The organism is Salegentibacter maritimus (assembly GCF_016236975.1).
Taxonomy (GTDB): domain Bacteria; phylum Bacteroidota; class Bacteroidia; order Flavobacteriales; family Flavobacteriaceae; genus Salegentibacter; species Salegentibacter maritimus.
The window spans coordinates 230,687-288,357 of record NZ_JAEHNY010000004.1; the positions used below are offsets into that span (position 1 = coordinate 230,687).

The following is a 57,671-nucleotide window of genomic DNA, read 5'->3' on the forward strand; positions in this document are numbered from 1 at the left end:
GTACCCAAACATATTCGGCTTCAATGGAAGGGTTTTCTGCCGGGATGCTTCTTATTAGAAATTGGCCGTTAATATCGGGGTTGTAGGTGTAAGGTTCGTTAGACCTGGTACGATCTGTAAATAAATAATGATGATACAAATCTTTTAATGCAACCTGGCTAATATCTGCGGTAGAGGCCCTTAGTTCTTTATTGTCAAACTGAATATATTCATTGCCGCCCCAAAACGCAGTTTTGGCATCGTAGCGGTATACCAGATCATTGCCTATGGTGTATTGGGGCTCAATGTCTTTAATTGCTGTTTTTAAGTTGTGGTTTTTGGTAATAAGGACTTTTACATTGTTTTCTGGGTTTTTAAGTAGTAAGTCCGGAGATTCAATAGTGAAATTTACTACTTGTTTTTCGTTTATAAACTCCAGGTTTCTTGAGCGTCTAAGATTGATTTTGGCCTGGGCTAAATTTTCGTAAACCATAAATTTCCTGGAAAAAACCAACTCTTTCTCACTGTTAAAGATTTTGATCATGTAATTTCCGCTTACTTTAAAACCCCTGGTATCGTCATTAGGGATCTCTAGCTTGTAATGGGAAAATGCCTGAAGCGTGTTGTAGGAATTTAGGTAGTTAAAAATTCTTATATCGTCAAAACCCTGTAAATATTCGCTTTTTGCTAATTGCGTGGGGGACCAGTCGTAATTAAAATGTTCTATGGTGTAATAATAATCGGCTTCATCACCAATAATATCATCAAACTCTAAAATTAAAGACTCTCCCAATTTTAAGACAGGGTTTCCATAGGTGTTTTTGTCCTGTCCTGATAGTTGAATACTTCTAATATAGTTTGGTGGAAGCGTTTCCTGTGCAACCTGGGCGGTTATTGCCAGTGGTGTAATGAGTAGGAATAAGACTGATAGAGTAGTTTTCATTAAAATAGAATCTGCACAAATGTAAGTACAAATATTATTCTATAATTTTTAACATTTCACTTTAACAGTTTTAAATGCTTAAAAATCTTTGGTTTCATGGGAAAAGTGTGGTTTAAATTCCTAAATTTGCACCACTCAAAACAAAAATTTTTAACATACACTCCATCCTATGTCAAAAGGCATTCGAATTAAAAGAGGATTATCTCTAAGATTAGAAGGGGAAGCGGAAAAAGAGCTTGTAAAAGCTCCAAGGTCTAAAACCTACGCAATTAAACCGCCAGATTTTCACGCTTTGGTACCAAAAATGGTTTTAAAAGAAGGGGCTAAGGTCCTCGCCGGCGATGAACTTTTCTTCTCAAAATACACCGATGAATTACGTTTTACCAGTCCTGTAAGTGGCGTGCTTAAGCAAATTAAGCGTGGTGAAAAGCGTAAAATCATGGAAGTAATTATAGAGGCCGATCCGGAAGACACTTACAAAGATTTTGGAAAAATGGACGCTGCTTCATCTGATGCTGAAGCTGTAAAACAACGCATTTTAGAAAGTGGTTGTGGTGCATTTATTAATCAACGGCCTTACGATATCGTAGCTGATCCTAAAGATACGCCAAAAGCTATCTTTATTTCTGCGGTAAGCACTGCCCCTTTAGCTCCAGATTGGGGCTTTATTTTAAAAGACAGGTTAGCTGCTTTTCAGGAAGGTATAAATGCGCTTAAAAAGCTAACGCCGGGTAAAGTGCATCTGGGAGTAGATGCCAGTTCTGCTCAATATTTAAAGGATATTGAAGGGGTTGAGCTGCATAATGTAAAAGGACCACATCCTGCAGGAAATGTTGGAGTTCAAATTCATGAAATAGACCCAATTAATCAAGGGGATAGGGTTTGGACTGTAAAACCTGAAGATGTGAGTATAATAGGTAATGTTTTTCTAACAGGAAATTATATTGCTGATAGAACCGTTGCCGTAACAGGTAGTGAAGCTACTAATCGTAAGTATTTTTCAACAAAAATTGGAGCTGAAGTTTCGGATCTTATTCAAAAGGTTGATGAAGATGTACGTATTATCTCTGGGAATGTCCTTACCGGATTAAAAATAGCCTATAATCAACACATAGGTTTCTTTTCGAACGAAGTAACACTTATTCCGGAAGGGAATAAGTATAGGGCCTTTGGTTGGTTGCCATTTACCTATAACAATATACACTCAAATTCAAAAACGTCTTTGTCATGGTTGTTTCCAAACAGGAAGTTTAAGCCTACTACCAATTTGAATGGAGAGGAAAGAGCACTTGTGGTAACCGGTGAAATGGAAGAGGTTTTGCCTATGGATATTTATCCTATGCAGCTAATTAAAGCCTGTATGGCCGGTGATATTGAAAAGATGGAAAATCTTGGGATTTACGAAGTAGCTCCGGAAGATTTTGCTTTAGTAGAGTATGTGAATACGTCCAAGATAGAAATTCAGGATGTGATTCGTCTTGGTTTGGATTTAATGATTACTGAAGTAGGTTAAAAAGCAGTAGAATTATGGAATGGATTAGACAAAAATTAGATAAAATAAAAGAGCCTTTTGCGCCAGGGAAAAAATATGAGAAGTATGCGCCTGCAGTAAATGCTATCGATACTTTCTTATTTACCCCAAATCATACTACGCAAAAAGGAGCTCATATTCGTGACGCAGTAGATTTAAAACGTACTATGATTACTGTGGTGCTTGCCCTTATTCCAGCGCTTATTTTTGGGATGTGGAATGCAGGTTACCAACACTTCACTCAATTAGGTGGTGATTTTACCTTTTGGGACGCATTTGCTCACGGGGCATTGAAAATCGTACCTATGATCGTTGTTTCGTATGCGGTTGGATTAGGTATCGAGTTTGCTTTTGCAATCTTTAGAGGGCATGAGGTAAACGAAGGTTATCTGGTAACAGGATTGCTAATACCAATGATTATGCCTGTAGATTTTCCACTTTGGATGTTGGCATTGTCTGTAGTATTTGCAGTTCTTGTTGGTAAGGAAGCATTTGGAGGTACTGGGATGAATATTCTTAACCCGGCACTTACAGCAAGGGCCTTTGCCTTTTTTGCTTACCCAACTTATATGTCTGGTAACCAGGTTTGGGTTAGCGAAGCAAGTACCGTAGATGCTATTTCGGGAGAAACAATTCTTGGTAGTTTAGCTGCCGGGGAAAATGCAAGTTATAGCATGATGGATATGTTCTATGGGTTTATTCCGGGATCGGTGGCTGAGACTTCAACACTTTTTATTCTTTTAGGAGCATTGCTTTTAATATTAACAAAAGTAGGAAGCTGGAGAATTATATTAAGTGCGTTTATTGGTGCAGCGGTTATGGGACTAATATTCAACGCCCTTCCTTCAATGGGGGTTGCAGGTAATGAGCTTACAAACTTTCCTTGGTACGGTCATTTAATTATTGGTGGTCTTGCATTTGGTATTGTGTTTATGGCTACAGACCCTGTGTCGGCTGCGCAGACTATGAAAGGAAAATGGATTTATGGGTTTTTAATAGGTTTTCTTTCGGTTATGATTAGGGTGTTTAACCCTGCATACCCAGAAGGGGTAATGTTGGGAATCTTGTTAATGAACGTATTTGCGCCAACGATAGATCACTACGTAATTCAGTCGAATATCAAACGTAGAAAAAAGAGAATTGAATCCGCTAAGACACAGGTAAAAACAGCAGTTTAGTTATGGAAGAAAAATCAGTAAATAAGACAAATAGTAACGGTTATACGTTTCTTTTTGCAGTGATTATGGTGTTGGTTGTAGCTTCGGTACTGGCTTTTACAGCTACCTCGCTCCAGCCTATTCAAAAAGAGAACGTTCGCCAGGAAAAAATGCAAAGTATTCTAGCTACTATTGGAGTTGAAACCGATAGAGCAGGAGCTGAAGAGCTTTACAATCAATATATTACTGAAGCATTAACCCTGGATCAAAATGGAGAGGTAAAAGAAGATGTAGATGCTTTTACGGTAGATTTGGCCAAAGAGCTGAAACGACCTGTAGAGGAACAAAACTATCCGTTATATATCGCAAATTACGAAGGATCTAAATATTATATCGTTCCTTTAAGAGGTAACGGACTTTGGAATGCTATCTTTGGATATATTTCTTTAAAAGACGATGTAAACACCATTAAAGGTGCTACGTTCGATCACCTTGGTGAAACTCCGGGTCTAGGTGCAGAAATTACCAAAGAATGGTTTAAAGAGAGTTTTACAAACGAGAAAATTTTTGATAGTAATGGTAATTTAATTGGTGTATCTGTTGTAAAAGGGGATATAGATCCTTCAGATAAAGACGATAATAAGGTAGATGCTATCTCTGGGGCTACGATTACCGGAGACGGAGTATCTGATATGATTTCTGAAAGACTTCAACGTTATCTGCCTTACTTCAAACAGCAAACAGAAATTAAAGTTGCAACTAAGTAATTATGGCTACAGAGAAAAAAAATATTTCAGAAGCGAAGGAAGCCAAGAAGAAAGATATGATCCTTTTTCTATCTAGTTCAGAAGAGAAAGAACATTTCCTTTCTAAAGGTAATAGAAAATTATTGTCAGATCCTTTAGACGATAACAACCCAATTACAGTACAGGTATTGGGTATTTGTTCGGCATTGGCAATTACAGTACAATTAGAACCGGCTGTGGTTATGTCTATTGCCGTGGTATTTGTAATGGCATTTAGTAACATTATTGTTTCTATGCTGCGTAACTTAATTCCAAGTAGAATTAGAATTATTGTGCAACTTGTGGTAGTGGCATCACTGGTGGTTTTGGTAGACCAGGTACTTAAAGCTTATGCTTATGATGTAAGTAAACAGCTTTCGGTATTTATTGGGCTTATTATTACCAACTGTATTGTGATGGGACGTTTGGAGGCCTTTGCCTTAGGAAACGGAGTTTACAAATCTTTCCTTGATGGTGTAGGGAATGCCGCAGGTTATGGTTTAATTCTTATAATCGTAGCATTTTTCCGTGAACTTTTAGGTTCAGGTAAGTTATTTGGCTATGAGGTTTTAGGACATAAAGCAGCAACGCTTGCTGATTCAACAGGCTTATACGCTTTAGGATACGAAAACAACGGACTTATGTTACTTTCCCCAATGGCACTAATTGTAGTTGGATTGCTAATTTGGGTACAACGAGCCAGAAACCGTAAACTAATAGAAGAGAACTAAAAGCACAACAGCTTTAATAAAATTAAATTATGGAATTAGTAAACTTATTTGTTAGAAGTATTTTCATAGAAAATATGATTTTTGCCTACTTCTTAGGGATGTGTTCCTATTTAGCAGTGTCAAAAACCGTGAAAACAGCTGTTGGATTAGGTGCGGCGGTAATTTTCGTACTTACTATTACGGTACCAATTAACTACTTGCTGGATAACTACCTGTTAAGACCGGGAGCCTTGCAATGGCTTGGTGCAGAATATGCCGATGTAGACCTTAGCTTTTTAAGCTTTATCATGTTTATTGCTGTAATTGCTTCTATGGTACAATTAGTAGAGATGATTGTTGAAAAATTCGCTCCTGCTTTATATGGTGCTCTAGGTATTTTCTTACCTCTTATTGCTGTAAACTGTGCTATTCTTGGAGGCTCGCTTTTTATGCAACAAAAAGATTTTGGAGCTATAACAGAAGCTGTAACCTATGGGTTTGGTAGTGGAATTGGATGGTTCCTGGCAATTCTTGGTATTGCAGCTATTCGAGAGAAGATAGCCTACTCTAATGTGCCTGCTCCATTAAAAGGTTTGGGGATTACATTTATAATCACCGGACTTATGGCGCTAGGATTTATGAGTTTTATGGGAATTAAATTATAATCGCAAAAGAAAGATTATGACAGTTATTATAGCAAGTATAGTAGTATTTTTAGCATTGATACTCATTTTGGTTTCTGTGTTGCTGGGAGCAAAGGCGAAATTAGCACCTTCGGGCCCGGTAACCATTAATGTAAATGGGGAAAAAGATATGGAAGTAGGTTCTGGAGGAACATTGCTTTCAACTTTAGGAGATAATAAACTATTTTTACCTTCAGCCTGTGGTGGTGGTGGAACCTGTGTACAGTGTAAATGTATCGTAAAAGAAGGTGGCGGTGCTATCCTTCCTACCGAAGAGCCACATTTTACCCGTAAAGAAATCGCACAGGGATGGCGATTGGGTTGCCAGGTAAAGGTGAAAGAGGATATGAAAATCACCATTCCGGAAGAAGTATTCGGAATTAAAAAATGGGAAGCTACCGTAGTTAGAAATTATAATGTAGCATCTTTTATTAAGGAGTTTGTTGTTGAAATTCCTGAAGATATGGATTATAAGGCCGGTGGTTATATTCAAATTGAAATTCCTAAGTGTGAGGTTAAGTTTAGTGATATGGATATCACTGCTCACCCTGAAGAACACGATACACCAGATATGTTTGAGGCAGAGTGGAATAAATTTAAACTTCGTCCACTGGTAATGAAAAACCCTGAAACAGTAGAAAGAGCTTATTCTATGGCTTCTTATCCAGCTGAAGGACGTGAGATTATGCTTAACGTACGTGTAGCCACGCCGCCATGGGATAGAGCAAAAGATACTTGGATGGATGTAAACCCGGGGATAGCTTCTTCTTATATTTTCTCAAGGAAAAAAGGAGACAAGGTAATTATCTCTGGTCCTTATGGAGAATTCTTTATTAACCATAGTGAGGCAGAAATGCTTTATGTAGGTGGTGGTGCCGGGATGGCGCCAATGCGTTCTCACCTTTACCATTTGTTCCGTACCCTTAAAACCGGTAGAAAAGTTACTTATTGGTATGGTGGGCGTTCTAAGAGAGAATTATTCTATATAGAGCACTTTAGAGCTTTGGAAAAAGATTTCCCGAACTTCCGTTTCTACCTTGCGCTTTCTGAACCTATGGAGGAAGACAATTGGAAAGTGAAGAAAAGTTTGGATGATGAAGGAGATGGATTCGTTGGCTTTATTCACCAGGTTGTAATAGATAATTATTTAAGTCATCACGAAGAGCCGGAAGATATTGAATTATACTTCTGTGGACCGCCGTTAATGAACAAAGCCGTTCAGAAAATGGGTGAAGATTTCGGAATGCCGCCGGAAAACATCAGGTTTGATGATTTTGGAGGTTAATAAAAACAGAATCCCGCTTTTTACAGCGGGATTTTTTATTTTTGCACTATGGCGAAATTAAATGATCAGGAGTTACATAATCTTGCAATGAATATTGTGGGTAAGGAACTTGAAGAACAGGGCTATGAATTTCTTGGGGTGAATAGTGAAATACAAAAAGACCCACAATTCGTCGCTTTAAAAAACAAAAAACTTCATTTTGTAATTGTTCGTGCAATAGAATACCCACATAACCCCAAAGAGTATGATATGGCATTCCTGCAATCTATTAAAGACCATGCTATAAAATTTAAAGCCAGAACATTTTATGCAGGAGTGGGGCTTGCCAATTCTGCCGATTATGAAAAACCTGTGATGCATGGCGAAGCTTATGTGGTTAATTATGAAGGCTGGCAGGAAATTTAAGCGTATCATGCGCACTATTTAATATAACATATTCGTGGCATTCTATTTCTTCAATTTTTTATAAATGAAAAACGTAATTTTTCCCTTACTTCTTATTTTTCTACTCATTTCCTGTAAAAATAAGGCCCCCCAGGCAAATACATATACCGGAAATGCCCTTGGAACAAGCTACCAGGTAAAATATTTTTCTTCGGAAAATTTTAATATCGAAAAGGCTTTAGATTCTATTTTTGAAGTAATAAATGTTTCAATGAGCACCTACCGGGGTGATTCTGATATTTCCCGTATTAATGATACTGGTGAAGATGTGGAAGTTGATGTTCATTTCAAAAATGTATTCAACTATTCTAAACAGATTTTTAAAGAAAGCAAGGGCTATTTTGATCCAACGGTGGGTAGTTTGGTAAATGCTTATGGATTTGGGCCAGATAAGCCGCTAAATGAGCCAAACCAGACCGTTTTAGATTCTATAAGGGAATTTGTAGGTTTTGAAAAGATAAGCTTAACCGAGACGAACAGGATTAAAAAAGAAAATCCACGAATTTTTATAGATTTTAATGCGATAGCCAAAGGATATACCATAGATGTTATTGCTGAATATTTGGATGCAAATAACGTGGAAAATTATCTTATTGAACTTGGAGGAGAGTTGGGTGCCAAAGGGCAAAATCTAGAGCGAGAATCTCCCTGGATGGTCGCTATAGATAACCCACAACAAACCGGGGAGAAACGTGCTTTGCAAACCGTAGTGGCTTTAAATAACAGGGCAATGGCAACATCGGGTAACTATAGAAAATTCAGAATAGACAGTCTTACGGGGAATCGCTATGTACACACTATAAATCCCTTAAACGGCAAAGCTGAAAAAAGCAATTTGCTTAGCGCATCTGTACTTGCTGAAAACTGTACCCTGGCCGATGGCTACGCCACCGCTTTTATGGCATTAGGCTATGAAAAATCTTTAGAAATGCTGGAAGAACTTGATAATGTAGATGTGTATTTTATTTATGTAGATGATGCGGAAAGTATTCGGGTTTTTACTTCAAACGGATTTGAGGAAGCTTTGGTAGAAGATTAATTTTTATAACAAACCGGAATAACTTCTCCTTTGGCAAGACGGTATTTATCTATTGTTTCAGTAGATAATTGTTTGGTATAGTCAACTTCTTCAACCTTAAAACCAATGCTTCTTAATTTATCAAAATAGTCTCTGCCGTAAATTCTTACGTGATCGTATTGCCCAAAAATACGTTCCCGTTCTTCTCTATCAGTAATAGAATTATCTTCAAAAGTATTTTTCCGATTTAAATCCTGCGGAATTTGAATTATAGCTGTTCCGCCCGGTTTTAGGACCCTGTAAAGTTCCTGCATGGCCCTGTTATCGTCTGGAATATGTTCTAAAACATGGTTGCAGAGAATAAAATCAAATTCATTCTCTTTAAAAGGTAAATCACAAATATCTGCCTTTACATCGGCTAAAGGTGAATTTAAGTCGGTCGTTGTGTATTCCAGGTTTTTAAGCTTTCTAAAGCGTTTATAAAACGCCTGCTCGGGTGCAAAATGTAAGACTTTAAAGTCTTTACTGAAAAAATTAGTTTCATTTTTTAAATAAAGCCAAAGTAGACGGTGTCTTTCCAGGGAAAGGGTAGAGGGGGAAAGTACATTTTCACGCTGCTTGATATACCCATAGGGCAAAAATTTAGAAAAGCTTTTGCCGTCTATAGGATCGGTATATTTACTTCCGCGAAGCAAATACTTAAAAAATGGTTTTACCCAATAGCTTAATTTTATTAGGACAGGGCGGGGTACAGTATTTAAAACTACTTTAAAAAGTTTACTCATTTAAAGATTTATAAAGCGGTTTATACTTTAATGTCACCCCAGTTTTCACCAGATTTTATACGATAAAGTTGCATTTCTGAAACTCCAAACTGCTTAGCCAATACCTTAATTCTTGTTTTTCTTTTAGGATCTAAAAGTTTCTTTTTTAGAACCACTGCCTGGGCATAGGTGAGTTTAGAATAGGTTACTACCTGACGTAACTTTCTTTTTCGTTTATTTTCTTTTACCAATGGGCTGTTATGCTGGTGTTTTACCCATTCGTCTGGCGTGGTCCAGGCCAGGTTTTCTACACGATTGTCGTCTTTCTTAAAGTTTTTATGAATTACATATTTGTGCTCTTCTTTTTTTGTAAGAAAAAGTTCAGCTACAATACGATGTAAATAGTAGGCTTTGTGCTTTCCGTTTTGCAGTCTGGGAGAAAAGCTGGTGTAGCCATTGGTGCGGCCTCCATTTATTAGTTCTCCTTCCGGGTATTGCACGTAGCTAATTATTCTTCCATAATTAGATACTTCGTACACAAAACGATCCTGCCATTCTTCTTTATGGAGTTTTTTCCATATTTCGCCCCTATAATTCTTTATCATGGGCTTTTGCTTTAAACTCATCTTCTTCATCACTTTCAATCCCTAAAGCTTCATAAATATAATCAAAGGTAGATAATAATTGTGGTTTGCCATTTACTAGCGCCACATCATGTTCAAAATGCGCACTGGCTTTATTGTCGGCTGTTAAAATAGTCCAGCCATCTGGTAATTGTTTAATTCTTTTGGTTCCGAGGTTTATCATAGGTTCAATGGCTACAACCATTCCTTCCACAAATTTTTTCCCTCTTCCGCGTTTTCCATAGTTTGGCATTTCAGGATCCTCATGCATGGTAGCTCCAAGGCCGTGCCCTACCAATTCCCTTACCACACCATAGCCACGGTCTTCTGTGTACTTTTGAATGGCATAACCAACATCTCCTACCCGGTTTCCTGCTTTAAACTCCCTTATTCCTACATAAAGTGATTCTTTAGTAGTTTTTAAGAGATCTTTTATTTCTTGTTTTACCTCACCAACTTCAAATGTATAAGCATGGTCACCGTAAAATCCGTTTTTTAGAGCACCACAATCTATAGAAATAATATCGCCTTCCTGCAAAGGGGTGTCATTGGGTATACCATGTACTACCTGGGCATTTGGGCTCATACAAAGCGAATTTGGGAAATCGTACATTCCTAAAAAGCCCGGTTCGGCACCGTGGTCACGAATAAATTCTTCTGCCATCTTATCAAGCTCTAAGGTGCTAATGCCGGGTTTAATATGGGGTGCAAGCATTCCCAGGGTTTTTGACACAATTAATGCGCTTTCCCGCATTAATTCAATTTCTTCAGGGGTTTTGGTGATTATCATATTCGTTATTTAAAATCGGCCTAAAAATCCGAATTTCTTCTTTTGTTTTTTGGGTTCGCTAAAAATCCTTCGGTCTTTTAACCTTTGATATATTTCACCCCATCCCCACATGCCACCAATATTCCTATCATCTATAAAAATATCGGCCAGGATTTTTCTACTTATAGTCTGGTCCAAAACTTCTTCGGGATAGCTTTTGTTTACTGCATAAAATGTTATACCATTTTTCTTGCAAAACTTTACGGCTTCCTCTAGTTTATCTTCGGCTCTGTATGTCCATAAAATGAGCCTATGGCCATCTTCCTGCAGCTTTTTTAGCGTTTCAAATGCAAAGAGTTTTGGTTTTCCTATCTCAGGATACTTATTCTCTACAATTGTTCCGTCAAAATCTACGGCTATGGTTAACGTATGGGGCATGGTGCAAAATTAATAAGATTAACCGAATATCTATTCTTAGACTCCTATTATTCGGAGTAAGGGTCTGTGTATTCTTTATCTTCTACTATTGCAGCAATATCTTCCTCCAGACTTTTTATAGAATATTCTACAAAACGATTTACCTCTTTTCCATCTTTTAAAAATACAATGGTGGGTACGCGATGAATATTATATTCTTCGTCTAAATTGCCTGGTGCCTTTTTTCTATAATTTACCGCTATACTTGTAAGCTTTTCTTTATCGAACTCTACTAGATCCAATAGCTTGAAGAATTTTGGTACTTCATAGCGGCTGTCGCCACACCAGGTGCCCATAAAGAGAAGGATTTCATATTCGGCTATGTTTTCCTTTATCGCTGCTAAGCTTTCTTTTTTGGGCTCATAATTTTCGTAACCCGGGGTAAACCATCTTGAATAAGGCAGTTTTTCCAGATCGGCTTTGGTGAATTCACCTAAAAGCATTTTTTGTGAATTTATGTTTTCTGGTAGCTTTGTTTCCTCTAAAACTTCTCCTGTAGCTAGAAAAATTCCAAAAAACACTAACAATATTTTATTAAGCATTCATCTCGTTTTTAAATTAGTGGATCTTCAGTCATCACTTCAGGCTGCTCTATGCCCATTAGCTTCAGGACTGTTGGTGCAATATTTCCAAGCTTGCCACCCTTAATAGACTTTACATCCTTATCTAATAAAATTAAAGGCACCGGACTAGTGGTGTGAGCGGTATTTGGACTCCCATCTTCATTAATCATTATCTCACTATTTCCGTGATCTGCAATTATAATAACAGAATAACCATTCTCCTGGGCGGTTTCGGCAACGTCTTTTGCGCATGAGTCTACAGTTTCACAAGCCTTTACAGCAGCGTCAAACACACCGGTGTGGCCTACCATGTCTGGGTTGGCGAAATTCAGGCAAATAAAATCAGCCGATTCTTGTTTGAGTTCAGGAATAATTTTATCCCTAATTTCAAAAGCACTCATTTCCGGCTGAAGATCGTAAGTGGCTACTTTAGGTGAGTTGCACATTAAGCGTTTTTCACCTTTAAAGGGTTTTTCACGACCACCGCTAAAGAAAAATGTAACGTGAGGATACTTCTCGGTTTCAGCAATCCTAATTTGCTTTTTACCCATATATTCCAGTACTTCCCCCAGGGTAGACTTAATATTGTCTTTTTTGAAAACTACATTTATGCCTTCAAAACTATCGTCGTATTTAGTAACTGTTACGTAATATAAAGGCATTTTCTTCATATTGTATTCAGGGAAGTCATCCTGTGTTAAAGCCTGTGTAAGCTGCCTGCCACGGTCTGTCCTGAAATTAAAGAAAATAACTACTTCCTTTTCTTTTAAAGTAGCCACCGGTTCACCGGCATCATTGGTCATTACAATAGGCTCTATAAATTCATCGCTTACATTATTTTTATAACTTTTAGCAATGGTATCTGTTGCATTGGTAGATTTTGTGCCTTCTCCTTTGGTTATAAGATCGTAGGCTTTTTTTACCCTTTCCCAACGCTTATCGCGGTCCATGGCATAGTAACGTCCAATTACGGAAGCTAATTTTCCATTCGTTTTCTCCAGGTGTTGCTCTATTTCTTCAATAAAACCTTTTCCTGAATGCGGGTCTACATCACGGCCATCGGTAAAAGCATGTACATATTTTTCTTTAACACCAAATTCTTCCGCAGCTGATAATAATCCTTTTAAGTGATTTATATGGGAATGTACTCCACCATCACTTAAAAGCCCCATAAAATGAATAGGCTTATTATTTTTTATAGCATAATTAAAAGCTTCCTCCAATACGGGTTCATCTTTTAGGGTATTTTTTTCTACGGCCATGTTAATTTTTACCAAATCCTGGTAAACAATACGGCCGGCACCAAGGTTCATATGTCCTACTTCGCTATTTCCCATTTGTCCGTCTGGCAACCCAACCTGCATGCCGTCGGTGCGTAGTTCGGCGTGGGGATAATTCTCCAGGATATTATCCATAAAAGGAGTATTTGCTTTGGCAATAGCTGAAACGTCTGGGTTTTGCGTAATTCCCCATCCGTCTAAAATCATTAGTAGGACTTTCTTATTCATAATATTAGTTAATTTGGGGATAAAGATAAAAACAAATTGCCGGTATGCTAAACCCATCCCAAATAATGTTTTCCTAAATCTTGTTTTAGAATCTTCCTGGTAGCCTTTTGATATCTAATTTTTAATACCACACTCCCATTAAGTTTTAAAATTTTAACACTAAATATTTTATTTTGGAATACTTTTTTATGCTATCTATCGTTCTTTAAAAAATGCTGATTTTGAATATAGTCTGCTGAAAATTAATTCTATAGGTTGTGAAATGTTAAAATTTATGATCTAAAAGCTTAATTTCTAGATTAAAGAGAATATTTTGTAAGTTGGCATTACCTTTGGAATAATTTAAGAGAATATTAATTATAAAACAACGTGTATGATTTATAGACTTCTGACTGTATTTAGCGTTTTAACCTTCTCTTTCGCTTTTACAACCACAGATGATTTAAAAACTAAACTTACTTCTTCAAAAACTGAAGCAGTTTTTGCTTCGATTCCGGAAAACGGTAAAAATTTAAGTTTTGAAGCAAAAGTCGCTAATCTTTACAATGAATTTTCTACAAATAATATCAGTATTCCTACCATGCCGGTTTTTTCAAAGGCAATAAAAGGCTATGACCAATTAGAAGAAACAGGAAAAGTAGGTAAGAAAATACTTACCGTGATAGATTTCGGTCTTTCCTCTACTAAAAAAAGAATGTGGATTATGGATATGGAAACAAAAAAAGTATTGTTTAATACTTATGTTTCCCACGGAAAAAATACCGGTGGTGAGTTTGCTACCAAATTTTCAAATACTGTAAACTCCCTGCAAAGTTCACTTGGTTTTTATGTTACTGCCGAAACTTATTATGGTAGAAATGGGCTTTCACTTTTTATAGATGGTATGGAAAAAGGCTTTAATAGTAATGCGCGTAAGCGTTATGTTGTAATTCACGGGGCAGATTATGCCGAGCCAAATTTTATTGACAAAATTGGAAGATTAGGAAGAAGTTATGGTTGCCCTGCGGTTCCCAACACTATTGCTAAAGAAGTTATAGATACTATTAAAGAAGAATCGGTAGTTTACATTCATAAAAATAACAAAGAATACCTTGAGAAATCTACGCTATTAAATAGTTAGTTTTTAGTGAGTAATTTATAGATGGCAGCATCTCTTTTGTAGACATCTTCTGCAAAACGGGTGCTGCCGTTTTCATTCCAGACGGTCCAGTACAGATGGTGCACATTTACCTGCTGGGTAATCTTAATAGTAGTGGTTTTTCCCGAATTTAAAATTTCTTCAATTTTCTTGTCGTCATATTTTGGTTGGTCGCTTAGTAACATTTTTGCCAGCTCTAAAACATCCTGTACCCTAACACAACCCGAACTTTGTGCCCTTAAATTTTTATTGAAAAGCGATTTGGAAGGTGTGTCGTGTAAATAAATCATATATTCATTGGGGTAGATAATTTTTACTAAACCCAATGGATTGGTAAGCCCCGCTTCCTGTCTAAAAGTATAGGCTTTTACTTTAGAAGAAGACCAATCTATCTCATGCGGGCTCATTTTTTGACCACTTCGGTTAAAAATGCTAAAGTTTTTCCTAAGTATATAATCAGGGTCTTTGGTTGCTGCGGGAATGACATCTTTAGTTTTTATGGTAGGGGGAATCGTCCAGGTTGGATTGTAAACAATATGTTCTACTCTATCAGAGAAAACCGGGGTTTTCCTGGCCTCGGTGCCCACCATAGTACGATGTGTAGCCAGTGTATCTCCGTTTTTCACCAGGTGCAAACGATAGTTGGCAATATTAACAATAATATATTGATCACCCAGGTCTTTGGGATACCAACGCCAGCGTTCCAGGTTTACTAAAATTTGTTCCAGTCTATCCTGGTAGGTTTTATTTAGTGTTTTAATGGTGCCTGCGCCAATAACACCATCGGTTTCAATGCCATATTTCTCCTGAAATTTCTTTACAGCATTTTGTAGCGAGTCGTTGTATGTAATAAGACTATCGTCAATTTCCCGCTCCCAGTAGCCTAATTGTTTTAAACGCTTTTTTATATCGGGAATTCGATTATCTTTTTCATTTAGTTTTATACTTGCTCCTTCTTCAGAAATAAATACCGGATTTTCTTCTGTTTTTACGAGCTCCCGGTATTTCTTTAAACTTCGTTTTAAGCCTTTGTAAACTTCGTGTTTAGGTATTACAGAATCTATAGCTGCCAAAATATTGTTTTGGTCAACCCCGTATTTTAAAAGGCCCTGTAGATCTACTTTATTGTTTTCTACTCCCCAAATATCATAAATTTCTTTAGGGTTTAATTTTCCCGAATTATAATCTGAAGTTAGCTTTAAAAAAGCATCAGTGAGGACAATTTCGGTTAAACTACGTTCTTTATCATCTATTCCCGATAGATTGGCGAGCGATTTATTTAAATAATCTAAATGATAATCTTCAGGTTCCAGGCCCTCTTCTGTAGCTCTTTCTATGCCTCTGTAAAGATCTTCCCTAAGTGTCCTATCTGTCCAAATGGGTTTGTAGTTGCGTTTGGAGTAAATAGAATCCAATAAATCCTTATACTGCAATTTTATGGTGCCAGCCGCTATGGGCAGGGAAGAAAACCTTTCGGCAATTAAATCGGCCGAAGCTAATTTTTCAACCACTACAGCTTCTTCCTCTTTCGAAGTTTCAATTCCCGGTTCCCTGTCTTCTTTACAAGAAAATAATAACAATAAATTAAGTAGGATTAATAAATGGGAGAGCTTCATAAAAGAGGAAAAAGTTAGTGTTTTTAGTTAGGCCCTTACATCGCTGTAAGACTTATTTCTGTCAAATTGTACTTCGGCGAACGGGCAAAGCGGTTCTATTTTATAATTGTTTTCGCGGGCAAAGGCTACACTATGTTCCAATAGCCTGGTGGCAATACCCTGGCCTTCCAGCTCTGGTCTAACTTCGGTGTGGTCTATAACAATAATATCTCCCGATTTTTTCTGATAGGTTAGCTCGGCGAAAATTCCTTTTTCATCTTTTATAAAGAACATTCCGCGGCTGTCGTTTTCGCGATGTTGAATATCCATATATTATTTTTTGAAAATACCGTCAACAATTCCATAGTCTAAAGATTCCTGGGCATCCATCCAGTAATCCCGGTTAAAATCTTTAAGGATCTTTTCGGGCGTTTGTCCGCAATTTTCAGCCAGAATATTTGCACTTAATTCGCGGGTCTTTAGAATTTCGTTGGCCTGAATTTCAATATTTGAAGCCTGACCTCGCGCACCACCCATAGGTTGGTGTATCATTACTTTCCCGTGAGGTTGAATAAATCTTCTGCCTTTGGTTCCGCCTGAAAGTAAAATAGATCCCATAGAAGCAGATAAGCCGGTACAAATAGTAGAAACCGGGCTTTCCAGACTTTGCATGGTGTCGTAAATGGCAAACCCATCGGTTACATACCCACCGGGGCTATTAATAAAAAACTGGATTTCATCATTGCCCTGCATATCAAGATAAAGCAGCCTGTCTATAACGTGTTTGGCCGATTTGTCGTTTACTTCACCCCAAAGAAATATTTTGCGTTCTTCAAGGAATTTTGCGTCTATTAGGTCCTGGGTTTTACCGGGTTTATTACTCATAAGAAATTGATTTTAGATATGTTCTGTTAGAAGCCTAAAAATAAGATTTATTTGTGGGAACACTTGTTTTTTAATTCTCCATTTAACAAGAATTTATCGCATAAACTTATTTTATGACTGAATATTAATTAAATAGGCCTGTAGTGTCGAAAAAGTTTAATTTTCCTTTGGAGTTTGAGTAGTTTAAACTTTATATTTGCACCATAAAGGCGGGAGTAGCTCAGTTGGTAGAGCGTCAGCCTTCCAAGCTGAATGTCGCCGGTTCGAACCCGGTCTCCCGCTCAAAGCAAGAAACCTCAACAAAACGTTGGGGTTTTTTTATGCGAAAAAACGCCGAAAACATCGCTTGTAGCATTGTGGGATAACTTTAAAGGGCTGGAGAATATACCGGAATTCATCGATAAAATATGTGACATTTGTAAACCTAAGAGCGTCCCGGTATTGCTCAATAACAGGTGGGAGCTTTTAAAAGCTACAAAAGCCGATGGGATACATTTTGATGAAATTCCATCTAAGTACAAAACGATAAAAAAGTCGATTTCCGAAAAATCGCTGGTGGGTTTAATCTGTAATAAAGATCTGGAAATAATTGAATGGGCAATTAACAATCAACTGGATTATATTTCATTTTGTCCCATATTTCCTTCCTCAACCAGTATCAGTTGTGAGCTAGTTGATTTTAAGGTGATTTAAAAGCAAGTTCGCTAATCCAAATGCCTATTTTTTTAGCAGGAGGTATAAAGCCGGAAAATATCAAATTACTTAGAAAATTAGACTTTGATAGTGTAGCGGTTATTTCGGGAACTAAGGGGGGCAAAAATCCTAGTGCCGCCGTGCAAGATTATTATTCAGAATAAAAAAATAAACAATGAAAACGAGTACAATAAATAAATTGTGCTGTCCTTTTTGATAAAAACGATTTAAAACTTACTGAAGTCGCTAAAGATGTAGAAGGGAAGATTAAAGAGGGCTTTATAAGCTGTAAAAAGTGCAAGCGTATTTACCCGATAATAAAAGGGATTCCAATAATGAACCCCGATGAATACCGCGAACTTAAATTGGAAGTCCCACTTATAGATAAATGGAGTAAACAAAATGGAAAGACAATAGAAAATTTTAGGCTGGTAGATACTGAGGTTACCGCTAAAAGTTTGAAAAATTAGATTTTTGAGAGCATAAAAAAATCCGGAAACCAAAAGCTTCCAGATTTTTTTAGTTTTAATACAAAGGCTTTATCCATTCATAGAAATTAAAAACTCTTCATTATTTCGGGTTTGCTTAATCCTATCGTTAATAAATTCCATCGCTTCAATAGGGTTCATATCGGCAAGATATTTACGCAATACCCACATTCTTTGTATGGTATTGTCGTCAAGCAATAAGTCGTCGCGGCGAGTACTTGAAGAAGTAAGGTCTATGGCAGGGAAAATTCTACGATTAGCAATTTTTCGGTCTAATTGCAGTTCCATATTTCCTGTTCCTTTAAATTCTTCGAAAATTACTTCGTCCATTTTAGAGCCTGTATCGGTAAGGGCGGTAGCAATTATTGACAAAGAACCACCGTTTTCAATATTTCGGGCGGCACCAAAGAAACGTTTTGGTTTGTGTAGTGCGTTAGCATCAACACCACCACTTAATACTTTACCACTTGCCGGTTGCACGGTATTATAAGCGCGCGCCAAACGAGTAATAGAATCTAAAAGAATCACTACATCGTGCCCACATTCTACCAGGCGTTTTGCTTTTTCTAAAACAATGTTGGCAACCCTTACGTGCTCGTGTGCTTCTTTATCGAAAGTAGAAGCTACTACTTCCCCACGCACATTACGCTGCATATCGGTAACCTCTTCCGGGCGCTCATCAATAAGTAAAACTATTTGATAAACTTCAGGATGGTTTGCTGCAATTGCGTTGGCAATATCTTTAAGCAGCATGGTTTTACCGGTTTTGGGCTGGGAAACAATCATTCCACGTTGGCCTTTTCCAATTGGGGAAAAGAGGTCCATAATACGGGTAGATAGGCTGCTTTGCTTTTCGGCAATATTGAATTTTTCCTTAGGGAATAGTGGGGTTAAGTGTTCAAAAGAAACACGGTCTCTCACTACCTGCGGATCCAATCCATTAATTTTATTGATCTTAATTAAGGGAAAGTATTTTTCACCTTCTTTTGGGGGTCTTATTTGCCCTAGTACAGTATCTCCTGTTTTTAAGCCAAACAAACGAATTTGCGATTGGGATACATAAATATCGTCGGGAGAAGTGAGGTAATTGTAGTCTGAAGATCTTAAGAAGCCATAATTGTCTTGCATAATATCCAGTACACCTTCACTTTCAATAATAGCATCAAACTCATAATCAGGTTCGCGGTAGCGGTTTCGGCTATCACGGTTACCTGTTTCACGATTGTTACTTTTATTGCGGGTATCTTTCTTATGGTCGCGGTGGCTGCCCTTCTGGTTTTTAGAAGAAGCGTCATCTCTTGTTTCCCTTGGTTTTTGCTCCGTTTTTTTGCTTTCCCTTGCTTTAGAAGATGCCTCTTCTTTTTTGGGAGAATCATTTTTATTGGGAGTATGGGAATCTTTTTTTGTAGGTCGGGTGTCTTTGTTTTCTGCAGCTGTGGCAGTACTTGGAGGTTTTTTATTGCTTCCTATTTTACCTGTTTTCTTGGCCTTTGGCTTTTCCGAAGATTTATCAGGAGCTTTACCTTTTGGAGATTCCTCCTTTTTAGTGTCGTCTGTAAGTGCTTCTTTCGCCTTTTTAGGGTTGGCGGCCTGATAGTCCAGGATTTGATATACCAGATCTAATTTTTTTAAAGTCCTGAACTTTGGGACGTTTAAAGATTTAGCGATATCCTGCAACTCAGGAAGCTTTTTAGCTTTTAATTCTGAAATTTCAAACATGGATAATTAAAAATAAATTTGTGTTTGGGTTGATTGTTGAACTTCGCGAGGAAGAATCGAAAAAAATTTGGAGACTTAAGTAACCTGTTTTGAATTGGTTACGAAATGTTCCTGCAAGTATACAACTTTATTTTAATATTTTAAATAGCATTTTTAAAAAGAATCTTTATTTTTGTTCGCGAATTTCACTGAAAGGTATGTTACAAAGAATTCAAACTATATATTTGCTTATAGCTATTATTGTAAGTGGCGGGTTAATCTTTGCTTTCTCACTATGGGAAAATTCTGAGGGTGTTGCCCAATATGCGCAAGATTATATTATGGTTTTTATTGCATTTATAGCTTCAGCTTTCTTATCTTTGGTGAGTATTTTTATGTTCAGAAATAGAAAGCTTCAATTTGTGTTGGGGCGTTTAAATATCTTATTAAACTTTTTTTTACTAGGAGTGTTTGTTTATTGGTCGCTAAGCTTACCTGGAGAAATGGATATTTCAGAGAAGGGTATTGGGATGTTTCTTCCAATCATTTCTATCGTTTTTCTTGTTTTGGCCAACAAGGCCATTAAAAAGGACGAAGATCTCGTAAAATCTGTAGACCGATTACGATAAGCCTATCATCTTAGTAGTATTAGTGCGTGAAAACCCGAAGTGAAAACTTCGGGTTTTTTAGTTTTTGCAAGTATGAGTGTATGAAATAATGAATATAGCAGCGTAAAAAATTAGCCACGAATCCGCGAATATTTAGAATTTCAATGATTTTTAGGCTTAGAAAACTGATCTTAACTGATTAATTCACCTAAATTCTATCACATATCAAAGATCAAGAACATTTTCTGGGTTTTGAAGTTTTTAATTGTCATAAAATTAATGCATTACAAATTTCGTTAACCATAGCGACGATGGGGTGTAGTAATCTTTTGATATCGGGTTCCATTGTGCCTCCATCTTAATGACACAGTCTTTCTATTTGCATACTGCCCATTGAGACTGCTCACTGAGACTGCCTACTGCCTACTGAGACTGCCTACTTACTTTTTAATTCTATTACTTCTAAATCCTTGATTTCCCCTGCATCAATTTTAAATCTAAGCATAGTACGTTTCTTATGAAATCCGTGCTTTCCTGCAGCTCCCGGATTCATATGAAGTAAGCCCAGGCTTTTATCGTTCATAACTTTTAAAATATGGGAATGCCCACTAATAAAAAGTTTAGGCGGATTTCTTTTAATTTCTTCCCTAATGGCAGGTGAGTATTTGCCCGGGTAACCGCCAATATGGGTAATCCAAACATCTACACCTTCGCAATTAAAGCGTTGATGGAGTGGGAACTCCTTCCTTATTTCTGCATCATCAATATTGCCATAAACTGCCCTTAAGGGTTTTACTTTTTTTAACTCATCGGTAATATCGGTAATGCCAATATCACCGGCGTGCCATATCTCATCGGCTTCTGCTGCATAATGTAAAATTCTTTCATCTATATGGCTATGGGTATCACTAAGTAATAATATTTTTTTCAAATCGGGGATTGTTTTTATTGGCACCGCCAGAGGGTATAATATCCCTGGGCTTGCCTTTAAATTAAAAATTTGTTTCCAACGAATACCTCGTAGGCTTGCCCAGAGGTAGTTTACTTTTAGAATCATTTTGAAAGCAATGCCTTCAAAGGATTTCAGCTTCTAATAAATGCCTTATCTTTGCAGCTTGCAAATATAAAAATAAAGAACTCTGTTGAGGTATTTTTTAGAATTGGCATATTTTGGAAAAGCGTATCACGGCTGGCAAAATCAACCTAACGCAATTTCTGTTCAGGAAGAGGTAGAACGAGCGCTTTCGGTTGTTTTTCAGCAAAAAACGCCTATAGTTGGTGCCGGCAGAACAGACGCCGGTGTACATGCTAAACAGATTTTTGCGCATTTTGATGTTGATAAAGAACTCAAAAAAGAAACTTTTGTCTTTAAAATGAATTCTTTGCTTCCGGCAGATATCGCTATAAAGGATATTTATACGGTAAAGGCTGATGCGCACGCACGGTTTGATGCTTTAAGTAGGAGTTATGAATATCATATCGTTCAGCATAAAGATCCATTTTTAGAAGATAGAAGCTATTTTTTAAAAAATGAACTAGATGTTGATAAAATGAACAGGGCAGCCAAAATCTTAAAGGATTATACTAACTTTAAGTGTTTTTCGAAGTCTAAAACCGATGTAAAAACCTATAATTGCAAGATTACTGAAGCGGTTTGGAAAACTGAAAATGGCGTGTTGGTTTTTTATATTTCAGCCGACAGATTTCTTAGAAATATGGTACGTGCAATTGTAGGAACTCTATTGGAAATAGGTTTTGGTAAACAACCGGTAGAACATATGCACCAGGTTATAAAAAGTGAAGATAGGAGTAAGGCAGGAACTTCGGTGCCTGCAAAAGCATTATACCTTACCAGGGTTACTTATCCTGAAATAGTAATAAATTAAATGGCATCTAAAACAGGTAACGCATTCGATTTTGATTTGTTTAAGCGCTTGCTTAAATATACCAACCCTTATAAAGTAACTTTTTACTTTGTGGCGGTTGCTGCTATTTTACTTTCATTCTTTGCAGTTTTAAGGCCTTATTTATTAAAGGTTACTGTAGATGATGCTATTACCCCACAAAATTATGATAACCTCGTTTTTTATGTAGGCTTAATGGCCGGGGTTTTATTGCTGGAGGTTATTTTTCAGTTTCTATTTGTGTATTTCGCCAACTGGTTAGGGCAGGAAGTGGTGAGGGACCTTCGGGTTAACCTCTTTAAACATATGCTCAATTTTAAAATGACTTATTTTGATAAGTCGGCAGTTGGGCGTTTGGTAACTCGTGCGGTAAGCGATATAGAGACTATTGCCAGTATTTTTAGCCAGGGCCTTTTTATGATTATTAGCGACATTTTAAAAATGTTGGTGGTAATAGGCTTTATGTTTTACCAGAGTTGGCAGTTAACCTTGCTGGTTTTAACGGTACTTCCTTTAATTATGTATGCTACGCGTATATTTCAGAAGAAAATGAAAATAGCTTTTGAGGAAGTAAGAACGCAGGTTGCCAATCTTAATACGTTTGTGCAGGAGCGAATTACGGGAATGAAAATCGTACAACTTTTTACCCGTGAAAAAGCTGAATATAAGAACTTTAAAGAGATTAATGATAAGCACCGAAATGCCTGGGTGAAAACTGTTTGGTACAACTCTATTTTCTTTCCTATTGCTGAAATGGCTACATCGGTAACTATTGGTTTAATTGTTTGGTTTGGAGGTTTAAGGGCAGTTGCAGACGACGGAATTACCCTGGGGGTAATTATTGCTTTTGTGGAGTTATCTCAGTTGTTATTTAGACCCTTACGCCAAATTGCCGATAAGTTTAATACTCTACAAATGGGAATGGTTGCTGCCAATAGGGTTTTTGGAATTTTAGATACAGAATCTTCTATAAGCAATGAAGGTAAAATTGAAGTAAACGATCTAAAGGGCGATTTGGAATTTAAAAATGTACGATTTAGTTATACTGCCGATGAAGAAGTTTTAAAAGGAATATCGTTTAAAGCCAATGCCGGCGAAACTATAGCTATTGTGGGGGCTACCGGGGCAGGAAAGTCTACAGTAATTAATTTGCTGAATCGTTTTTATGAAATAGACAGTGGGCAAATTTTGGTAGATGGTATTGATATTAAAGATATCACACTAGAATCTTTACGATCTGAAATAGCGGTAGTGTTGCAAAATGTCTTTCTTTTTGCCGATACAATTTTAGCTAATATTAACCTCAGTGATCCTAATATTACTGAAGAAGATGTAATTAATGCGGCTAAACAAATAGGGATTCACGATTTTATTAAGACGCTGCCCAATGCTTATCATTATAATGTTAAAGAACGGGGAGCCATGTTGTCTTCAGGGCAAAGGCAGCTTATTTCATTTTTGCGGGCCTATATGAGCAATCCCAGTATTTTAATTTTAGACGAAGCTACTTCTTCGGTAGACACTTATAGCGAACTACTAATTCAGGAAGCAACCGATAAAATTACAAAAGGAAGAACTTCTATAGTGATAGCACATAGGTTGGCCACTATTAAAAAAGCCGATAAAATTATGGTGATGGATGCCGGTGAAATTGTAGAAATTGGAACGCATACCGAATTGCTAAAGAAGAAAGACGGTTATTATAAAAACCTGTATGAAGTTCAGTTTATTGCTGAAGAAAGTCTTTGAAAGAAAGGGTTATTCATAGGTAAACTCTCGAGCAAATGCCTGGGGAGCTTTTTTTGGGATAACCCCTATCACAATAATAGCGATTATATAGACTTTAGGGCGCTGCCTTAAATTGGAGGTAAAACTTATAGCAAATCTTCTTTTATTCGGTCTACCAGTTCGTCTGTGCTTTCAAACATTACAAATTCGCCATCTCTTACGTAAGAGATTTGCCCGGTTTCTTCACTTACAACAAGAGCTAGTGCATCGGTCTTTTCGGTAATTCCAACAGCTGCACGGTGACGTAATCCAAATCTAAGCGGGATAGACCTATCATTAGAAACAGGTAAAATTACCCGGGTAGCGGTAATTTTATTGTCTTCTATAATCATGGCACCATCGTGAAGAGGTGAGTTTTTGTAGAAAATAGATTCTATAATAGGTTGGTTTAGTTCAATATTCATATCGTCACCAGAGTTTTTAACAAAATCCAGTTTCGTGCTTTTTTGAATAATGATTAATGCACCCGTATAACTATTTCCCATGGCTTCACATGCCGAAATAATAGCATCTACATTTGTGCTGGTTTCTAAATCGCCTTTTAAAAACCTAAGTTGCGTAAAGAATTTTCCCTTTTGTGTAAAATTTGTGGAACCTATCATTAGAAGAAATTTTCTTATTTCCTGTTGAAATACCACAATTAAAGCGAACATTCCCACACCTATAAATTCACCAAGAACACTGCTTAACATCTCCATTTGAAGCACTTCGGTAAGGCTTCCCATAAGATATATAATCACGATACCTATAAAGATATTTACAGCAACCGTTCCTTTTACCAGTTTATATAAATAATATAATAGAAGGGCTACAAATACAATATCCAGTATATCGAGAAAACGAAGATTAATGATATCCAAATTAGTGGGGTTTTTTGTAAAAATAGAAAATATGCTGTTACTTATTAAGCTCTGCAAATAATTTAGCGCATTCCACTGCTTCTTTTACATCGTGAACCCTTAGAATATTGGCACCTTTGCTAAGTGCTATACTGTTTAAGAAAGTGGTGCCGTTTAAAGCCTCTGCTGCCGAAATTTTTAAAGTTTTATAGATCATAGATTTTCGTGATAGCCCCGCGAGTAGAGGCAATTCTAAATTTTTAAAGAGTTCCATTTTTGAAAGCAACTTAAAATTTTGGCCAATATCTTTGGCAAAACCAAAGCCCGGGTCTATAATTAGGTCGTTTATTCCCAGTGCCCTGGCGGCATGTATCCTTTCTGAAAAGTAAAAAAGTATATCCTGTAATAAATCTTCATATTGATTAAGGTCTTTCATAGTTTGTGGGGTACCGCGCATATGCATCATAATATAAGGCACCTGGTATTTGGCTACTGTTTTCATCATTTCATCATCCAGGTGGCCGGCAGAAATGTCGTTAATCATGGCTGCCCCGGCTTCAATACTTTGCCTGGCCACATTTGCCCGAAAAGTATCTACAGAAATCAGTGTTTCGGGGAAATGTTTTAAAATATTTTCAAGAGCCGGCAGCACTCGGTTTAGCTCTTCTGTTTCTTCAACTTTGGGCGCTCCCGGGGGGGTGCTATAGCCACCAACGTCAATAAAATTTGCTCCATCTTTCAGCATTTTCTCTACCTGCTTAAGAATATCTTTTTCCGAAGTTTTTCGACTTTCGGCATAAAAAGAATTGGGAGTGGTATTTATAACTCCCATTATTTTAGGTTGATTTAGGTCTACAAGCCTGCCTTTACAATTTATGGTCATTTTTTAATTGTTTTACTGGGATTTTCAGGAATTCGAAATTAATAGCTTAGAAATTATAAACTGCGGTTTTAGTATCTGAAATATTTGCACGAAATTTACGCAAATTAGATTTCTTTTATGCAGAATACCTCAAAACAGTATGACGCGGTGGTGGCTACCTGTCGCAGTTTGTTTATCAATAAGATGAAAGATTATGGAAGTGCCTGGCGAATTCTTAGACTTCCATCGCTTACCGACCAGATTTTTATAAAAGCCCAGCGCATAAGAAAACTTCAGGAAAATGGGGTGAGGAAAGTAGATGAGGACGAAAAATCTGAATTTATAGGCATTATTAATTACGCCATCATGGCTTTAATTCAATTAAAAAAGGGCGTAGTTGCCCAGCCCGATCTTGACGTGGAAACAGCAACAAAGCTTTATGATGAAAATATTGCTGAAACCAAGGCTTTAATGATGAATAAAAATCATGATTATGGAGAAGCCTGGCGTGATATGCGGGTTAGTTCTCTAACCGATCTTATTATTCAAAAACTATTACGGGTTAAGCAAATTGAAGATAATAAAGGGAAAACCCTGGTAAGTGAAGGGATTGATGCAAACTACCAGGATATGATTAATTACTCCATTTTTGCAATGATCCTTATAAACGAGAGTGAAGCCTAGTTTTTTATAACTTGGGCAGGGAATAATAGTATTTTAAACAAAGCAACATGAAATTATTAGTAGGGGTTTCCAGAGTATTGGTTGGTGTATTATTTATTTTTTCAGGATTTATAAAACTCAACGATCCGCTGGGATTTTCTTATAAGTTGCAGGAATATTTTAGCCCTGAAGTTTTAGGGCTTGATTTTTTGGTACCGTTTTCTTTGGTAATTGCCATAGTTTTAGTGGTATTTGAACTGGTGTTGGGAATTATGCTTTTAATTGGTTACCTGCCTAAATTTACGGTGTGGAGTTTACTTTTAATGATTGTTTTCTTTACGTTCCTAACGTTTTATTCAGCTTATTTTAATAAGGTTACAGATTGCGGATGTTTTGGGGATGCCATTCCCTTAACGCCCTGGCAGTCTTTTATAAAAGATGTAATTTTACTTGTTCTTATCCTTATTCTTTTCTTTAATAGAAAGTTAATTAGCCCGGTTTTGAATCCCATTTCCCATAGATGGATCATCTTTTTATCTTTTATGCTTTCATTTTGGTTTTGTTATCACGTATTGATGCATTTACCGGTTTTTGATTTTAGAGCCTATAAAATTGGAAATAATATTCAGGAGCTAATGGAAGTTCCCGAAGATGCCCAAAAGGCAGTCTATGAATATGAATGGACTTTTAAGCATAATGGGGAAGAAATAATACTTGTTACAGATGGCACTTACCCTACGCAGGAAGGTGAATTTATTGGGGTAGAAACTACTATGATTGAAGAAGGTTATGTGCCGCCAATTCAGGATTTTGAAATTGAAGCAAATGGCGAGGATATTACTTCTAAAATCTTAAGTGCTGAAAAACTTTTTATGATAATAGCTTACGATTTGGAGCATACAGAGAAAGAAGGTTTTAAAGCAATACAACAATTGGCTAAAGAGGCAGAAGGTAAAGACTACCAAATTATTGGCTTAACAGCTTCAAATAATGAAAATCAGCAACAAATAATAGATAAATTTAAACTTGATTTCGAGTTTTATCAGGTAGATAAAAAGGCTTTGCAAACCATGGTGCGATCTAATCCAGGAATTATGGTATTGGAACGTGGTACAATTACACAGAAAAAACATTGGTTTGACGCTGCTGATATAGAATTGTAAGTTATTCGCGATATTTTTTACATTTTTTGTAAAAAGCCAATCTTCATTCGGCTAGTGCTTAGCTATGTTTATACTTATCAATATATTTGTAGGTGAACGGATTTTTACCGCAGAAATATAAAAATCAACTAAAAATTATGAGAAAAAAGATAGTAGCCGGAAACTGGAAAATGAACAACGATCTTGCTGAAACCCAGGAGTTGCTTTCACATTTAAAAATGCAATTGGTAAAAGAGCCTGAGACCGAAGTTATGGTAGCACCAGCTTTTACAAATTTGTATTCAGCTTTTGAGAGCTTAAAAGATACGCAGGTACAAGTTGTGGCGCAAAACATGCACCAGGCAGAAAATGGGGCCTACACAGGTGAAGTTTCAGCTAAAATGCTAAAAAGTATTGGGGTAGATACGGTAATTTTAGGCCATAGTGAACGTCGTGCCCATTTTGGGGAAACCAATGAGATACTTGCCGAAAAAGTAAATGCAGCCCTAAAAAGTGGAATGAAAATTATTTTCTGTTTTGGAGAAGAACTTGCAGACAGAAAGAGTGATAAGCATTTTGACCTGGTAGCAAAACAGCTTCAGGAAAGCCTATATCAAATTTCAGATTCAGATTGGGAAAATGTAGTTTTGGCCTACGAACCTGTTTGGGCTATTGGAACCGGAGAAACCGCTTCTCCAGAACAAGCACAGGAAATGCACGCTTTTATCAGAAAGAATATTTCAGATAAATTTAATGACGAAATCGCGCAAAATGTATCTATTCTATACGGAGGTAGTGTAAAACCCGCAAACGCCAAAGAGATCTTTGCAAAAGAAGATGTAGACGGCGGACTTATTGGTGGAGCCAGCCTTAATGCAGTAGATTTTGTTGAAATTATAAATGCTTTTTAATTATGTCTTCTAATTATCTCGAATTCAGGTTCAAAATAGCGCCTCTGCAGCCTGCTTCAGAAATTCTTGTGGCAGAGCTGGGTTACTTAGGGTTTGAGAGTTTTGTAGAAGAAGAAGACGGCATAACTGCTTATATCCCTGCCGAGGAATACGAAGATGATCTCCTGGCAGGGGTTCATATTTTACAATCGGAAGAATTTGAAATCACCTATTCAAAGGGAGAAATAGAACAGGTGAACTGGAATGAAGAGTGGGAAAAGAATTTTAATCCTATTATGGTAGATGATATCTGTAGTGTTAGAGCTCCTTTTCATCCCGCTCCCGAGGTAGAATATGATATTATTATAGAGCCCAAAATGTCTTTTGGAACCGGGCATCACGCCACTACGCACATGATGATTCAGCATATTTTAAAAAATAACTGGGATGATAAAACGGTACTTGATATGGGATGTGGGACCGGTGTGTTGGCCATTCTTGCAAGTTTAAAAGGTGCAAAATTTGTAGATGCCATCGATATTGATAATTGGTGTTATCAAAATACCCTGGAAAACGTTGATAGAAATGATTGTGACAATATTAATGTTGAAGAGGGCGGGGCCGAGTTATTGCAGGATAGAAAGTACGATATGATTCTTGCTAATATAAATAGAAACATTCTACTTAGGGATATTCCTGTTTATATAGATTGCCTTACAGAAAAAGGGGGGCTTTTTTTAAGTGGATTTTATGAAGAGGATATTCCGATAATTAAAGAGGCCTGTGTGGAGAATGGACTAACATATATAGAGCATTTTGAAAGGAGTAATTGGGTGGCGGTTAAGTTTGTAAAATAATATTTTATAGATAATTTGTATATTTGAGGCCTTAAAATTTAATGGAGATGAGCACGAAAGAGGAAGTATTAGAAGAGGTGAAGACCACCACGCAGAAGGAAAATGAGATCATACTTTATAATGATGATTACAACACTTTTGATCACGTAATAGAGACTTTAATTTATGCTTGTGAGCATACACCGGTACAGGCTGAGCAATGTGCTATTCTAGTGCATTATAAAGGAAAGTGTACGGTTAAAACTGGCTCTTTTGATGATTTAAAGCCCAGATGTTCTAAATTATTGGAAGAAGGTTTAAGTGCAGAGATTATTTAATTTAAAAAAATCTGGTTTTTGTTTTTAGATTGTAAAAATAATAATATATTTGCAGCCGCTTATCCACATAGGAAAAGCAAGTTTAAAGGCCTTGTGGCGCAACTGAATAGCGCACCTGATTACGGCTCAGGAGGTTCCAGGTTTGAATCCTGGCAAGGTCACTCTTAAGATTAACAAATCTTATCAAAACCGCGCAAATCTTATGATTAGCGCGGTTTTTTAGTTTTTGGTCTTTCATTTAATTTTATTAAATTTAAAATGAAATGAGAACTAAAAGGTTACCTTAAATTTTAAATGTAACCTAAGGTTACATTTAAATTGAAAACTTATTTTTGAACTTGTATTGTTGATTTGACTTCATCTGAATATTAAATGTTGAATTTAAAGATGACAGCAATGCGAACTAAAAACACATTTTCAGTACATTTTTGGGTGAAACCTACAAATGAAAAGGTCAACAAAGGAATTATCTATGCCAGAATAACTGTGAACCAAAGAAGGGTCCTTGTCAGTTTAAAGCGTAAAATTTCATTTGATTTATGGGATTCTTCGAGAAAGAAGGTAAAGGGAACTTCTTCTAAGGCAAAACAAATAAATCACTATTTGGATTCTACTAAATCCCGAATTTTCCAGTGTTATCAGGATTTAAATTCAAGTGGTAAGAAAATTACTGCCCAGCTAATTAAAGCTACTTACCTTGGAGAGGATGAGAATTCTAAATCACTTCAGGATCTTATAGATTATCATTCCAGAAAAATTGAACACACCTTAACTCCAGGAACTATTAAAAACTTCAAAATAACTGAAGGTTATATTTTTAAATTTTTAAAGACAGAAAAAAAGACAACTGATGTTTATATAAGAGAATTGAATTATAAGTTTCTCTGCGATTTCCAGGATTTTCTGAGTTCATATTATCCGAAAGGGCATCCAAAAGCTATGGGGCATAATACTATTATGAAGCATATTCAGCGTTTGCGGAAAATGGTTACACTAGCCTTTAATATGGAATGGATAGATAAAGACCCTTTTAGACGATGGAAAAATACTTTTGAGAAAAAAGATCGAGAATTTTTATCGGCTAATGAATTATCAAACCTGGAAACTTATGAGTTTCCAGTAGATAGATTGGATCGGATAAGAGATCTATTCGTTTTTAGTTGTTATACCGGTATAAGCTATGTGGATATAATGAAACTAACCTCAGATAATATATTCAAAGGAATTGATGGCAATAACTGGATTATTACAAAGAGGCAAAAGACTAAAACACCTATTAAAGTTCCACTACTGGAACCTGCTTTAGAACTAATCAAAAAGTATGAGAATAACCCAATGACTATTGTAACTGGCACCTTGTTACCTAAAATTACTAATGAAAAATTAAATGTCTATTTAAAAGAAGTTGCTATTCTTTGTGGAATAAAGAAGAATTTAACCTTTCATATGGCCAGGCATACCTTTGCGACCACAGTAACTTTAAGCAATGGTGTGCCAATAGAAACAGTTTCAAAACTCTTAGGACATACCAAGATTTCTACGACTCAAATTTATGCAAGAGTTTTAGAAAACAAAGTAAGTCAGGATATGAACGCTTTACGCGAAATTCTAAAAAAGAAACAGAAAGACAGTACTTCGGAAAATCCGAATCTGGCATCTTAGAAATTAATTAATAAGGGTTAAAAGAAAAAAATCCCCACCACCAGATGGTTTTATTAATTTAAAATTATTTTTAAACCTATAATATTATTTTGTAAATTTCTGATGCCCAATTTATTGGAAGTCGAAAGTGAGTTTTCTCAGTAAGAATTATACTACAGGCTGTAAAACTTTAGAATAGATACTCCCTATTTTCTATTCGAAAGGCACGTGATTTATAAATCAACGACCTTTTGAGAAGTCACATAATCAATTCCAGATTAAATTTAAATCAATTTAGTTTCATTTGTTATGTTTAGGGCTGTAGATTTTCCTGTATTTCGTCAATTAGATCAAATGGATTGCGGTCCTTCTTGTATCAAGATGATTACCGATTTCTTTGGAAGAAATTATGATATAGAATATCTAAGGAAAATATGTTATTTACAGAAAGACGGTTCGTCCTTTGCAGGGCTTTCCAACGCATTTAAAAAGTTGGAAATAGAAACTGTTGGTGTCAGGATTAATTTCTTAGAATTAATTACAGATGTACCATTACCAACAATCGCTCATTGGGAAGGTAACCACTTTGTGGTTATTTATAAAGTTTCCAGAAAACACATTTTTATTTCTGATCCAGCTTATGGTAAATTGAAATATAGTCACAAAGATTTTTTATCTAATTGGGCGGACACTGATAAGAATCAGGGAGTACTTCTTCTATTGGAGCCTAATCAACACTTTGAATTTCCAGAAAATGAACCTCAGGATAAAGTGGAGAATAACGGTAAATACTTAATTGAGTATTTGAAGCCGTTCAAAGCCTATATTAGACAATTAATACTGGGTTTAATAATAGCTATTGTTATCCAATTAATGCTTCCTTTCCTTACCCAAAGTCTTGTGGATTATGGAATAAATTATGAAGATTTTAGCTTTATAAATCTTATTTTAATTTGCCAATTCTCTTTGTTTCTTATCAGATCTCTAACAGAAATAATCAGAGATTGGCTTCTATTATATTTAAGTACTAGTGTAAACATCCAAATGATTTCCGATTTTCTGGGTAAGCTTCTTACTTTACCTATAGCATATTTTGAATCAAAAAATACCGGTGATTTTATGCAAAGAATTTATGATCATCAAAGAATTGAGGAGTTCATAACTGGTCGAGGATTAAATATACCATTTGATGTTTTCTCAATTATGATTTTTGGAATTATTTTATTCTATTTTCATCCTCAAATAGCCTTAGTATTTTTTACAGGAACTCTTTTGTTCCTTGGGTGGTCATTTTTGTTTATCAAAAGGAGAGAAATTTTAGATAACCAGATATTTGATCATAATAGAAAAGACCAGTCATTATTTCTGCAAATGATTTTAGCTGTTACCGAGATAAAATTAAATAATTCAGAGACACGAAGAAAAACCGAGTGGAAAATAAATCAAAATAACCTTTTTGCAATAAAGACAAAAATTTTAAGAGTAGAACAGGCTCAAATTAAAGGTGGTTTTTTTCTAAATGAGCTTACAAATATTTTAATAATATACTTGTCTGCTAGAGCTGTAATATCAGGGCAGATTTCATTAGGAGCTATGTTGGCAATTCAATTTGTAATTGGAAGTTTATCTTTACCGGTCTCAAATATTATTAATTTTTTTACTGATTATCAAAGTGCAAAGCTTTCATTTAACAGGTTATCTGAAATCCATAAAAAAACTCCAGAAGAAACCAGCAGAGGCGATTATATAGAACCGGAGGGTAGTGTATCTTTTAATAACATAAGTTTTGGTTACGGAGATCCAAGCTTACCTCCACTATTAAGCAATTTAAGCGTTATCATACCGTGCGGAAAAACAACGGCTATAGTCGGTTCCAGTGGCTCAGGTAAGACAACATTACTAAAAATACTTCTTAAGTTTTATAGTCCATGGGAAGGTAGTATTAAGGTTGGAAATAACGATTTGAAATTTATAGATTCCGCCATTTGGAGAAGTAAATGTGGCGTAGTAATGCAGGATGGTTGTTTCTTTAATGATACTCTGGAAAGAAACATTACCGAATCTCAGCCCGATGTACCAGTCGATAAAATTTTATTACGAAAAGCAGTGGAAATGGTAAATCTATATGACCTTATAGAACAATTACCACTTGGTTTTAAGACTCATATAGGCGAAAATGGTCAATTACTCAGTGGTGGGGAGCGGCAAAGACTTTTGTTGGCCAGAGCGATTTACAAAAACCCGGATTACTTATTTCTTGATGAAGCAACCAGTTCCTTAGATACCCAAAATGAAAAAATAATTTCAGACCATTTGAAGATGTTTTATAAAAAAAGAACTGTAGTAGTTATAGCTCATAGACTTTCTACAGTAATGGATGCCGATCAAATTTTAGTAATGGAAAAGGGTCGTATTGTGGAGCGTGGTAATCACGATGAACTCATAGCTAAAAAAGGAGCTTATCATAATTTAATTAAACATCAATTAAAAATTTAAAGCCTTGGAAAAGCCTGGATTTGATAGAAGCAAGGTTAGTCCTCCATACTTTAAACCCGGATATTTAATTCGCCGGGGTACAGGCTACATTTTTATATTCTTCGTCTTTATGCTATTAGTATCTGGTACTATTTCATTTGATCAGGTAGTAAAAGGTGATCTTGTTCTTACTTCCCTAAATCCTCCAGTACAAATCAAAGTTAAAAGAGATGGGAAACTTTCTGCAATTTTTAAAAAACCTAAGGATTCAGTGAAAATTGGCGAAATAGTTGCCATTCTTGATCATCCGGCAAGCTTCAATGATATCACCTATTTAAGAAATATATTAATAAATGATTCTTTAAGAATATCATCATTGGATACTTTAATAAAAGTGTATCCAGTAAATTTAGGTTTAGGGACCTCACTTCAGCAAGTTTATAATAAGTATTTGGAGGAATATCATAAGCTTATTTTAGAAAATAAATTAGGTGAAAATAAAGCTATTGAGCAAGGACTAATTAAAGAAATTGATAACCAGGCAGCAATTTTAAACTCAAAAAAGAAAGAGCTTCAACTATTTAAAAACAATTTAGTTATATCTACTCAAAAATTAAATCGCCACCAAAAATTATTTGAAAAAGGTGTAATCTCAAAATCAAATTTAGAAAATATTGAATTGGAATTTTCAGAGAAGAATCAACAATATGTTTTGCTTGAGCAGAAATTGATACAAAATTATGCGCACCTCAATAGGGCTTACAGTGATCTGGAAATTTTAAGAAAGAGTGCCCTAAGGAATATTCGTCTTCAAAATGCTGAATTAATTTTTGCGAGGCAGGATTTACTTAATCAAATTTTACAATGGGAAGATAATAATGTGTTAAAAAGCCCAATAGCAGGTATGGTTTCTTATAATCAATTTTGGATAGAACACCAGAACGTATCAGAAGGAGATTTAGTTTTCTCTATTATTCCATTTAATAGAGAAAAATTATTAGGAAAATGTATGGTTCCCATTCATAATTCTGGTCAGATTAAAAAAGGACAAAAAGTTTATCTCAAATTAGAAAACTTTCCATTTAGAGAGTGGGGAATGGTAAGAGCCATTGTTAATTCAATTTCAGAAGTTCCAAGTAAAGACAATGCTCCTTCATTTGTTGTTTACCTGGAAGTTGATAATTTAAAAACCACTTATGGTAAAGAATTAAATATAAGCCAGGAATTAATAGGTACAGCTGAAATTGTACTTAATGAATCTAGTTTGCTAGAACGAATTTTCTATCAGTTTCGTCATCTCTGGACAACTTAGAAAAATGATATGACTATGAAAGCCACAGTGTTAAGATCAATTCTTATCTATTTAATTTTAGGATTAAGTGGTGTGGTTATTTCTTATGGCTATTCGCAAAAAGATAAAAAGTTTAATTTGGAGATATTGAATTCTAAATTAACCTATGAAGATATAGGGAATTTACAATACGAGGCATTTGAGAATCACGATACTGTAACTTTAAGGTTGTTGATCAATATACATTTAAAAAAAGCAACCTTAGAAAATAATAATATTGAAAAAGCCAGGGCTTATTACTATAAAACTGGTTTAGAAAATGAGACTTCGGCTTTGTCTTATTCCGATTCTATAATTAAACTTACTAAGGATAGTAAGCATCCAAACTATCCTGCGATTGGATTTGCTTTGAAGGGACATATAAACTATGAATCCGGCAATTTTCAAGAAGCCTTAAACAATTATCTTCAGGCATATAATTCGGCACTTAAAAAGAACAATATAGAGCAACAAAAAGAGTATGGCCAGGCCATAGCAGCTATACGAAATTTATATGGTCAGCATTATGCTGCAGTTGAACTTTATAATAAAAATTTAAAACTACTTCAAAGTGAAACCGATAGCGAAAAACTTTTATACGATGACTATACCTTGTTACTGTATAATTTATCACTAACTCATTTAAGGTTGCAGTCGTTGGACTCTGCTAGATATTATACTAATAAGGGGATAGATTTGACCTTACAAATGAGAGACACGACTAATTTTAAAGATTTTATTCTTTTGGATGCTCAAATAAATTTTTACGCGGGTGATTACTTAAGTGCCAGAGATACTCTTGTTAGATATAGTAAATCATTAGATGGTACTTCTAAAGCTATAAAATTATACTATTTAGGCAAGATTGCTGAAAAGTTGGATGATGTAGATCTTTCTATGAAGTATTTTAAAGAAGTTGACTCAATAGTTACTGCTACGAAGGATCCATTTTTAGAAGTTAAAGATGTTTATCATCAACTTATCTTGTATGCAATAGCGAAAAATGATAATCAAAGTCAAATTGATTACATCGAGAAGCTTATAGCCTATGATAGCCTGCACTCAGCAAAACAAGAAAAAGTTATAAATGCAGCAATGGTTTCTTATGATATCCCATATCTAAAACATCAGAAAAAACAGGCCGAAGCCCAGCTTGAAAATAAAAGGGATCTTATAAAAGGAATTGGATTATTAGCAGGAATAGGTAGTCTAACGGGAATTTTCTTTTTTATCAGATCAGTTCGCACTCAAAGAAAATTAAAAATGTTAATGGAAGAGGGAAGATTTGATAAAAGAAAAGGCTATAAAAAGCCGGTTAGTAATCATCCTAGTTCCGTACCCGAAGATATTAGAAAGGATATTTTGAGTAGACTGGAAAAATTTGAAGACTCTGCAAGATTTTTGGATAAAGATTTAGATATGTCCTCTCTTGCTCAGGAACTGGAAACAAACACAACCTATTTATCGGTAATTATAAACACCTATAAAAATAAATCATTTCCGAATTACTTAAAAGATCTTAGAGTAGCCAAAGCTATTCAAATGTTAAATGCAGATCGCGGACTTTTAAAATATAGTAATCAGGGGCTGGCAGAAGTTTTTGGATTTAAAACCAGTGAATCCTTTTCAAAGGCTTTTTACAAAAATACAGGTGTCTACCCATCAAAATTTATTAAAGAGCTGAATTCCATCAAAGAAGGTGGTCATTTATAAATGACGTTTACGAAAGTATTGCGTTTTGATGCGTGTTGTAGTTATTTAGTGTTCAGCAAATATTTATTAACATTTTAAATTTTTAATTATGAAGAAATCATTAAAAGATTATCAGGGAAAAGCCTTAAAAAATTTGGAAAAAATTAAAGGGGGCGGAAGTTCAGTTATTGACCGCGATAAAGTAAGACGGCCAAAACCTGGGAAAAAATAATTAATCACCAGTAGAATTATAGCTCGGGGCTTACCCGGGCTTTATTAATTTTAGCATAATGAAATCATCAAACTGCATACTATTGCTATTTTCTTTATTTATGAATACTTGCCTTTTTTTTGGTCAGGAGCTTCATAATACAAATTCATTCCCTTCATTAGAAAAGCAAATCAAGCCTATAAATAAATTTGGTGTCAAAATCTATGATGATTATGTTAACTTGAATAAGCTTGAAGATCCACAGGTGTTGGATTGGTTTAAAGCTCAGGATTCTCTTGCTGAGGCATATTTTTCTGAAAATAGGTTATTCAATAATTTTCTTGTGAAATTTGAGGAATATCAAAATCGGGAGAAAACTGCTATTCGTTTAATTGAAATTAATGAAAAGGGGAATTATTTTTTTATTAAATATGATGAAGTAGAAGCAAGAGAGAAATTATATTTCAAAGAAGATGTAAATTCAAAAGCCGTAGAAATTTTTGACCCTAAAAGTCATGGAGAAATTACCTACCTGAAACCTTCCTTCGATGGATTAAAAGTTGCTATTGGTTTTCATTCAGATAAAAAGTTTTCATCCATCATTAGATTTTTAAATATAGAAACAGGAGAATTTTATCAAGACCAGATTACCAATATTAACCCTTCATTTGGCGGCATTGAATGGTTGCCAGACAGCTCTGGCTTTATATATCTCTACTTTCCTGTGATAGATCAGTCTAGTTCAGGATATAAAAAAAATTCCTATTCAGTAATTCATAAATTAGGTGAAGATCCTAACTTGCGTAAAGAAGTTTTTGGCAGAAATAATATTGTAAATATTCCTATTGATTTTTATCCTAAAGTAAAAATTAACTCCAGTGCAGACGAATATATTATAGGTTATTCTGCTAGCTCGAATGATTACTATGATGCATATATAGCCAAAATTTCTGATTTGCTTTCAGGAAAAATAATTTGGGAACCTTTTTTTAAAATAAAGCATAAGGTATTCACAACTGAAGGTGTTGTGAGAGATAATCAATTTATTTTTCGCCAGGGAAATAATTTAGGAAATCAAATAAGCAGCGTAAATATTATTTCTCCTAATTTTAATAATCCAGATCTGTTAGCAGAGGGAACCTTGGAAAATCCCATAAATCAATTAGCTCTAAATAAAGATAATGTGTACTTCTCGAAATCTAAATTTGGAGTTGAGGTTAGTTTGTGGAAAATAAATGATAAAGGGAGGATTATTCAATTGAAACCTCCATTTGTACCGGGATACGCAACATTTTTTGGTGGTACAATTACTTCTAGTTTAATCGGTGTGGAGTTAGATGGTTGGACTTCCAATTACACTAGATTTCTTATTTCTGGAAATGATAGTTTATTTGAAGAAGGTCTTCAGGTCGAAACCTTCTATCCTGAATTTAAAAATCTTATTTCTGAGCAAATAATGATTAAAAGTCACGATGGCGTAGAAGTTCCATTATCTCTAGTTTACGATCCTCAAACACTAAAAGGTTCTTTGAATGAGGTTTTTATCTATGTTTATGGTGCTTATGGAGAGAGTTTAAGTCCATTTTTCTATCCAATATTTTTAAATTGGGCAGCACAGGGAGGAATCCTGGCATTTCCGCATGTTAGGGGTGGTGGAGAGAAAGGTAAAATATGGCACGAACAAGGTCAAAAATTATTTAAATTCAATTCCTGGAAAGATCTTATTGCTTGCACAGAAGGCTTAATTCAAAAAGGATTTACCCAAAAAGGACTAATTTCTTTATACACATCCAGCGCCGGAGGTATCACTGCAGGTATGGCGGTTAATGAAAGACCAGATTTATTCTCATCTTTTATAGCAGAAGTTCCCAGACTTAACCCTCACGGTTTGGAATCATCACAAACTGTTAGCAGTACCAGTTACTTAGAATATGGTTCTGTTAAAGACAGCCTGGAATATATAGGTTTGGTAAAAATGGACCCATATTACAACTTAAAAATCGGTAAAGAATATCCGGCTACACTTATAATTTCTGCTTCCCAGGATGATCGTATTCCTTTATGGGATAGTGGTAAATATGTTGCGAAACTTCAAAGTATAACCAATGGTAATATCCCTGTTTTACTGGATATAGATTATCAAAATTCCCACGATAACTTTGGTTATAATGACATAGTGAAACTGTATAGCAAAATTTTTTCTTTTGCTAAAAACAATATGTCAGGAAAACAAAATCGATATTAAGTTTCCTCCTCCTTAACTTTTTAGCTACCCAATATGAGATCGGAATTTTCTGTGGTTTATAAATGAACTTAAAAATTTAAGTTTATTAATGTTTGGAGTTTAAAAATTTCAGACTTCAAAAAGATGAATTTCCGGGTCTTATTCAAATTTGTTTATAAATGCAGTATTTTGGTTTATAAACCTATTTTCTTTCCTTTTTTATTCTAACCTCTTTTTATTCAAATTTAAGGAATGAATCATAGGAAAAAAGGTGGACTTCATTTTAACATCCAGACAAGTTTTGGAAGAAATTTCAAAAATAGAGGAATCCTCTTCTACAAACCTTGTTGCGTATACCGATATTATAAAATATTGCCGGGGTATTCTGAATGATTATAGGTTAAAAATTAAGGAAGTTTCTTTTCAATCAACTTTTCAGGAGATCCAATTCTTCAAAATAGAAAAGCAAATTCCACTCGTACATCTTATTTATTACATCAATTTGAGAAGTTTAGAATTAAACTATTCTTTAAAATATAGACGGAAACTCTTACATAAGCAAATAAAAAAAATCAATAAGTTTTTTCAGAAGCATCGTGAGTTTCAGCTATATGTAGACCTTGGTAATAGTTACATGGATAAAATTTACTATACCCGGGAGTTCCAAGATAAAGGTGAATCTCACAATGATATACTGTATTGGGACCCGGATTTTAGTACTTCACACGATCTTTTATCGGCTCAATTAAAAGCCTACCAAAGATTACTGCCCTTTTTACAAAATGAACTGGATAGGTGTAATTATCCTGAGAACAAAAACATTATTGATCACGATTTAAACTGGACAGCATCCAAGGTAGACCTTATAGAACTTATCTATGCATTACATTTCTCGGGAGCTATTAACAATGGATCTGCCAATATAATCGATATCGTTAGCCTTTTTGAAGAAATCTTCGATGAGAAACTTGGTAATTGCTATAAGAAAGTTTCAGAAATTAAAGGTAGAAAAGGAAGAGTCACGAAATTTTTGGATGAAATTACCTGGAATTTCGAACAAAAACTAAATCGTGATAATGCGTTATAATTTTCGGTAGGAAGCCGTAACTCCGAATTTCAATCTTCTATATTTTTCTAGTCATTTTTTTCGGACTGTAAAACACTGAAATATCGAATTTTATATTGATTTAAATCTATTTGTATACCGTGTTAAATTCTTTCGTAGTCCTGTTCAAATAGTGAAATTATTTTCCTGATGCTTCTCAATTTTGTCTTGAAGTCAAATCAACAAAATCCCATCGTGTAAAAAAGTATAACCATCGGTGGGATTTTAAATTAAAACCTTTCAAATAATGGCAAAAGAAATAATTACTACGGACGATCTAATGATTTTTAAGCTCGAGTTACTCGATGAGCTTAAAAGGCTGATGGAAGAGCATTCTTACCGAAAGAATAAGAGATATTTAAAATCTGCTGAAGTTAAAGAACTTCTTGGTGTTAGTGCAGGTACCCTGCATAATATAAGAGTTAACGGAAATCTTCCATATACAAAATTAGGCGGTACCATTTTTTATGATTGGAATGATATTCAGCGAATAATGAAAGAATACAGGATAGATAATAGTTATTAGTTATGAATTACATAAGACACCTTTCTGAGGTATTTAGTCGTTTCAATAAAGATAACCGGCTAAATCCCTCCCATTTGAGTATTTACTATGCCTTATTTCATTATTGGAATGTATTTAGGTTCTGCAAACAGTTTTATATACAACGCCAGGAAATTATGGAAGCTTCCAAGGTTGGTTCACTTTCAACTTATCATAAATGTATGCGGGAACTCAGTGATTGGAACTACATTTTATATCTGCCGTCTAAGAACCCCTTAAAAGGTAGCCAGGTTAAGATGTCCATTTTTTGGACTAGTGATAAACAAGTAGAAGACAAGCAATCAATTTGTAGTGTAAATGAGCTGGATAAGTTTGAGACTTTTTTAGAACAAGTAGCAGAAGAGTATTGTAAGAGTAGCGAAATAGCTCTGGTATCTAAAACAAACAATATTAAACATATTAAACATAATAAAACTTATTGGCCAAAAAGTGAATTTGAAGTTTTAAAATATTTTAAAGAAAAAGCCTGGCCAGAAAATGAGGCTGCTAAGTTTTATCTCCATTATGAAGCCGTAGGTTGGAAAATTAATCGTGAAACTCGAGTAGTGAATTGGCAGGCTTTAGCTAAGCGGTGGATGAAAAAATCTGAGGAAATTCAGCAAAATTTAAAAATGAAAAACCCTGATTATCTAAAAATTAAAAAAGAAAAAAATTATGAAGAACCCTTGTGAAATTACAGAAGGAGGGGTAATTTATAAAATTGGGAAATTTAAAGGGAAAGAAGTTATTTACGATTTTTCCTTAATGCTCGAATACCTCCAAACAAAGGGAAAACTGCTCTTTGGAAATGAATTTAAATTGCATAAAAAAGATGAAAAATTGCTTTATAAATTGTGCAATTATATAATTGCTGATAAGGAAAAATGCCAAAAATTTAATATCGACCCTGCAAAAGGGATTCTGTTAACCGGGCCGGTAGGATGTGGAAAAACAAGCTTTCTTAAGTTGTTGCGTTATTTGGTGCCACATCAAAAAGAATATCAGGTTATTCCCTGTAGAAATATTGCTTTTGCCTTTCATCATTTGGGGTATAAAACAATTATGGATTATGGAAATAGCAGCTATTTATGTTTTGATGACCTGGGTGTTGAACCAGCCGGGAGGTATTATGGTAAAGATTGCAATGTTATGGGAGAAATTCTACTTAGTCGGTATGAATTATTCCTGAATCACAAAGTAAGAACCCATTGCACTACCAATTTGGATGCAGCTGAGTTGGAAGAGCGATATGGAGCCAGGGTACGAAGCAGAATGCGAAATCTTTTCAATTTAATTTCCTTCGACAAGAATTCAATTGACAAAAGAAAATGATGATGATGAACTTAAGTAGATGTTTTAGGTTGTAAAAGTGCTTCATTTTGCTCCGGCCGGGGTGGTTCAATTTACTCCGGCGTAAAAGCTTGCTATCGAAGTTTAAGTAAATGATTTTTTAAACATTTTCAAGTTTAAAACTTTCAAATTGATGTTTTTAGCAATTATCTTTTCATCAATGGAATAAGTTATTAACAGGTCAGTCTAAGGATGTCATAAATTTTGATCTCATTTGAGATTAAAATATGTCAAAAACGCACAAAATATTTTTTATTCACAAAATGAAGTGCTGTACTGTAATTCATTCAAATAAGTTGTAGTTTTCTGATTATAAAAAGTTTACGGATGAAGCTAGCCACGTTTAATATTCAGAATTTATTTCACCGGGATATAAGTTTTAATGAAACCCGGTTCAATAAAACTAAAAAAGACTGGGAAATAGCGATGGATAAGTTAATGGAAAAACCAATAAAGTCAATTCAGGATCAGGAACGATTAAGGGAATTGGCTTGCTTGGCAGATATTGATAATATTAATCGTTATCCATACGCTGTTTTAAGGCGAAAAGATGACTATCTTTTTTTAAAGGGTAAGAACTATTCAAAGGAATTAAAAGCCAGTGAACTGACTGATTGGAACGGCTGGGTTGCGCTCAAAAACTACCCATTAGATCCAATAGCTGTGAAAAATAAAGCGCGTGTGATTTTAGAAGTAAACCCCGATATCTTGATTCTTCAGGAGATAGAAGACCGCGCATCTCTGGCAGAGTTTAATAAGGATTTCCTTCCAAGGTTAGGTTGCGAACCTTTTCAACAGACTTTTGTAGTACAGGGAAATGACATTCGAGGCCGGGAAATTGGCATTCTTATCCGTGAAGGATATGAAATTAAGTCGGTAAAGAGCCATATTTTTGATTTAAACGTTAGTGGAGAAAATCTTTTTGATAAAGATTTGTTGGAGTATGAAATCCAAACCGCAAAAGGGAATACAATTTGGATTCTTGCTACCCATTTGAAGAACCAGGCAGGAGATAAAAATTTTTCTGATAGGATAAGAATACAACAAGCTAAGAGGATTGCTGAAGTTTATAAACAGATGAAAGCGGAAGGTAAAATAAATGTAGCTATAGTTGGTACGCTTAATGCTCCATCATTCTGCAACTCACTTTCGCCTTTATTGCTTAAAACGAATGTATTGGATATAAGCAAACATTCCAGCTTTAATGTAGATTTTGATAAAGGTAAAGATGCCGGTTATTACAGCTTGGGAGCATACCGAATGGGGGTAAATATCAAGCAAAAAGATTATCTGTTACTATCCCTGGAACTTTTTAAAAAAACTAAACGCAGCGGTTTAAACCGTAAAGGTATTTGGCCAGAAAAACGACCTATGTGGTCTATTTATCCAGGTATTAATTGTAAAGCCCACGCAGCAAGTGAACATCCAATTATTTGGGCAGATATAGAAGTATAATTGGTTTCTAGACATAGAAATAGTTCGGTTTTTGGGGAAGCTTACACATCTGGCACCATTGGAAAAAGCTCGAACGAAAACGGAAAAACCTGATTCGATTGGGGGTCGATTATGATCACGCTTATGCTTGGAGCCGTACCAGAATGGGCGGTTGGGCAGTTGCCCAGAGTCCTATTTTGCGTACCACCATTACCGTAGAACGCTTAAAAATGAAAGGTTATATGAGTTTAATCGAATACTATAATCGATAAGTATCATTATCGAACCGCCGTATACGAGACCCGTACGTACGGTGGTGCGAGAGGCGTAGTGACGGCCATTAGGTCGTCACTCGTCTATTCGATTAGCAGCAGTTATTTTTTAATTATTTCTTCCCAATTTGTATGATTAACGCTTCCATTTGGGTGTTCTTTTAAAATATAAGCCATTTCAAATTTAGAATTTTCGTTGGTATGTTCTAACGCAAACTCCTTAATGTATTCAATATTAGGTTCAATCGTAATGATTTTAAGAAGTTCTTCGCCTATTTTGGAATATCTATAAATCGAAAATTTCACTTGAGGTGATTTCGATTGAATCGTTTGTCTTAATATTATATTTCCGCTTTTATGATATACAAATTGAGGTTGTTCAGTTTTATTTTCAGGTAAACTTCTCGTTATCGTAGAATCGGGTTGCAGTAAACCTACTTCTACTAATAAAAGTCTGTTGTTAAAGCTTAAGCCAAATTTTAATAGAAAATCGTTTGATTGATTTTTTCCTTGATATATACACGGACTATCAAAAGAAACTAAAGTTAAATTAGCCATTTTACTAAATGTTTCAGCTTCGTATTTTGAAAGATTTTTAATCAATTCAAGTGTTCTTAATGAAAAACTTCCAGGTCTTACGACTTCTCCTGCAAGTATTCGAGACCATAAATTTTGCATCTCTTCGTTTGAAACATCTTGTGCAATATTGAAAAATCTTTTCGTCCAATCTTTATCAACTGGCTCATCAGATATATTTGGTTCATTCTCCAATTGACTTGCTGTTTTTTCAGCAATGTTATCAATGTTGTTTTGTCTTTCGACCTCATTAAATAATATTCTTTCTTGAATTTTTAAATAAGTTTCTGCTTCTAATTCTTTCCCTTCCGCAAGAGCTTTTGCTTTGGCTTGTTCAATAATGCCAATTTCGTAGGCTTTTGAATCGGCTTCTTTTCTTATCGCCCTTGGTCTATACAAAGTTCCGATGCCGTTACTTATTACTTCTACAAGTTTTTCTAATGGTTTTCCATCAAGTTTGATAAGATTAAATTCTGGCATAAATGTTTGTTTTAATTGCTGCTAACGGTTTGCGTATATGGTTTGTGGCGGGCAAAAATGCGCAATTTTTTCGGTTAAGGGTTTACGTTTCTAAAAATACAAAAACGTTGGGTTTGGCACTAATTCCGCCATAAACTATATGCGCTGTGTGTGCCCAGCATGGGCATCTTTATCATATCGAAGATATGATATTAATCTAGAGGGTGCAAGTCCCTTATGGGCAGGGGTGACGCCTTGAACCATTAGTAAGCTGCAAGCTTGTCTGTCGCGAGACAGGAAGTGAAGGAAGCAGGACTACAAAGCCTGGTACTGACGAACAGGAACCGGATATGAGGCTACAAGGTTGGATGAGCAAGCACATCATTGTGATGTCCTAAACATTTCTTTGGAAATGAATACCGAAGTAGTAGATCCGGCAGGAATCAGGGGAAAGAAGATGTTCTTACCTGGGGAGATCTCCATAGCCACGGGATGGTTTGGTGGAGAAGTCAGCCGAGGTAATAGTACTCACAGGAAACGAGGTGTAGCAAAACTGCATAGGTCTCACAAGTGAGGAAGGACTGAACGCAATCCTTTTGGAAATTACATTGGGAGCATTGATTTTCGCTAACTGGGTGACCGATTCCCAAGAAAATCTGTAGCCTTTTGAAAAAGTACAGAATAGTTTCAATTGGTTTAAAGAGCGATTGGAAAGATGGATTGTGAACCGCCCAGTACGAGAACCGTACGCTGGGTGGTGTGAGAGGCGCACTCCGTCAATTTCTGGCGGAGCCGTCTACTCGATTGTGCGCTGTTATAATTCCGGCATATGATATAATTGAACAGCAATGGTCAAATAACTCCTTTTATCATTTTCTAGATGAAATCTATAATTACTCCATCCAGAATTAATTTTATCAAGTGTCCTAACATAATTTGGATGTTCTTCAATTACCTTTTTCGTTTCCTTAACCACGCTTGAAATATCCTTATTAGGTACAAACACTAAAATTGCTGCCTTAGAATCCCTCCAGGTAAGATATCCCAAAATTTGATCTATTGTTTCTGTGAATTTCTTTGCTCCTTTCCAAATCTTACATTCTCCAATAAAAAGATTGGTGGAATTATATTTAATAGCAATATCTGTTTTTCCTTTTTTATTATAAGCTTCTCCTGCTACTACACCTTGAATATTTGGGGCTAAAACATATATTAGTTGAGATCGAAGAGTTTCTTCATTTTTTCCTTTGTAAGTATCTGGATGCGACTCCCAATTTCTACCACATTCTTGTAGAATTGATAAAATCCTTTGATAATCATCTTCGCTTATATAACGCTCTTCTGATTCTTTTCCACTTTCTAAAATTTTAGGTTTCGGAATAATTTTCCTTTCCTTGACTACCTTAGGTATTTTTAAACTCTCAGGAGTATTATTATCGTTTTTTATAGGGAATCTGAACTTGGATTTGTACTCATCAAAATTCCTAATTCGATGGATCTTCTTTTTTATTTCACTTTTTATGAAACCCGGTAGCTCTTGGTTATAGATTGAAATTTCTTTTTTTAGATCGTTATACCTTCTATTAAATTCATTCTTACTATTCTCAAATTCTCTATCAATGTTCTCTGAATTGTCGTATAAATCAATAAAGGAAAAAACTAAATACTCAATTGTTCTATATGGGCTTCCTCCCATACTGGACATATAAATAGTATTTGATGGTTTGAAAAATAAAATATCTCCATCACCTGAATAAGGTACAAGAAATTTTATTTTTTTCTTTTTCACTCTAAGATTAGGATTTGAAACATCAAAGGTTGGTGGTAAATTACTACCAGAAATCTCAACTTCTTCAATTTCAATTTGTGTTTCCTCCCAATAAATTTTTAAAGAATTAGATATTTCGTATTTGGATAATAAATATTCGGAAAACTCGTCTTCTGAGCTATTTTTGAAGTAAGTGTCACTCTGTTGATCGATTTCCTGAATAATGCTTTTGGCATTTTGATTTGTTCTTTCGAACAGAGGATTTGTGAAAATTTTGCTTTCTGTAGTTCTAAACATAATTTTATAATAGCGCACAACGGTCTCGCCAGTTGCGGGAGTTGGGACGCGGAGTTGTCGGCTTAGTTGTTTTTTTTCCTGGTTTCTAAAATTACACTTTTTCGATGATACCCGTTATTGGCGATGAGCCGTTGTTGCCTGCAGTTAATACTTTAATCAAATTTGTATCCTAGTAGTAATTCGAAAGATCTAAAGAAGTATTGATAATTTGATAAGTTCCTTAGAGGAATTCCGTTTTTATTTCCTGATTTGAAAAAGTAAAATTTCTTCTGGTAATTTTTATGCTCTATAAAAAGGTTAGAACCTTTTGTGTGAACACTCTTAATATCATTAAAATTATACTTAAAATTCTCTTTTGAATTTATGAACTCTATGTAGCCAATTCCCAGTCTAATATAAGGAACTGACTCATATGATCCATTACTGTAACCAATAAGATTAAATTCAATATATCCTTTAGATTCCAAGTCTTTTTCCATATTATCTAAAAGATAAACTGTCCAATATCTTTCTGCTATTTCATTAACCCAGAATTCATCTTGCCATTTATCTGGTTTTCCTTCTTTACTTTGATGAGAGCCATTAACTTCTCGGACTAGTTTTCCATTTTTCAACCAAACGAAACCATAATCTGTACCTGTGTAATTGAAGTTTCTTTTATTTATTTGGGTAACTTTTAATAAGTCCGTTACGTCATTAAAATTAATTTCATAGGATTCCGTTATGTTCTCCCTTGAATTTTCACAAGTAAATCTTGCAAAACCATTAACTCCAATAAAAGTATTATAATGTTTAAATTGGACATTTGCATCAGCAATCCAAATCATTAATGCTAATGGAGCTACGGCCCATATAAATATCCAAACTGTACTTTGAACACCTATTCCAAAAATAATTCCAGTAGAAATCGCAATTGCAATTAAAATACAAATTGCATATCTCTTGAATTTTGATGTGCCTGATATTGGTTTTTGACTTTTATAAAGGGATGAATAGCCAGATATTATTTTTCCGATTTTAGTTGGAAGCTTAAAAAAATCAACTTCTGGATCCAATTTATTTCCCCAATGATCAACGATTGGCTCAAATTGAGGTGTTTCATTCTGATTTCTATCTCTCTCCGAATAGAAAGGTTTATGAGGATTATAAAAGAATTCTTCCTCCTGTTCTTTTTCTTTACTTTTTTCTTGAGAATAGCTTTCTTCTTTTTTCTTGTTTTCCGTGTGTCCATTCTCAGAGAAATATTTAGAATATTTTATATCATATTCTTCGCGCTTAATTGGGTCTATTAAGATTTCATAGGACTCTTGAACTTCTAAAAATTTATGGACGAAGTAATCATCTCCATTGTGTTTATCTGGATGATACTTTACAGCTTTTAATCGATATGCTTTTTTTATTTCTTCTTTGGATGCAGTTTTAGTTATTTCTAAAATACTGTAGTAGTTCTTCATTCGGTTAGTATTAATTGCTGGCAACGGTCTCGGTTATCGCCAGTTGGCGGAGTAGGGGACGCGGCGTTGTCGGCTTAGTATTGGTTTATTGGTCAAGTTAATTATTTTCTTTCTAACGGTGCCGCTTATTGGCGATTAACCGTTGTTATATGCTGGCCTTTAACCTATTTGCCCGTAAAGAAGTCTATGCCCAATGGTGTTAGTATATATTTGTATGTTTTTCCAGCTTCTTTTTTTCTGTTAATTAGATTATGTTGTTCGTCTAATTTTTTCGCTCGCCAGCCTATTAATTGACCGCTATAATCTACCTCTTGAGCTATGTCTCTCGCATATAATTCTGAATCACTATTCTGTAATTCTTTTAAAATTTTCACCTCAGGAACAGGTAGCATTTTGTTCTTGTCGATACGATCTATTTGATCTTTTATATCATCAGATAGTGTTTCAATGATCACTTTTGATTGACACTTATTGCATCTGTAATTATTAAATTCTAAGAATTTTAAATCATCAATTTCAAATTGTTTTTCACAATCTGGATTAGAACAGATTATACGCTTAGCATTAGATAAAAATTCTGTAATTACTTTGGAATAATTGAAAGGTCTTTCAATAAAGTATTTACGATATCTTGTGCCTTTTGGTTTACCCCAAATTATGTTCTCTTTTTTGCACAACCCATAATTGAGTGAATAAATAGAAACCGGTAGTCCATCTTTATCGCTTAAATCATTGTACTTACTTATAAAAAAGTTCAATTCTAAAGTTTTAAGAAATTCCTCGTATCTCGGGTCAAAATGAAAATGACTCGAATATGGAGCATTTTGTAAATATATCGACCCTTTTAACTCTTTTGATGTAATCCTTTTCTTTATATTTTTTGCTTTTTCTATGAATATGTTTAGAAGACTTTTCAGTTGAAGAACTGATATTTTTTCGTCTAATGAGATAAGGGAATGAGTTGTTGTTTCAAAGAATGAAAAGATTTTTTCATTATAATATCTTTGAGAAGCCGCCTCAATATCGCTCTTATTAATTTTATTATCATAGATTATTCTACTCTGATAGCAGTATGAAAGAATATATCCTAAAATTCTAGGAACATTCATCGATGCATTAAATAGAATCTCAAAATAATCATCCATCGAATTCTTTGAGGTTTCAAAAAATTCTTCGACTCCTGAATCAGCAAACTTTTTAAATCTCTTTTCTAAAATTCTTTTAGTAAATCCAATAGCATTAGTTTCCATTTTATCTCTATCGAATTCTGAGTAGAGATTATAAAAATCCAAATTAATGGTGTCGATCTTTCCTGGATCAATTTTTCCGTAATAAATACGATTTGGATATGCAGCAACTTTAAATTTTATAAATTCATCAGACCAATTGTTAAGGGGAGCGAGTATTACATCAACAAATGTTTTAATTGAATCATCATCGATTTCAGAAAAATCATCCAATAATACGTATAAATGTCTTATTTTGAGTAAAGACAAAGTCTCTTTTATACCAACAATTATTTCTTTTATTTGAAATACTTTCAGAAAAACATTTGAAAAAACATCTTCATTTTCAAATGATGTTTTATGCCCCTTTTTCCAACCAATTCCTGAATCTGTTCCAATTTTTCCTGAAACTCCATCTGGATTCGCGTTGACCTCAAAGTCTGCACCCTTTAAATCAATATTCCTTTCTTTAATCTTCTCTTCCGAATTTTTTTGAGAAACGCTAATTTTCTGTAAGATTGGGATTTCAATATTTTCTAAATATTTGTTATCCTCTACATTGTTTTTAAGCTCCTCTAATTTTTCTTTAACAGCTTCAACTTGGGTAACACCTATGATTTCTAATAGTTTGTCAATATTTGAATCAAACTTTTTAGTTACTTCCTGAATAATTGCACTTAAGACATTTTGAATAAATGCTCTTTCTATGAGGTACTTATCTAATAACTCGGAGGGTAGTAATTCATCTAATCCATTAATTCTAGATAATTTTGTTTGGGAAGACTCATAAATTGTTTTTACATCTAAATAGCAGGGTAAATAGCCTTTCATTTCTCTTAATTCTTGCTCGATTCTAAGAAAAATGGTTGATTTACCTGTACCCTTTCTTCCTATTAAAAAGGTTGTATTTTCTTTTAAGGATTTTTGAAGTATATAATCGTTTGGTAGTAAATCGGTATACAATTCCTTTAGTAAATTTCTACCTCTTTGATCTATTAAATCAGCTCTTCTATATTTTTTTAAAGATTCTACAGCATCGAAGAATCCTGTTTTTTGTATCTCAGTGTATGTCATAATTTTCTTCTAAAGGCTTGCATATAACTCGTTATATCCCGAAAAATATACTTATTAAATTAGAAATTTAGCGGGTTAAAAGCAGTTTTTGCTAAATATATATTATTGGAACAACATAGGATTACGGAAAACCGTAATTCCAAGAATTTTAAATAAAACCACCCCTGCTGAGGATTAATGGCCTGTTTTATTCCTACCATGCTTATGTTAATTAACAGAGAGAAAAGTTTCTATTGTACCTAAATTCCTAATTGTAAACTTAACCCAGTTTTCGGCTTTGAAATTCTTCGTAGTTTAAATAGAATTCAATAAAGCATTCTTTTTTATGCGAATATTACCGCATTCTGTCCCAATGTCTGTTAAAGTTTAGCGCATTTGTTCCAGGCTTTCCTTTTCATAATAATTTCAAATTAATCATCAAATACAATTAATCAATCAATTCTGTTTAAGCAGAATAACAAACGAACATTATGAAAAGAACAATTTATTCATCAGTCCTTTTATCACTGGTTTCCTTTCCTCTATTTGCCCAAATAGGAGGGATTGAAAATTCGGTTAATGATATAGCCGACACTGTTCGTGCTATTTTCCCCGTTATCCTTGGTGTTATTTTTCTAGTCGGATTTCTTTTTAACGCCGGTCATTTTTTTGGCGAGAATGCCGATTTAAAAAAAGGAATTACCCGGGTTTTGGTATTTACGCTTATTGCCGGCGCAGTTGTGGGAATATTTACATACCTCATTGGAATAGTAGTGTAATGAAAAGTTTTGAGGTTTACCGTAATATTAGAAAAAGGGCGATGATCTGGGGATTGCCGGTTTCGCTCTTTGCTCTAATGATGCTATCGATAATAGGATCGCTATTGGTAATTATCTTTTCGTTTAGCCTTGGGATGATAATTCTTACTTTTATTTTTAACATTCTCCTTTATATACTTCTCACCAGGCTAAGCCGTAATCCCTATTTATTTCAGGTTTTAAAAGTCTTTCCTCAAACTATTTCTTCAAAACGCTTAAGTGATATTAATTATGAACAAGATTAATTTATCTATATCACCACCCATTGCCGAATTACGTGAAAATATGGTATTTGCTGCCAACGGCAACGTTATTATAGCCTTTCAGGCCATTCTTCCTGAGATCTACAGTTTATCTGAAAATGATTTTGAAGAAATTCATAGTGCCTGGTTCCAGGCTCTCAAGTCGTTACCTACCGGAATCGTAATTCATAAGCAGGATATTTATTTAAAAAGAAATTATGCTGCAGAGAAATTACCTAAGAATACATTTTTGGAAAAAGCTACTCATTCTTATTTCAAAGGCAGGGAATATTTAGAGCACCGGAGTTATTTCTTTTTTATCTATACTGGGAACAAAGCCTTTAATCGGGCTAAATATGTAAATCCATTTAAAAAAGTAAACCGAAATGTTACCACTGAACTTGATGATAATTTAAAGAAGTTCCAAAATTCAGTAAATGATGCTGTTTCCTATTTAAACAACAGTAGGAAGTTGGAATTCATTCCACTAACAGAAACTAAAATTAAAAGTATTTCAACAGAATTTTTTAACGGTTTTCAGGAAGGCTTCGATACCAATATTCTACTGGATAAGAATAGTATTAGAGTTGGAGATAACAATTTTGACGTACTGGCGGTAAACAGTGAATTGTGTTTCGGGGAAAGTGTTCAGAGTAGTAAAACCAACGATAGGTTTACCTCAGACGATTTTATATTTCACCAGGGTTTTATAGACGGTCTCGGACTCAATTTAAAGGAAAACCATATTGTAAATCAGGTCATCTACCTGGACGATCGGCAGAAATGGAGAAAACTACTCGATGCCAGGGTGGAAGAGCTGAACAAGAGCTCCAATTTTGGTTCTCAGAATAAGGTGGTACTCAATAAAATTCAAAATATTCTGGAACAGATCAATAACGATGATACTTCCAGGATAATTCGGGGCCACTTAAATGTTATTTACTGGCATAAAGACCGGATACATTTATCTTCTATAAATGCCAGGATAAAAACAGAATTTAAACTTATTGACATAATTCCATATTACCCAAAAGGGGAGGAGCGCAAGAATTATTTTCTGAATAGCTACTTCTGTTTTTCTTCCAATTTCTCCAATGAAGACCTCTATGTCACAGATCTAAAACATTCGCTATGTCTTTTTATCAATAACACCAATTATAAATCAGATTCCAGAGGAATTATTTTTAATGACAGGGAGTATAATATCCCTGTGTTAAAAGATGTTTGGGATGAAAATAAGATAAGGATCAAGGCCAGAAATTTTGCCATTTTCGCCCCTACCGGAGAGGGTAAATCTTTTCTGGCCAACAATATACTTCGCCAGTATTTTGAAAGTGGGGTTCGCCTGGTAATCATTGATCTGGGCGGATCCTATACCAAATTCGCAAAGCTTTATCCTAATGATTATACCATTTTGCGCTATGAAAACGGAAAAAGCTTGGGCATCAACCCTTTCTACATAAGCAGCCCCGATGATCTTACGGCTGATAGGTTAGAGGATTTGTCTGAATTTATTTTCGAACTATTTGCTTCAGATTTTAAGGTTTCAAAAGCTCAATCGGTTTCTATAAAAAAGATTTTACTGGATTATTATACCAATTTTAGTGGTAATTATTCCCTGCATAGTTTTTACCAGTATATCGAAAGACATAAAACAGATATTCTGGAAGACCTTAAGATCCATCCAGACTACTTCAATATCAATAATTTCCTGCACATAATGTCAGAATATGTGGGAGATGGAATCTACAGTTTTCTATTTGAAGTTGGAGAGGACCAGACTTATAAAATTGAGGATAAAAGACTAATTGTTTTTGAGCTGGATGAAGTAAAGGATAATAAAGAGATCCTTTCAGTAATGCTGAAATTGATCAAATCTGCCATACAAAGAACCATTTGGAGAAACCGGGCAGAAAAGGGAATTATTCTTTTCGATGAATTTGCCAAACAGCTAAAGTTTGAAAACGTATTGGAGAGTGTGGAGTTTTATTACCAGGCCATTAGAAAACAGAATGGTGCGATCGGGATAATTCTTCAATCTATAAATCAGCTTCCCCACAACTCGACTTCTTCAAGCATTTTGGAGAACACACAGGTAATCTACAGCCTTCGCAACGAAAAAGGCTATGAAGAGCTTCAAAAAAGGTTAAACCTCTCCAGTCACGATTTAAATCAGTTAAAATCAATCAAAAACAATTTTATCGGAGATCGAAAGTACACCGAAATCTTTATCAAGATAGGTAAAGAGAGCAATGTGTTTAGGTTGGAAGTGCCAAAAGAGGTTTACGCTGCCTATTTAACTGATGGGGCAGAAAATGATCGCATAATGCAACTTTATACAAAACTTGGAAGTATGGAGGAAGCTATTAAGGAATTCACTTCAAATACATCTAAATTATGAAAAAGACAATCACAAGGCTATCTTTTACAATTGCGTTCTGCCTAACAATAAGTTCGAAACTTTTCAGCCAGGGGATGCCGGTGTATGATAATACCAATTTTATAAGCCTTGCCAAATCCCTTGTTGAGTCTGCCAAACAAACCAGTCAGTTATTAAAAACAGTAGAGTTCCTCAAAAAGCAGAAAGAGAATATTGAAAAAGTGAATAATGTTTTAAAGCAAATTAAAGCAGTAAAAGAACTTTCCAAAAATTACCAAATTTTACTTAAGACTGTAAAGAGCGATGTTAAACAAATTCTACACTCACCCTATATTAAACAAGAAGAAATAACCCGTATCTCCGATTCATTTAATGCAATTCTCGAAAGCTCCTTAGATGATTTAGATTTTATCGATAAGGTTTTGACCAGCGATTATTTTAAAATGAGTGATGCTGAAAGAACCCAAATGCTCAGGGAAAGTGAATTGAGGTCTAAAGAAATGCTTGCAGAAATTACTTTAAAGACCAGACGCTATAAAGATATTATTTCCTTCAGGGAAATGCAGGATAAAATCAATAACAGGACTAAAGAATATTGATTATGGAAGCTGGCATCTTTTTAGGAATTGGTCTTGAATATATAGACACCGTTTTTCAAACTATAAAAAGCAGCGAGTTTTCGCAGTATGCCATTACGGGTATGAAGGCCCTGGCCGTGATGTTCTTTTTGGTGAATATTCTAAAAAAATATAACGAGGGTATAGCCGAAAACGGCGGCTATACCTGGGGCTTAAGTCCTGGTGAATTAGCAAAGAATTTTGCTATTGTACTTCTGGTTATTTTCTCTACACAGATTTTGAATGTTTTTGACGGAATTCTGGTGAGTATTGAAACGGAATATAAAGATACCGCGCCGGCACTTATTCCACTTCAATTACAAGATATTGAGATTGAACAGGAGGTAGGTGCATTAGAAGTGGCCAAAAAAGCAATGGCTTTGTTATATGAAGCTTTAGTTACACCTCTCTATCCTGTAAAAGTTATTTCCTTTGTGGTAGGCTTGTTTTTATGGGTAATAGACTTATTTATATATCCGCTTTTTCTGGCAGAACGTTTTTTTCTATTAGGGATTATGCAGGCGTTCTTTCCTTTGGTAATTAGCCTTGCTGTTTTTGAAAAATTCAGGGATATGGCCTATAACTTTTTTAGGTTGTATGCCGCCGTATATATGTTAGTGCCGGCATTTTTCCTGGTCAATGTTTTTGTAAATAATTTATATGCAGAGATCAATGCGAACTTCTGGTCTAATTTACTGGGTACTACTTCGAATAACAATATTATAGGGATGATCGTAGAAGCAGGTTCTATAGCTTTTATTGTTTTTCTCAAATTCAAACTCTATTCCCGCGCAACCTCATTTACCTTAAGACTTTTTACGGGGTAATATTCATATAAAACCTACAATCAAAATTCTATTAAAACTTTAAAAAATAAAATTCAAAATGAAAACACCTTATAAGAGTATTTATTCGGTTTTAAAAATTAACCGATTTATAGTACTTACTGCAGTTTGCGGAGCAGTAATTACCAGCCTTTATTTTGGTTGGATGGTTTTTGATATTCATCGCAATGCTTTGAATAATGCTTTTGCGATTAATACCGATGGTAGCGTTATTCCCTTAAAGTGGATTACCCAAAAAGAAAATTTGGAAATAGAAGCAAAAGCTCATTTAGAATTATTCCACACCTATTTCTACAATATTGATGCTACAAATTACGAGCGAAACCTGGAAAAAGCCCTTTGGCTCGGTAACAGTTCGGTAGATAATGTTTATAGGCAAAAAAAGGCCGATGGAGTCTATAATAGGCTGTTACAGTATTCACTGGTGCAGAAAGTTATTAGCATAGAATCGGAGGTGGATATTGCAAATGAACCCTACGCTTTTAAAACCAAAACAGTCTTTGAGGTTAACCGGGGAAAAACTGTAGATCGATATGAGTTGGTTTCCTCAGGAAATCTAATAAACGTAGACCGGAACTTTCCAAATAATACCCACGGTCTATTGATCACTAATTATTTTGAAAATGCCTTAAAAAAACTGGAAGATGAAAATTGATAAAAAGAAGATTGTATTTGGTTCTGTGCTAGCCGTCATTATAACATTTATAGTGGCTTATAGTGTTTTAATCTTCGGAGAAGATAGTGAAACCCCATCTGAGCTAAAAAATACCCTGGTGCCAGAACTTCAGGAAGAACAGAAAGATTTTAAATCTAAACTCGATGCAGTTAATGCTTTAAAAGAAGTACGTGAAACAACAATCCCAAGTATCTATGATGAAAAATATATGGACTCCCTGGGATATTACGATTCCAATTTACCCCAACGTGCAAAAGAAAAATTATTAGATAGTATTTATGAAAATAATTCCATGTCTTATGGAGCATATAATTATGAAAATGAATATGAGTACGAAATCGGGGATGAACCACTTCAAGATGAAATAAAGGAACCTACAACTCCTGAGGTTGCTTCTGTAAAACCAAAAGAAATAGGGCTCGCTCATCAGTTATTTTATGCTATTTCTCCACAGGTTAACAGTAAGCCAAATACCTCTAAAACTTCCATCTCAGATGTATTAGTGGAAGTTGATGGAGACCAGGTAGTAAAAGACGGTTACCGTTTAAAAATGAGATTGCTTGATAGTGCCACAATCAATGGGATTAAGTTCCCCAAAAATTCACCTATTTATGGATTTATCAGTTTTCAGCCTAACCGGGCTTTGATTGAAATAGAAAATATAGCGCATGTTCCAGTAAAGTTAAAAGCTTATGATCTCCAAGATGGTAGTGAAGGCATTTATGTTGAAAACAATATTCGCGCCGATGCCACAAAAGAAGTAATTGGCGATATTATTCAGGATATAAATGTGACAGGCTTACCACAAGTAGGTGGACTTAAACAATTGTTTCAGCGTAACAATAGAAAAGTTAAGGTGTTGGTTACCAATAATTATAAACTCATTTTAAGATAAAATAAACCCATAGAAATTATGAAAAAACAAGTTTTAATTATCGCACTTATGATTGTTGGTGCCATAGATTTAATTGCTCAACAAAATTTAGATACGATTTATGCTAATGATAAAATGAATGTGGCCCTGGTTTTTCCAGACCCGATCAGGCAGGGAATTACAGGTTCAGAAAATTTTGTATTTACTTATAACAGAGAATTGGAACAAAACCTGGGGTTACTGCAGGCGGTTCCGGGTGAGGAGAGTAATTTACTGGTTATCAGTTCTAAAGGTTCTATTTTTTCGTATATTGTAAAGTATTCAGAAGAGCTGGAAAAGATAAATTATTTTATAGCAGATTCATCAAAAATAGGTTACGAATTTTCTCGAATTAACGAAGAGAATAGAGCAAGTGAAAAAGTGTATTCAGAGCTTCCGACTGAAAAAGAATTGGAAGACAAAAATAATCAATATCGCGATTTAAGTGCAAATCTGTTAGGTA

At 35.0% G+C, this 57,671-nt stretch carries 58 protein-coding genes and 2 tRNA genes (2 of these 60 running past the window's edge); 42 read left to right on the forward strand and 18 right to left on the reverse strand.

What is annotated here, in order from left to right:
- Positions 1-922, reverse strand: partial view of a type IX secretion system plug protein gene (locus I6U50_RS06000; RefSeq protein ID WP_198638181.1) — the 5' portion only. The gene continues 332 nt to the left of window position 1, outside the view; only the first 922 of its 1,254 coding nucleotides appear in the window; it begins with the start codon at positions 920-922; its stop codon lies beyond the left edge, outside the window.
- Positions 923-1,091: 169 nt separating this feature from the next.
- On the opposite strand from I6U50_RS06000, the gene I6U50_RS06005 reads away from it, so the two are divergent.
- The 8 genes from I6U50_RS06005 (at position 1,092) to I6U50_RS06040 (ending at position 8,556) form a co-directional block, all read left to right on the forward strand.
- Positions 1,092-2,435, forward strand: a complete 1,344-nt coding sequence (locus I6U50_RS06005; RefSeq protein ID WP_198638182.1) for a Na(+)-translocating NADH-quinone reductase subunit A — start codon at positions 1,092-1,094, stop codon at positions 2,433-2,435.
- A gap of 14 nt (positions 2,436-2,449) precedes the next feature.
- A complete protein-coding gene (locus I6U50_RS06010) occupies positions 2,450-3,631 on the forward strand; it encodes an NADH:ubiquinone reductase (Na(+)-transporting) subunit B (protein ID WP_193711545.1) in 1,182 nt (393 codons plus the stop codon).
- Between the two features lie 2 nt (positions 3,632-3,633).
- A complete protein-coding gene (locus I6U50_RS06015; RefSeq protein ID WP_193711544.1) occupies positions 3,634-4,377 on the forward strand; it encodes a Na(+)-translocating NADH-quinone reductase subunit C in 744 nt (247 codons plus the stop codon).
- A gap of 2 nt (positions 4,378-4,379) precedes the next feature.
- Positions 4,380-5,126, forward strand: a complete 747-nt coding sequence (locus tag I6U50_RS06020; protein ID WP_193711543.1) for an NADH:ubiquinone reductase (Na(+)-transporting) subunit D — start codon at positions 4,380-4,382, stop codon at positions 5,124-5,126.
- 29 nt (positions 5,127-5,155) lie between these two features.
- On the forward strand, positions 5,156-5,770 hold the full coding sequence (nqrE, locus tag I6U50_RS06025; RefSeq protein ID WP_193711542.1) for an NADH:ubiquinone reductase (Na(+)-transporting) subunit E: 615 nt from the start codon (positions 5,156-5,158) through the stop codon (positions 5,768-5,770).
- Between the two features lie 16 nt (positions 5,771-5,786).
- Positions 5,787-7,073 (forward strand): NADH:ubiquinone reductase (Na(+)-transporting) subunit F, encoded by a 1,287-nt coding sequence (gene nqrF / locus I6U50_RS06030; RefSeq protein ID WP_198638183.1) that lies wholly within the window; start codon positions 5,787-5,789, stop codon positions 7,071-7,073.
- 48 nt (positions 7,074-7,121) lie between these two features.
- Complete coding sequence (locus tag I6U50_RS06035; RefSeq protein ID WP_193711540.1) at positions 7,122-7,478, forward strand: Na(+)-translocating NADH-quinone reductase subunit F; 357 nt, start codon at positions 7,122-7,124, stop codon at positions 7,476-7,478.
- Positions 7,479-7,542: 64 nt separating this feature from the next.
- Positions 7,543-8,556, forward strand: a complete 1,014-nt coding sequence (locus I6U50_RS06040) for an FAD:protein FMN transferase (protein WP_198638184.1) — start codon at positions 7,543-7,545, stop codon at positions 8,554-8,556.
- Here I6U50_RS06040 and I6U50_RS06045 read toward each other — a convergent pair.
- Genes I6U50_RS06045 through gpmI form a run of 6 tightly spaced genes read right to left on the reverse strand, consistent with a single transcriptional unit; the run spans position 8,553 to position 13,239 of the window.
- Complete coding sequence (locus I6U50_RS06045; RefSeq protein WP_198638185.1) at positions 8,553-9,320, reverse strand: class I SAM-dependent methyltransferase; 768 nt, start codon at positions 9,318-9,320, stop codon at positions 8,553-8,555. The two genes, I6U50_RS06040 and I6U50_RS06045, sit on opposite strands and share 4 nt — an antisense overlap.
- A 20-nt stretch (positions 9,321-9,340) precedes the next feature.
- Positions 9,341-9,904, reverse strand: a complete 564-nt coding sequence (locus tag I6U50_RS06050; RefSeq protein ID WP_198638186.1) for an HNH endonuclease — start codon at positions 9,902-9,904, stop codon at positions 9,341-9,343.
- Entirely contained in the window at positions 9,888-10,712 is an 825-nt protein-coding gene (map, locus tag I6U50_RS06055; protein ID WP_198629408.1) for a type I methionyl aminopeptidase, read from the reverse strand. The genes I6U50_RS06050 and map overlap by 17 nt, the downstream gene beginning before the upstream one ends.
- Before the next feature lie 9 nt (positions 10,713-10,721).
- Positions 10,722-11,129, reverse strand: a complete 408-nt coding sequence (locus tag I6U50_RS06060) for a BT0820 family HAD-type phosphatase (protein ID WP_198638187.1) — start codon at positions 11,127-11,129, stop codon at positions 10,722-10,724.
- Positions 11,130-11,176: 47 nt separating this feature from the next.
- A complete protein-coding gene (locus I6U50_RS06065) occupies positions 11,177-11,710 on the reverse strand; it encodes a thioredoxin family protein (protein WP_198638188.1) in 534 nt (177 codons plus the stop codon).
- A gap of 11 nt (positions 11,711-11,721) precedes the next feature.
- Positions 11,722-13,239, reverse strand: a complete 1,518-nt coding sequence (gene gpmI, locus I6U50_RS06070) for a 2,3-bisphosphoglycerate-independent phosphoglycerate mutase (RefSeq protein WP_198638189.1) — start codon at positions 13,237-13,239, stop codon at positions 11,722-11,724.
- A gap of 373 nt (positions 13,240-13,612) precedes the next feature.
- Here gpmI and I6U50_RS06075 point away from each other — a divergent pair, with 373 nt between their 5' ends.
- Positions 13,613-14,359, forward strand: coding sequence for a murein L,D-transpeptidase catalytic domain family protein (locus tag I6U50_RS06075; RefSeq protein WP_198638190.1), 747 nt, complete (start codon positions 13,613-13,615; stop codon positions 14,357-14,359).
- Here the strand turns inward: I6U50_RS06075 and I6U50_RS06080 are convergent.
- From I6U50_RS06080 to I6U50_RS06090, 3 genes are read right to left on the reverse strand one after another with little or no spacing between them, the layout of a single operon-like run.
- Positions 14,356-15,993: a L,D-transpeptidase family protein gene (locus tag I6U50_RS06080; protein WP_198638191.1), complete on the reverse strand. Its 1,638-nt coding sequence runs from the start codon at positions 15,991-15,993 to the stop codon at positions 14,356-14,358. The two genes, I6U50_RS06075 and I6U50_RS06080, sit on opposite strands and share 4 nt — an antisense overlap.
- Positions 15,994-16,020: 27 nt before the next feature.
- Positions 16,021-16,302 (reverse strand): GNAT family N-acetyltransferase, encoded by a 282-nt coding sequence (locus I6U50_RS06085; protein ID WP_193711531.1) that lies wholly within the window; start codon positions 16,300-16,302, stop codon positions 16,021-16,023.
- A gap of 3 nt (positions 16,303-16,305) precedes the next feature.
- Positions 16,306-16,857, reverse strand: a complete 552-nt coding sequence (locus tag I6U50_RS06090) for a ClpP family protease (protein WP_193711530.1) — start codon at positions 16,855-16,857, stop codon at positions 16,306-16,308.
- Between the two features lie 209 nt (positions 16,858-17,066).
- On the opposite strand from I6U50_RS06090, the gene I6U50_RS06095 reads away from it, so the two are divergent.
- The 4 genes from I6U50_RS06095 (at position 17,067) to I6U50_RS16005 (ending at position 18,020) form a co-directional block, all read left to right on the forward strand.
- Positions 17,067-17,139, forward strand: a tRNA-Gly gene (locus I6U50_RS06095).
- A gap of 72 nt (positions 17,140-17,211) precedes the next feature.
- Positions 17,212-17,550 (forward strand): thiamine phosphate synthase, encoded by a 339-nt coding sequence (locus tag I6U50_RS15995; protein WP_262894726.1) that lies wholly within the window; start codon positions 17,212-17,214, stop codon positions 17,548-17,550.
- A 20-nt stretch (positions 17,551-17,570) separates the two neighbouring features.
- On the forward strand, positions 17,571-17,714 hold the full coding sequence (locus tag I6U50_RS16000; RefSeq protein ID WP_198638193.1) for a hypothetical protein: 144 nt from the start codon (positions 17,571-17,573) through the stop codon (positions 17,712-17,714).
- Positions 17,715-17,885: 171 nt separating this feature from the next.
- Positions 17,886-18,020, forward strand: a complete 135-nt coding sequence (locus I6U50_RS16005) for a hypothetical protein (RefSeq protein WP_262894727.1) — start codon at positions 17,886-17,888, stop codon at positions 18,018-18,020.
- 69 nt (positions 18,021-18,089) lie between these two features.
- Here I6U50_RS16005 and rho read toward each other — a convergent pair whose 3' ends face one another.
- Positions 18,090-19,757, reverse strand: coding sequence for a transcription termination factor Rho (gene rho, locus I6U50_RS06115; protein WP_193711526.1), 1,668 nt, complete (start codon positions 19,755-19,757; stop codon positions 18,090-18,092).
- Between the two features lie 197 nt (positions 19,758-19,954).
- On the opposite strand from rho, the gene I6U50_RS06120 reads away from it, so the two are divergent.
- On the forward strand, positions 19,955-20,365 hold the full coding sequence (locus tag I6U50_RS06120) for a DUF4293 domain-containing protein (RefSeq protein WP_198638194.1): 411 nt from the start codon (positions 19,955-19,957) through the stop codon (positions 20,363-20,365).
- 415 nt (positions 20,366-20,780) lie between these two features.
- Here I6U50_RS06120 and I6U50_RS06125 read toward each other — a convergent pair whose 3' ends face one another.
- On the reverse strand, positions 20,781-21,275 hold the full coding sequence (locus I6U50_RS06125) for a metallophosphoesterase family protein (RefSeq protein ID WP_198638195.1): 495 nt from the start codon (positions 21,273-21,275) through the stop codon (positions 20,781-20,783).
- Positions 21,276-21,486: 211 nt separating this feature from the next.
- Between I6U50_RS06125 and truA the strand changes: the two genes are divergently transcribed.
- Both truA and I6U50_RS06135 read left to right on the forward strand, forming a co-directional pair.
- Complete coding sequence (truA, locus tag I6U50_RS06130; RefSeq protein ID WP_198638196.1) at positions 21,487-22,230, forward strand: tRNA pseudouridine(38-40) synthase TruA; 744 nt, start codon at positions 21,487-21,489, stop codon at positions 22,228-22,230.
- Positions 22,231-23,997 carry an ABC transporter ATP-binding protein gene (locus I6U50_RS06135; RefSeq protein WP_198638197.1) on the forward strand — a complete coding sequence of 589 codons (1,767 nt, stop codon included), beginning with the start codon at positions 22,231-22,233 and terminating at the stop codon, positions 23,995-23,997.
- Between the two features lie 125 nt (positions 23,998-24,122).
- On the opposite strand, the gene cdaA is transcribed toward I6U50_RS06135, so the two are convergent.
- Positions 24,123-24,896, reverse strand: a complete 774-nt coding sequence (gene cdaA, locus I6U50_RS06140) for a diadenylate cyclase CdaA (protein ID WP_193711521.1) — start codon at positions 24,894-24,896, stop codon at positions 24,123-24,125.
- Positions 24,897-24,933: 37 nt separating this feature from the next.
- Positions 24,934-25,758 (reverse strand): dihydropteroate synthase, encoded by an 825-nt coding sequence (gene folP, locus I6U50_RS06145; RefSeq protein ID WP_193711520.1) that lies wholly within the window; start codon positions 25,756-25,758, stop codon positions 24,934-24,936.
- Between the two features lie 117 nt (positions 25,759-25,875).
- Here folP and I6U50_RS06150 point away from each other — a divergent pair, with 117 nt between their 5' ends.
- From I6U50_RS06150 to I6U50_RS06230, 18 genes are all read left to right on the forward strand, one after another.
- Positions 25,876-26,421 carry a DUF1599 domain-containing protein gene (locus I6U50_RS06150; protein WP_198629394.1) on the forward strand — a complete coding sequence of 182 codons (546 nt, stop codon included), beginning with the start codon at positions 25,876-25,878 and terminating at the stop codon, positions 26,419-26,421.
- A gap of 47 nt (positions 26,422-26,468) precedes the next feature.
- Positions 26,469-27,563, forward strand: a complete 1,095-nt coding sequence (locus I6U50_RS06155) for a BT_3928 family protein (protein WP_198638198.1) — start codon at positions 26,469-26,471, stop codon at positions 27,561-27,563.
- A 137-nt stretch (positions 27,564-27,700) separates the two neighbouring features.
- Positions 27,701-28,453, forward strand: a complete 753-nt coding sequence (tpiA, locus tag I6U50_RS06160) for a triose-phosphate isomerase (protein WP_198638199.1) — start codon at positions 27,701-27,703, stop codon at positions 28,451-28,453.
- 2 nt (positions 28,454-28,455) lie between these two features.
- Positions 28,456-29,289 carry a 50S ribosomal protein L11 methyltransferase gene (gene prmA / locus I6U50_RS06165; RefSeq protein ID WP_198638200.1) on the forward strand — a complete coding sequence of 278 codons (834 nt, stop codon included), beginning with the start codon at positions 28,456-28,458 and terminating at the stop codon, positions 29,287-29,289.
- Positions 29,290-29,336: 47 nt separating this feature from the next.
- A complete protein-coding gene (locus I6U50_RS06170) occupies positions 29,337-29,606 on the forward strand; it encodes an ATP-dependent Clp protease adaptor ClpS (RefSeq protein WP_193711515.1) in 270 nt (89 codons plus the stop codon).
- A gap of 87 nt (positions 29,607-29,693) precedes the next feature.
- A tRNA-Arg gene (locus I6U50_RS06175) sits at positions 29,694-29,767 on the forward strand.
- Positions 29,768-30,002: 235 nt separating this feature from the next.
- Complete coding sequence (locus tag I6U50_RS06180) at positions 30,003-31,268, forward strand: site-specific integrase (protein WP_198638201.1); 1,266 nt, start codon at positions 30,003-30,005, stop codon at positions 31,266-31,268.
- Between the two features lie 288 nt (positions 31,269-31,556).
- Complete coding sequence (locus I6U50_RS06185) at positions 31,557-33,743, forward strand: peptidase domain-containing ABC transporter (RefSeq protein ID WP_198638202.1); 2,187 nt, start codon at positions 31,557-31,559, stop codon at positions 33,741-33,743.
- A 4-nt stretch (positions 33,744-33,747) separates the two neighbouring features.
- A complete protein-coding gene (locus I6U50_RS06190; protein WP_198638203.1) occupies positions 33,748-35,034 on the forward strand; it encodes an HlyD family secretion protein in 1,287 nt (428 codons plus the stop codon).
- A gap of 15 nt (positions 35,035-35,049) precedes the next feature.
- Entirely contained in the window at positions 35,050-36,765 is a 1,716-nt protein-coding gene (locus I6U50_RS06195) for a helix-turn-helix domain-containing protein (protein ID WP_198638204.1), read from the forward strand.
- Between the two features lie 88 nt (positions 36,766-36,853).
- Positions 36,854-36,976 (forward strand): hypothetical protein, encoded by a 123-nt coding sequence (locus tag I6U50_RS16010; RefSeq protein WP_262894728.1) that lies wholly within the window; start codon positions 36,854-36,856, stop codon positions 36,974-36,976.
- 100 nt (positions 36,977-37,076) lie between these two features.
- Entirely contained in the window at positions 37,077-39,200 is a 2,124-nt protein-coding gene (locus tag I6U50_RS06200; protein ID WP_198638205.1) for a prolyl oligopeptidase family serine peptidase, read from the forward strand.
- 250 nt (positions 39,201-39,450) lie between these two features.
- Positions 39,451-40,266, forward strand: a complete 816-nt coding sequence (locus I6U50_RS06205; RefSeq protein WP_317192018.1) for an RteC domain-containing protein — start codon at positions 39,451-39,453, stop codon at positions 40,264-40,266.
- Positions 40,267-40,531: 265 nt separating this feature from the next.
- Entirely contained in the window at positions 40,532-40,810 is a 279-nt protein-coding gene (locus tag I6U50_RS06210; RefSeq protein ID WP_198638207.1) for a helix-turn-helix domain-containing protein, read from the forward strand.
- Positions 40,811-40,812: 2 nt separating this feature from the next.
- Entirely contained in the window at positions 40,813-41,520 is a 708-nt protein-coding gene (locus I6U50_RS06215; RefSeq protein WP_198638208.1) for a hypothetical protein, read from the forward strand.
- Positions 41,504-42,160 (forward strand): P-loop NTPase family protein, encoded by a 657-nt coding sequence (locus I6U50_RS06220; protein ID WP_198638209.1) that lies wholly within the window; start codon positions 41,504-41,506, stop codon positions 42,158-42,160. The genes I6U50_RS06215 and I6U50_RS06220 overlap by 17 nt, the downstream gene beginning before the upstream one ends.
- 345 nt (positions 42,161-42,505) lie before the next feature.
- Positions 42,506-43,633 carry an exonuclease/endonuclease/phosphatase family protein gene (locus tag I6U50_RS06225; protein ID WP_198638210.1) on the forward strand — a complete coding sequence of 376 codons (1,128 nt, stop codon included), beginning with the start codon at positions 42,506-42,508 and terminating at the stop codon, positions 43,631-43,633.
- 98 nt (positions 43,634-43,731) lie between these two features.
- On the forward strand, positions 43,732-43,884 hold the full coding sequence (locus I6U50_RS06230) for a hypothetical protein (RefSeq protein WP_449619074.1): 153 nt from the start codon (positions 43,732-43,734) through the stop codon (positions 43,882-43,884).
- Between the two features lie 102 nt (positions 43,885-43,986).
- On the opposite strand, the gene I6U50_RS06235 is transcribed toward I6U50_RS06230, so the two are convergent.
- From I6U50_RS06235 to I6U50_RS06250, 4 genes are all read right to left on the reverse strand, one after another.
- Positions 43,987-44,940: a DUF2806 domain-containing protein gene (locus tag I6U50_RS06235; RefSeq protein ID WP_198638211.1), complete on the reverse strand. Its 954-nt coding sequence runs from the start codon at positions 44,938-44,940 to the stop codon at positions 43,987-43,989.
- Positions 44,941-45,733: 793 nt separating this feature from the next.
- Positions 45,734-46,984, reverse strand: a complete 1,251-nt coding sequence (locus I6U50_RS06240; RefSeq protein WP_198638212.1) for a hypothetical protein — start codon at positions 46,982-46,984, stop codon at positions 45,734-45,736.
- A 152-nt stretch (positions 46,985-47,136) separates the two neighbouring features.
- Positions 47,137-48,438, reverse strand: a complete 1,302-nt coding sequence (locus I6U50_RS06245; RefSeq protein WP_198638213.1) for a J domain-containing protein — start codon at positions 48,436-48,438, stop codon at positions 47,137-47,139.
- A 164-nt stretch (positions 48,439-48,602) separates the two neighbouring features.
- A complete protein-coding gene (locus I6U50_RS06250) occupies positions 48,603-50,738 on the reverse strand; it encodes a hypothetical protein (protein WP_198638214.1) in 2,136 nt (711 codons plus the stop codon).
- A 470-nt stretch (positions 50,739-51,208) separates the two neighbouring features.
- Between I6U50_RS06250 and I6U50_RS06255 the strand changes: the two genes are divergently transcribed.
- The 8 genes in view from I6U50_RS06255 to I6U50_RS06290 are tightly spaced (at most 58 nt apart) and all read left to right on the forward strand, a layout consistent with a single transcriptional unit that may run on beyond the window.
- Positions 51,209-51,496, forward strand: a complete 288-nt coding sequence (locus I6U50_RS06255; RefSeq protein ID WP_198638215.1) for a hypothetical protein — start codon at positions 51,209-51,211, stop codon at positions 51,494-51,496.
- The gene (locus I6U50_RS06260) at positions 51,496-51,780 is read left to right on the forward strand and encodes a hypothetical protein (RefSeq protein ID WP_198638216.1); all 285 of its coding nucleotides are present in this window, start codon (positions 51,496-51,498) and stop codon (positions 51,778-51,780) included. The genes I6U50_RS06255 and I6U50_RS06260 overlap by 1 nt, the downstream gene beginning before the upstream one ends.
- Entirely contained in the window at positions 51,767-54,178 is a 2,412-nt protein-coding gene (locus tag I6U50_RS06265; RefSeq protein WP_198638217.1) for a TraG family conjugative transposon ATPase, read from the forward strand. Before I6U50_RS06260 ends, I6U50_RS06265 begins: the two co-directional genes overlap by 14 nt.
- The gene (locus tag I6U50_RS06270; RefSeq protein WP_198638218.1) at positions 54,175-54,756 is read left to right on the forward strand and encodes a conjugal transfer protein; all 582 of its coding nucleotides are present in this window, start codon (positions 54,175-54,177) and stop codon (positions 54,754-54,756) included. The genes I6U50_RS06265 and I6U50_RS06270 overlap by 4 nt, the downstream gene beginning before the upstream one ends.
- Positions 54,757-54,758: 2 nt before the next feature.
- Entirely contained in the window at positions 54,759-55,601 is an 843-nt protein-coding gene (locus I6U50_RS06275; protein WP_198638219.1) for a hypothetical protein, read from the forward strand.
- A 58-nt stretch (positions 55,602-55,659) separates the two neighbouring features.
- Positions 55,660-56,274, forward strand: coding sequence for a conjugal transfer protein TraK (locus I6U50_RS06280; RefSeq protein ID WP_198638220.1), 615 nt, complete (start codon positions 55,660-55,662; stop codon positions 56,272-56,274).
- Complete coding sequence (traM, locus tag I6U50_RS06285; protein ID WP_198638221.1) at positions 56,264-57,190, forward strand: conjugative transposon protein TraM; 927 nt, start codon at positions 56,264-56,266, stop codon at positions 57,188-57,190. Before I6U50_RS06280 ends, traM begins: the two co-directional genes overlap by 11 nt.
- 18 nt (positions 57,191-57,208) lie before the next feature.
- Positions 57,209-57,671, forward strand: the 5' portion of a protein-coding gene (locus tag I6U50_RS06290) for a DUF4138 domain-containing protein (RefSeq protein ID WP_198638222.1). The gene runs 389 nt beyond the window's last position; 463 of the gene's 852 nt are visible here — the first part of the coding sequence; the start codon lies at positions 57,209-57,211; its stop codon lies beyond the right edge, outside the window.

Coding starts and splice junctions, on each gene's coding strand:
- I6U50_RS06195 (WP_198638204.1), top strand. CDS start 35,050: ATGAAAGCCACAGTGTTAAGATCAATTCTTATCTATTTAATTTTAGGA.
- I6U50_RS06265 (WP_198638217.1), top strand. CDS start 51,767: ATGAACAAGATTAATTTATCTATATCACCACCCATTGCCGAATTACGT.
- I6U50_RS06040 (WP_198638184.1), top strand. CDS start 7,543: ATGAAAAACGTAATTTTTCCCTTACTTCTTATTTTTCTACTCATTTCC.
- map (WP_198629408.1), bottom strand. CDS start 10,712: ATGATAATCACCAAAACCCCTGAAGAAATTGAATTAATGCGGGAAAGC.
- nqrE (WP_193711542.1), top strand. CDS start 5,156: ATGGAATTAGTAAACTTATTTGTTAGAAGTATTTTCATAGAAAATATG.
- I6U50_RS06225 (WP_198638210.1), top strand. CDS start 42,506: ATGAAGCTAGCCACGTTTAATATTCAGAATTTATTTCACCGGGATATA.
- I6U50_RS06090 (WP_193711530.1), bottom strand. CDS start 16,857: ATGAGTAATAAACCCGGTAAAACCCAGGACCTAATAGACGCAAAATTC.
- I6U50_RS06240 (WP_198638212.1), bottom strand. CDS start 46,984: ATGTTTAGAACTACAGAAAGCAAAATTTTCACAAATCCTCTGTTCGAA.
- I6U50_RS06045 (WP_198638185.1), bottom strand. CDS start 9,320: ATGAGTAAACTTTTTAAAGTAGTTTTAAATACTGTACCCCGCCCTGTC.
- I6U50_RS06180 (WP_198638201.1), top strand. CDS start 30,003: ATGCGAACTAAAAACACATTTTCAGTACATTTTTGGGTGAAACCTACA.
- I6U50_RS06080 (WP_198638191.1), bottom strand. CDS start 15,993: ATGAAGCTCTCCCATTTATTAATCCTACTTAATTTATTGTTATTATTT.
- I6U50_RS06075 (WP_198638190.1), top strand. CDS start 13,613: ATGATTTATAGACTTCTGACTGTATTTAGCGTTTTAACCTTCTCTTTC.
- tpiA (WP_198638199.1), top strand. CDS start 27,701: ATGAGAAAAAAGATAGTAGCCGGAAACTGGAAAATGAACAACGATCTT.
- traM (WP_198638221.1), top strand. CDS start 56,264: ATGAAAATTGATAAAAAGAAGATTGTATTTGGTTCTGTGCTAGCCGTC.
- I6U50_RS06150 (WP_198629394.1), top strand. CDS start 25,876: ATGCAGAATACCTCAAAACAGTATGACGCGGTGGTGGCTACCTGTCGC.
- I6U50_RS06210 (WP_198638207.1), top strand. CDS start 40,532: ATGGCAAAAGAAATAATTACTACGGACGATCTAATGATTTTTAAGCTC.
- I6U50_RS06010 (WP_193711545.1), top strand. CDS start 2,450: ATGGAATGGATTAGACAAAAATTAGATAAAATAAAAGAGCCTTTTGCG.
- I6U50_RS06050 (WP_198638186.1), bottom strand. CDS start 9,904: ATGATAAAGAATTATAGGGGCGAAATATGGAAAAAACTCCATAAAGAA.
- I6U50_RS06245 (WP_198638213.1), bottom strand. CDS start 48,438: ATGAAGAACTACTACAGTATTTTAGAAATAACTAAAACTGCATCCAAA.
- I6U50_RS06185 (WP_198638202.1), top strand. CDS start 31,557: ATGTTTAGGGCTGTAGATTTTCCTGTATTTCGTCAATTAGATCAAATG.
- I6U50_RS06065 (WP_198638188.1), bottom strand. CDS start 11,710: ATGCTTAATAAAATATTGTTAGTGTTTTTTGGAATTTTTCTAGCTACA.
- I6U50_RS06280 (WP_198638220.1), top strand. CDS start 55,660: ATGAAAACACCTTATAAGAGTATTTATTCGGTTTTAAAAATTAACCGA.
- I6U50_RS06015 (WP_193711544.1), top strand. CDS start 3,634: ATGGAAGAAAAATCAGTAAATAAGACAAATAGTAACGGTTATACGTTT.
- nqrF (WP_198638183.1), top strand. CDS start 5,787: ATGACAGTTATTATAGCAAGTATAGTAGTATTTTTAGCATTGATACTC.
- I6U50_RS16010 (WP_262894728.1), top strand. CDS start 36,854: ATGAAGAAATCATTAAAAGATTATCAGGGAAAAGCCTTAAAAAATTTG.
- I6U50_RS06270 (WP_198638218.1), top strand. CDS start 54,175: ATGAAAAAGACAATCACAAGGCTATCTTTTACAATTGCGTTCTGCCTA.
- I6U50_RS06085 (WP_193711531.1), bottom strand. CDS start 16,302: ATGGATATTCAACATCGCGAAAACGACAGCCGCGGAATGTTCTTTATA.
- I6U50_RS06155 (WP_198638198.1), top strand. CDS start 26,469: ATGAAATTATTAGTAGGGGTTTCCAGAGTATTGGTTGGTGTATTATTT.
- I6U50_RS16005 (WP_262894727.1), top strand. CDS start 17,886: ATGAACCCCGATGAATACCGCGAACTTAAATTGGAAGTCCCACTTATA.
- gpmI (WP_198638189.1), bottom strand. CDS start 13,239: ATGAATAAGAAAGTCCTACTAATGATTTTAGACGGATGGGGAATTACG.
- I6U50_RS06215 (WP_198638208.1), top strand. CDS start 40,813: ATGAATTACATAAGACACCTTTCTGAGGTATTTAGTCGTTTCAATAAA.
- I6U50_RS06235 (WP_198638211.1), bottom strand. CDS start 44,940: ATGCCAGAATTTAATCTTATCAAACTTGATGGAAAACCATTAGAAAAA.
- I6U50_RS06255 (WP_198638215.1), top strand. CDS start 51,209: ATGAAAAGAACAATTTATTCATCAGTCCTTTTATCACTGGTTTCCTTT.
- I6U50_RS06170 (WP_193711515.1), top strand. CDS start 29,337: ATGAGCACGAAAGAGGAAGTATTAGAAGAGGTGAAGACCACCACGCAG.
- I6U50_RS16000 (WP_198638193.1), top strand. CDS start 17,571: ATGCCTATTTTTTTAGCAGGAGGTATAAAGCCGGAAAATATCAAATTA.
- I6U50_RS06005 (WP_198638182.1), top strand. CDS start 1,092: ATGTCAAAAGGCATTCGAATTAAAAGAGGATTATCTCTAAGATTAGAA.
- I6U50_RS06200 (WP_198638205.1), top strand. CDS start 37,077: ATGAATACTTGCCTTTTTTTTGGTCAGGAGCTTCATAATACAAATTCA.
- I6U50_RS06260 (WP_198638216.1), top strand. CDS start 51,496: ATGAAAAGTTTTGAGGTTTACCGTAATATTAGAAAAAGGGCGATGATC.
- I6U50_RS06135 (WP_198638197.1), top strand. CDS start 22,231: ATGGCATCTAAAACAGGTAACGCATTCGATTTTGATTTGTTTAAGCGC.
- I6U50_RS06250 (WP_198638214.1), bottom strand. CDS start 50,738: ATGACATACACTGAGATACAAAAAACAGGATTCTTCGATGCTGTAGAA.
- I6U50_RS06020 (WP_193711543.1), top strand. CDS start 4,380: ATGGCTACAGAGAAAAAAAATATTTCAGAAGCGAAGGAAGCCAAGAAG.
- rho (WP_193711526.1), bottom strand. CDS start 19,757: ATGTTTGAAATTTCAGAATTAAAAGCTAAAAAGCTTCCTGAGTTGCAG.
- I6U50_RS06120 (WP_198638194.1), top strand. CDS start 19,955: ATGTTACAAAGAATTCAAACTATATATTTGCTTATAGCTATTATTGTA.
- I6U50_RS06275 (WP_198638219.1), top strand. CDS start 54,759: ATGGAAGCTGGCATCTTTTTAGGAATTGGTCTTGAATATATAGACACC.
- I6U50_RS06220 (WP_198638209.1), top strand. CDS start 41,504: ATGAAGAACCCTTGTGAAATTACAGAAGGAGGGGTAATTTATAAAATT.
- I6U50_RS06060 (WP_198638187.1), bottom strand. CDS start 11,129: ATGCCCCATACGTTAACCATAGCCGTAGATTTTGACGGAACAATTGTA.
- I6U50_RS06035 (WP_193711540.1), top strand. CDS start 7,122: ATGGCGAAATTAAATGATCAGGAGTTACATAATCTTGCAATGAATATT.
- prmA (WP_198638200.1), top strand. CDS start 28,456: ATGTCTTCTAATTATCTCGAATTCAGGTTCAAAATAGCGCCTCTGCAG.
- folP (WP_193711520.1), bottom strand. CDS start 25,758: ATGACCATAAATTGTAAAGGCAGGCTTGTAGACCTAAATCAACCTAAA.